Here is a 53745-nt window from a genome sequence, read left to right on the forward strand (position 1 = left end):
GTCTTGCCGTGGTCGACGTGACCGATCGTGCCCACGTTCACGTGGGGCTTGGTGCGCTCGAACTTACCCTTTGCCATGGCTGCGTCTCGCTGGAATTTGCCTGCCGGAACAGGCGTGGGATTGCGAATATGGTGCTCACGAAAGGAATCGAACCTTCGACCTCCTCCTTACCAAGGAGGTGCTCTACCGACTGAGCTACGTGAGCAGATTTTGCAGCAGGACATTGTAATGCAATGGTGGAGCGGGAGACGGGAATCGAACCCGCGCTAGTAGCTTGGAAGGCTACAGTTCTACCATTGAACTACTCCCGCGCCGGGAGCCCTGCCTTGTTGCACCGCCGGCTGGTAAGGCCAGCGGATGACACATGGAACTGGTGGAGGGAGGTGGATTCGAACCACCGAAGGCGTAAGCCAGCAGATTTACAGTCTGCCCCCGTTGGCCGCTTGGGTATCCCTCCGTTCTTTCCTCGTTGAAAGACGGTCAAGCCCCTCAAAGAGCCCGTTATTCTGGCCGTCGCTTTCGATTGTGTCAACGGCTTTCTGCAAAAAAACCCCATCCCGTTCCAACGCCCGCTGCGGCGACCGGAACCGCCCCACCGACAGGCTCAGACGTTGAAGCGGAAGTGCAGCACGTCGCCTTCCTGCACCCGGTATTCCTTGCCTTCCAGGCGCAGCCGACCGGCGTCGCGGGCGCCGGCTTCACCGCGGTATTTGATGAAGTCATCAAAGCCGATGGTTTCGGCGCGGATGAAGCCCTTCTCGAAGTCGGTATGGATCACGGCTGCCGCCTGCGGCGCGGTGGAGCCCGCCTTGACCGTCCATGCACGGACTTCCTTCACCCCCGCGGTGAAGTAGGTCTGCAGGCCGAGCAGCTTGTAGGCGGCGCGGATCACCCGGTTGAGACCAGGCTCCTCGAGGCCGAGATCCTTCAGGAACTCGTCGCGATCGGCATCTTCGAGCTGACTGAGCTCTTCCTCGATGGCGGCCGACACCGGCACCACTTCGGCGCCTTCGCCCGCGGCACGCGCGCGCACGGCGTCCAGGTGCGGATTGCCCTCGAAGCCGTCTTCGAGCACGTTGGCCACGTACATCACCGGCTTGAGGGTGATCAGGAACAGGTCGCGCACCGCGGCCTTGTCGTCGTCGGAGAGGCCCAGCGAACGCGCCGACCTGCCCTCGTTCAGGGCGGCGCTGATCCGCCCGAGCACATCGGCACGCGCCTTGGCATCCTTGTCGCCGGTCTTGGCCGAACGCTCGGCCTTGTTCAGCGCCTTGTCGACCGACTCGAGGTCGGCCAGCGCCAGTTCGGTGTCGATGGTGTCGATGTCGGCAAGCGGATCGACCCGGTTGTTGACGTGGATGACGTCGTCGTTCTCGAAGCAGCGCACCACGTGGGTGATCGCATCGACTTCGCGGATGTGCGCCAGGAACTTGTTGCCCAGGCCCTCGCCGCTGGCGGCACCGGCCACCAGGCCGGCGATGTCGACGAACTCCACCGCGGTCGGTATGACCTTCTGCGGATTGATGATTTCGGCCAGCGCGCCCAGCCGCGGATCCGGCACCGGCACCACGCCCACGTTCGGCTCGATGGTGCAGAACGGGAAGTTGGCGGCGGCGATGCCGGCCTTGGTCAGCGCGTTGAACAGGGTGGACTTGCCGACGTTCGGCAGTCCGACGATGCCGCATTTGATGCCCATGGGGGATCCGTGGTTCGGGATTCGTGATTGCCGATTCGACGCCATGGTCGAATCGACAATCACCAATCGCCAATCACGGCGCGGGCGTGTGCAGCCGGGTCATCGCATCCATGAAATTGCCATGCACCGCCAGCGGCAGCACCTCGGCGGCATTGCCGATCGCGCGCAGGATCGATGCCTCGTCGGCCGCGCCGGCCCGCCCCAGCACCCAAGGCGTCACCTTGTCCTTGTGGCCGGGATGACCGATGCCGATGCGCAAGCGGTGGAACTTGCCGTGGCCGAGCAGGCGGATGGTGTCGCGCAGGCCGTTCTGGCCGCCGTGGCCGCCGTCGAACTTGAGCCGCGCCACGCCCGGCGGCAGGTCAAGCTCGTCGTGCACGACCAGCATTTCCTCGGGTTCGATCTTCCAGTAGCGCAGCGCCGCGGTGATCGACTTGCCGCTGGCATTCATGAAGGTGGCGGGACGCAACAGCCACACCGGCTCACCGGCCACCACGATCCTGGCGGTCTCGCCGAACAGCTTGCTTTCCAGCCCGAAACGCACGCCGTCGGCCTGCGCCAGCGCGTCAATAAACCAGAACCCGGCGTTGTGCCGGGTTCGGGCGTGTTCGGCACCGGGATTGCCCAGCCCGACGATGAGGCGAAGACCAGCCATCGGAACGACTCCGTTTCCGCGACGTCATCCCCGCAGGCGCGGGGACGACGCGCAGGACAGGATTACTTGTCGTCCTTCTTGGCGGCCTTGGTCGCCGGCACTTCGGCGGTTTCCGGCGCAGCGATTTCTTCCGCCTCTTCCTTGCCGTGCTTGGCGACCACGACGGCGACGTCGTGTTCCTTGCCCAGCTTCAGCGCCGGGATTTCCACGCCGGCCGGCAGCTTCAGGTCGGACAGATGGACCACCTGGCCGATCTCCAGCGCGGACAGATCGACGTCGATCGCTTCCGGCAGGTCCTTCGGCAGGCAGCTGACTTCGACTTCGGTCAGCTCGTGCATGACGACCACGCCGCTGGTCTTGCCGGCAACGGACTTCTCCTGGTCCAGGAAACGCAGCTGCACCTTGGTGCGCAGGGTCTGGCTGGCGTCCACGCGCTGGAAGTCCAGGTGCATGATCAGCTGCTTGTACGGATGGCGCTGCATGTCGCGCAGGAGCACCTGCTCGACCTTGCCGTCGACGTCCAGGTTCAGGATCGACGAGTAGAACCACTCGTGGTGGCTGGCCAGCCAGATCGTCTCATGCTCGATCTGGATGGCCTGCGGGGCGGCGCTGCCGCCGTAAACGATGGCCGGCAGCTGGGCGGCACGACGCAGGCGGCGGCTCGCACCCTTACCTTCGACGTTGCGGCCGGTAGCCTTGATGGTGTGTTCGGACATGGCAATGACTCACTTCTGTTGCGATTGAACCGCCTCGCGGCGATGGAAACACTCACCCGCGACCAGGTGAGTGGGGTGCGTCGCCGGCGGGCCGGCGGCGCGGATGGGCGTCAGTCTACGTACAGCGAGCTGACCGACTCGCCGAACGCCATCCGGCGGATGGTTTCGGCCAGAAGCTCAGCCACGCTGAGCTGGCGGATCTTGCTGCAGGCGCGCGCCGCCGGCGACAGCGCGATGGTGTCGGTCACCACCAGCTCGTCGAGCGAGGACTTGTTGAGGTTGTCCATGGCGGCGCCGGACAGCACCGGATGCACGCAGTAAGCGACCACCTTGCGGGCGCCGCGCTCCTTGAGCGCATTGGCGGCGGCGCACAGGGTGCCGGCGGTATCGACGATGTCGTCCACCAGTACGCAGGTCTTGCCCTCGACGTCGCCGATGATGTTCATCACCGTGGCGACATTGGCGCGCGGGCGGCGCTTGTCGATGATGGCCAGCTCGGCATCGTCCAGGCGCTTGGCGATGGCGCGTGCGCGCACCACGCCGCCGACGTCTGGCGACACCACGATCACGCCCTCGGTGCCGTGCACGCGCCAGATGTCGGCCAACAGCAGCGGCGAGGCGTAGACGTTGTCCACCGGGCAATCGAAGAAACCCTGGATCTGGTCGGCATGCAGGTCGATCGTGAGCACGCGATCGGTATTCACCGCGCTGAACATCTTGGCCGCCACCTTGGCGGTGATCGGCACGCGCGAGGAGCGCGGGCGGCGATCCTGGCGGGCGTAGCCGAAGTACGGCAGCACCGCGGTGACGCTGGCCGCCGACGCGCGCTTGAGCGCGTCGATCAGCACCAGCAGCTCCATGAAGTTCTCGGCGCTCGGCGCGTTGGTCGGCTGGATGACGTAGACCTCCTGCCGGCGCACGCTTTCCTCGATCTCCACCTGCACTTCGCCGTCGGAGAAACGGCTGACCAGGGCCTTGCCCGGGCGCACGCCCAGTTCGCGGCAGACCGCGTCGGCCAGCGGCTTGTTGGCATTGCCCGAGAAAACCAGCAAGTTGGGGTTGTCTTGCATTTTGGTGGCCGCGTTGGGGGAGGCGATGGGCGCGCGATTGCGCGGGTTGGCAGGGGCGGAAGGATTCGAACCTACGAGTGCCGGGATCAAAACCCGGTGCCTTAACCACTTGGCGACGCCCCTAGAGATGCTGCTCCACTGCATCCAGCAGCGGCGACCGTTCCGCGCCGCGCGCCAGCCAGGCGGACGTGCCCGATGAGAGCAGGCCCGCCGGCAGCGCCGCCAGCGCCGTTTCGGCGGAACCGCGATCCGCGAACTCCACGAAACAGCCGCTGCCCGAGCCCGTCAGACGCGGCGTGCCGACGCGCGCAAGCGCCTCGAACACAGCCTCGACAGCCGGTTCGCGGCAACGCAGCACCGGCTCGAACGCATTGCCGAGCACAGCTCCGGAAAGGAAGCCCGCTATTGTCACGGGTGGCGCATCGCGCGTCAAATCAGGGGCTTGGAACAATGCCGCGGTGGCGGCATGCACGCCGGGCGAGGCCAGCAGGTACCAGGCCGGCGGCAGCCGGATCGGCTCCAGACGTTCGCCGATACCTTCCGCCCAGGCGTTGCGGCCGCGCACGAATACCGGCACGTCCGCGCCCAGCGCCTGCCCGAGTTCGGCCAGCCGGGCTTCGCCCAGGCCCAGACCCCACAGGCAGTTCAAGCCGACCAGCACGCTGGCCGCATCCGACGAGCCGCCGCCGAACCCACCCCCCATCGGAATGCGCTTTTCGATTCCGATATCAGCACCTTGCAGGCACTTACACGCATTTTTAAGCAGAATGGCGGCACGCACCATCAGGTCGTCCACCTCCGTGACGCCGCTGGCGCCCCCACCGATGCGGGCGATCACGCCGTCGGCGCGTGGGCGCAGGTGGACCGTATCGCCCCAGTCCAGCAGCCGGAACACGGTCTGCAGCTGGTGGTAGCCGTCGGCGCGCCGGCCGGTGATGTGCAGGAACAGGTTGAGCTTGGCTGGCGCTGGCCAGGCGCTCCAGCCATCGGCCGTGGTGAAGCCGGTCATTCCGCCGCCCACTGGTCGATAACCAGCCGCACGCGATCCTCGCCCCGGCGAGCCTCGACCTTCCCCGGCAGCGGCAGACCGCCGACATCGGCATTCCAGCCGTCGTATTCCACCGTCCAGCCACCCTGCTCGATCCGCCGCGGCAGCAGGTCAAGCCCGTAGGCGATCCGCGCCGGGCCAAGCCCTGCCCCGGCGGCGGCCGCGCCGCGCACCCAGCAGCCAAGCGCAGCCACCGGGATGTCCCAGCCGGTGGCCTCGCGCAACAGTCGCGCGGGATCGGAATCGCGCAGCGGCGTTTCGGCCACGCCCTGCAGCACGGCGCCACCACCATCGACCTCCAGCACCCAGCTCTGCCGCGTCACCGGCGCCGACAGCTGCAGGCGCTGCGCGCCCGCCGCCTGCGTCCATTCGATCCGGCCGCTGCCGCCCTGCCTGCCATTGGACAGCGCCACTCTGCCGACCAGCGACCAGGCGGGTGCGGCGCAGTCACCGCCGGCCAACCCCAGTGCATCCGTGCGCACGCGCTGGGCGGCGTCGCCGGCAAGCGCATCGCCGCTCGCCACTGGCCGCGGCAGCGTCGCGCAGCCTGCCAGCGCCAGCGCCAGCAGCGCGCCCGCCGCTGGCCTCATGCCCCGGTCTCCTGCAGCGCGCGCTGCAGCGAACGGTTGTCCGGATCGAGACGGCGCGCATCGTCGAAATACTTGCGCGCCTCCTCCTTGCGGCCCAGCACCCACAGCACCTGGCCGAGGTGGCTGGCGATGTCGGGGTCCTGCTGCAGCGCGTAGGCGTGGCGCAGGTGGTCCAGCGCGGCGCGGGCCTTGCCCAACCGGAACAACACCCAGCCATAGCTGTCGATGATGGCGGCGTTGCCCGGCTCGGCCACGCGCGCGCGGTCGATCAGTTCCAGCGCCTCGCGATAGCGGTCGGTGCGATCGGCGAGGGTATAGCCCAGCGCGTTGAGCGCGGCGACGTTGTCCGGGTCGATCACCAGCAGGCGGCGCAGGTCCGCTTCGGCCTTGCCGATCTGGTCCAGCCGCTCCCACATCAGGCCGCGGGCGTAGAGCAGCGCCGGGTCGTCCGGGAACGCCGCCAGGCCGCGCGCGTAGGCCTCCTGCTCACCGTTGGCGTCCTTGGCCTTCTGGCGCAGCTCCGCCTCCAGCAGGTAACCGTCGCGACGGTCGTCGTCGGTAAGCTCGGGGTCGGCCTGCAGCGCGCGCAGGGCCTCGAATGCCTGCCCGGGCCGGCCCATCGCGTGCAACACGTTGGCGGCACGCAAGCGGGCGGCGCCCTGCATCCGTTCGCCCGGCACCTTGGCATACCAAGTCAGCGCCTCATCGTGGCGCTCCAGCAGTTCCGCCAGCTGGCCCAGCAGCAGCCGCCGCATCGGATTGGGCGTGGTCGCGCCGCGCTTGAGCTCCTCGTACAGCGCGGTCAGGCCGGCCTTGTCGCCGGCCTTGTCCAGCAGCGCCGCACGGCGGGCGTACATGGCTTCATCCTGCGCACCCAGCGCCAGCACCTGCGCGGCCTTGCCGGGATCGCCCAGCGCATCGTATTCGCCGGCCAGCGCCCAGCGCAGGGTCGGCGGCAGCTGCGCCGGCTCGCCCAGCGCAGCCAACGCGGCGCGGGCCTCTTCCAGCTTGCCGCCTTCACGCAGCAGCTGCGCCCGCAGCAGGGCCACGCGCGGCTCGCCGGGGAAGCGCGCCACCACCTGCTGGACGATGCGATCCACCAGCTTCGGCTGCTCCAGCCGCTGCGCCAGCCCGCCGAAACCCAGCCAGGCCTGCAGCTGGTGCGGCAGGGCGTCGCGGGCCACGATCTCCTCCAGCATCGCCACCACCAGCGCCTGCTGGCGCCCGACCGCGCCGACCAGCGCGGTCAGCGCCGGACGCCAGCCATCGGGCTCGGCCAGCAGCGCGCGCAGTTCGCGCCGCGCCGCGCGCTTGTCGCCAGCGCGCAGGGCCAGGCTGGCGGCCACCATCCGCGCCTCCAGGCTTGGCTGCGGCGCCAGCGCCTGCCAGGTGTCGTACGCCTCACGCGCCAGCGCATCCTCATCGGCCAGCAGGGCGATGCGGGTGGCCCGCTCGGCCAGCACCGGGTCCTGCGCGGCGCGCGCGGCATCCAGATAGTGTCGTGCCGCCTCCGGCAGCAGCCCGCCCTGCAGCGCGAATTCGCCGGCCAGGCTGGCTTCCAGCGGATCCACCCGCGTCTGCGCTGCAACCGGATTGCCGGCTACCGCCGCGGTGCAGGCCAGCAGCGCGGCCAGCAGCGCAACCAGTGGGAACGGGCGCGAACCGGAGCGTTGCGGATTGGGCATGGCAAGGGCCGGTACAATTGGCGGTCGGGCCCGCAGCTTAGCGCAGGCAACTGAACGAATTCGTCGCGCACCACAGCCATCGCCACGCCCCATGAGCCTGTACGTCCTCGGCATCAACCACCAGACCGCGCCGGTTTCCCTGCGCGAAACGGTGGCGTTCGGCCCGGATACGCTGCGGCAGGCGTTGGCGTCGCTGCGCGCACAGGCCGGCGTGCAGGAAGCGGTGCTGCTGTCGACCTGCAACCGCACCGAGCTGTACGCCCGCAGCGACAACGGCCCCGACGCGCTGGCCAACTGGCTGGCCGGCCAGCAGCGCGCCGGAGACGCCCTGCACGCCTACCTGTACCGGCACGACGAAGCCGATGCGGTGCGCCATCTGTTCCGGGTCGCGACCGGGCTGGATTCGCTGGTATTGGGCGAGCCGCAGATCCTCGGCCAGGTCAAGCAGGCCTGGAACGATGCGCGCGATGCCGGCAGCCTCGGCGGCCCGCTCGACCGCGCGTTCCAGCAGGCCTTCGCCACCGCCAAGCGCGCGCGCACCGAAACCACCATCGGGCGCAACCCGGTCAGCGTGGCCTCCACCGCGGTGCGGCTGGCGCAGGAATCGTTCGCCCGGCTGGACGAATCGGACGTGCTGCTGATCGGCGCCGGCGAGACCATCGAACTGGCCGCCCGCCACCTGGTGGCCGGCAAGGTGCGCCGGCTGCTGATCGCCAACCGCACGCTCGCCCATGCGCAGGACCTGGCCCGGCGCCACGGCGGCTTCGCCCTGCCGCTGGAGGAACTGGACCGGCATCTGGCCGAAGCCGACATCGTCATTTCCGCCACTGCCGCGCGCCAGCCGATCCTCCAGCGCGCGCAGGTAGAGCAGGCGCTGCGCTCGCGCAGGCACCGGCCGATGCTGCTGCTGGACCTGGCGGTGCCGCGCGACATCGCCGAGGACGTCGCCAGCCTGCGCGACGTCTTCCTGTACACGGTCGACGACCTGGAGCGGGCGATCGAGGACAACCGTGCTGCCCGGCGCAATGCCGCCGAGCAGGCCGAGGCGATCATCGAGGTGCACGCTTCACGCTTCATCTCCGCGCTCGGCCAGGGCGATGCGGCGGCCCCGCTGCGCCGTCTGCGCGAGCACGGCCAGGCGGTGCAGGCGCAGGCGCTGGCCAAGGCGCGCGCGCAGCTTGCAGCCGGCCGCGATCCGGCGGAGGTGCTGGACCTGCTGGCGCACACCCTGACCAACAAGCTGCTGCACGCGCCCAGCGCCGCGCTGCGCGAGGACGCCGCGCTCGGCGAGGCGGCGATCCGCCTGTTCACCGCCGGCAAGGGCGACGCCGACGCATGACCCCCGCCCTGCGCCGCAAGCTGGAAGCGCTGCTGGAGCGACGCGAGGAAGTGGAGCGCCTGCTCGCCGATCCGTCCGTGGCCGCCGACCAGGCGCGCTTCCGCGCGCTGTCGCGCGAATTCGCCAGCCTGCAGCCGGTGGCCGATGCGCTGGCCGCGGAGGCGCAGGCGCGCGAAGATCTTTCCGCGGCGCAGGCGATGCGCGACGACCCGGAACTGCGCGAGCTGGCGGACGACGAGATCGCCGCTGCAACCGCCCGGCTTGCCCAGCTGGAAGGCGAACTGCTGGCCCAGCTGGTGCCGAAGGACGCACGCGACGACGGCGGCTTGTACCTGGAAGTGCGCGCCGGTGCCGGCGGTGACGAGGCCGCGATCTTCGCCGGCGACCTGTTCCGCATGTACGCGCGCTACGCGGAAACCCGCGGCTGGCGGGTCGAGGTGGAATCGGCCAACCCCGGCGAACACGGCGGCTACAAGGAAATCATCGCCCGCGTGGAAGGCAACGGTGCCTATGCGCAGCTGAAGTACGAATCCGGCACCCACCGCGTGCAGCGGGTGCCGGCCACCGAATCGCAGGGCCGCATCCATACCTCGGCGGCGACGGTGGCGATCATCGCGCTGGAGAACGGTGGCGATACCGAGATCGTCATCAATCCCGCCGACCTGAAGGTGGACACCTTCCGCAGCTCCGGCGCCGGCGGCCAGCACGTCAACAAGACCGAATCGGCGATCCGCATCACCCATGTGCCCACCGGCGTGGTGGTGGAGTCGCAGACCGAGCGCAGCCAGCACGCCAACCGCGACAAGGCGATGAAGCGCCTGCAGGCGATGCTGGTGGAGGCCGAGCTGGAAAAGCGCGCCGCCGCCACCGCCGCCGATCGCAAGCTGCAGGTGGGCAGCGGCGACCGCAGCCAGCGCATCCGCACCTACAGCTATCCGCAGGGCCGGATCACCGACCACCGCGTCGAAGGCCTGACCCTGTACGACCTGCCCAACATCCTCGAAGGCGACCTCGGCCCGCTGGTCCTTCGCCTGCAGCAGGAACAGCAGGCCGAAGCGCTGGCGCAGCTGGCGCGCGAGGCGTGAGGCACTGGCGACGGCCAGCACACCGGATGCCCGCCGCCGCGGGCATAACAAACAAGGGATTCCCATGACGATTTCGATTTCCCGCGCCGGCCCCGCCGACCTCGATGCGCTGGCCGCGCTGTTCGACGCCTACCGCCAGTTCTACGGCCAGCCGTCCGATGTTGCGGCCGCCCGCGACTGGCTGCGCAGCCGCCTGCGGGTGGGCGAATCGATGGTGCTGGTGGCGCGCCGCGGCGCCGACATGGTCGGCTTCGTGCAGCTCTACCCGATGTTCTCCTCGGTCCGGCTGGCCCGCACCTGGATCCTCAACGACCTCTACGTACTGCCGACGAACCGCCGCGGCGGCGTGGCCCGCGCACTGATGGATGCCGCCGCAGACTTCGCCCGCGCCGACGGCGCCGCCGGGATTTCGCTGGAGACCGCGCGTGACAACGCCGCGGCGCGGGCGCTGTACCGAGCGGCCGGTTGGCACGAGGACGCCACGCAGTGGTATTCGCTGGCGCTTTGAGCCGCATCGCAGGCTGATTCCGCAGCACGTCCACGCGGCCGGCACGACTGACCGCGGCGCGCCCACGCGGCCCGGCGGCAACCGCTCTACACTCGTCGCCTACCTGCCCGCAAAGGAACGACGATGTCGATCGACGCCACCCTGCGATTGCTCAGCAAGGCCCGCGGCCTGTCCGTGGCGGATATCGCCACCGCCATCCCCAGGGCCGGGATCGGTACCGTCAATGCCTGGCTGAAGGGCGAGAAGCTGCCCGGGCGCGACCAGGTCGACGCCCTCGCCCGCGCCTTTGGCGTGCCGGCCAGCGCGCTGCTGTCGGAACTCGCCAGCTCCCTGGATCCCGCCCGTACCAAGGGCGAACACGAGCTGCTGGCCGCCTACCGCAGCCTGGGCACCCGCCAGCAGGGCGCCCTGCTGGAGGTGGCGCGCAGCATGAAGCCGAAGGTGGCGCGCTGATGAGCCGGCTCACGCGCAAGGAATACGAAACCCTGCTGGAGCCGATGCAGGTGGAACTGGCGAATGCCGCGCGCTGGCTGCAGCACACCGGCAGGCGGCTGGTGGTGCTGTTCGAGGGCCGCGACACCGCCGGCAAGGGCGGTGCCATCAATGCCATCCACGAACACCTCAATCCGCGCCAGTGCCGGGTGGTGGCACTGCCGAAGCCGACCGAACGCGAAGCCGGCCAGTGGTATTTCCAGCGCTACATCGCGCAGCTGCCCGCGGGCGGCGAGATCGTCCTGTTCGACCGCAGCTGGTACAACCGCGCCGGGGTCGAGAAGGTGATGGGCTTCGCCAGCGACACACAGGTAACGGCGTTCCTGCGCGCCACCCCGCAGTTCGAGCGGCAGCTGGTCGACGACGGCATCCTGCTGTTCAAATACTGGCTGTGCTGCGACCAGGACAAGCAGGAAAAGCGCTTCGCGGAACGCCTGGACAACCCGCTCAAGGGCTGGAAGCTCTCGCCCATCGACCTGGAGGCGCGCACCCGCTACCGCGCCTATACCGACGCGCGCGAAGCGATGCTCAAGGCCACCCACAGCGAACATGCGCCGTGGACGCTGGTGGATTTCAACGACCAGAAACTGGGCCGGCTCAGCCTGATCCGCGACCTGTTGGACCGCCTGCCCGACACCCGCATCGATGCGCCCGACATCGCCTTCCCGCAGCTGACCGGCAGGCTGGCGAAGGAGCGCTATCGCGTACTCAAGCCGATTCCCGGCTTCAAGCCCTGAGCCGGCTCAGCCGGTCGTGAACCCCGCGCCGGCAACGGCAGCAGCGTTCGCATCGAAACGCGCCACCTCGTCCACCCGCGCCAGTGGCGGGCCGCGCTGCAGCCAGCGTTGCAGCGCGTCGATCGCCGCATCGTCGCCAGTCGCCAGCACTTCCACGCTGCCGTCGGCGAGGTTGCGCGCATGCCCGGACAACCCCAGCCGCAGCGCCTCGTCGCGGGTGGACGCGCGGAAGCACACGCCCTGCACCCGGCCGCGAACGAGGAAGCGGGCGACGGCCATCTCAGCCAGCCGGTGCGGCGGCGGCCGGCTTCGGCCCGCCGAACCCGGCGATGTCCTCTTCCAGCATGCGCGCGGTCACCGGCCCGGTGTACTTGCGCAGCATCCTGCCGTCCGGGCCGATCAGCCAGGTCGTGGGCAGGCCGCGCGGCGCGCCGAAATCCTTCGGCGGCTCGTACACGTCGATGCGCGCGATCGGATACGCCACCGGGCGCTTGGCCAGAAACGCGCGCAGCTCGTCCTCGCTGGTGTCCTCGTAGGCCAACCCGATCACCGCGATGTGCTGGCGCATCGCCGCCAGCGCCGACAGCTCCGGCATCTCCTTGATGCACGGCCCGCACCAGGTGGCCCAGTAATTGACGATCACCCACTTGCCACGCTGGCCGGCGAGGTCGTAATCCGCGCCGTCAAGGGTGGTGACGCGCAGCGACGGGTGCTCCACCTGCGGCGGCTGCACCGCGGCGGAAGCGGGCTTGGGCTTGGCCGCGGGCGCGGTCGCCTGCGGCGCGGGGGCTGGCCCGCGCGAGCAGGCCGCGAGCAGGCCCGACAGCAGCAGGGCGACGAAACGAAAGTGCATGCGATTCATTCTTCCTGGATCCCGGCATAGACACTGGAAACGGGTTGCCGCAACGGCTGCTGCAGGGGGGTGCGCAGCAGCGCGATGGTTTCGCGCACGGCCACGCCCAGCGCATCGTCCGGCTGCGGCACCGGCACATCGACCGCGGGGATCCGCAGTTGCGCGGCCTCGTACAGTTCGTCCAGGCGCACGTCGTCGAGGTCGCGCGCCAGCAGCCACTGCCCGCTCTCGGCCCGCTGCAGCACGTTGATGCTGGCCATCCGCCCCAGCAGCGACTGCACCATGCTGTCGGTCAGGCTGGGCTCCATCGCCTCGATCTGTTCGCTGGTCAGGCCATTGCCGCTGGCACGCGCGTGCTGGAAGCGGCCGAGCATGCGCAGCAGCCCGTACAGCTCGTGCCCGTGCGGCAACCGCAGCGCCTGCGGCTGGTAGCGGAACGCCGACATCGACGAGGCGAACGAGGCGCCGAACAGGATCGACACCCAGCTCAGGAAGATCCACAGCATCAGGATCGGCACCAGCGCCACCGCGCCGTAGATCTTCTGGTAGGAATCGAAGCTGCCGAGGTACAGGCCCAACCCCGCCTTGACGCATTCGAACAGCGCCATCGACAGCAGCCCGCCGGCCAGCGCATGCCGCCACGCGACGGTGCGGTGCGGCACCACCTTGAACACCGCGGCGAACGCCAGCAGCTCGATTCCCATCGGCGCCAGCCGCAGCATCAGCGCCTCCAGCCAGCGCCCGGCCAGGGTTTCGAAGATCGCCAGCGCGAAGAAGCGGGTGGACAGCGCCAGGCTGGCCGCGGCCACCAGCGTGCCCAGGGTCAGCACCGTCCAGTACACAAGGAAGCGGCCGAACTTCGGCCGCGCGGTGGGCACCCGCCAGATCCGGTTGAAGATCGCCTCCACGCTGCTCAGCGTCACCATCAGCGACACGATCAGCGCCAGCGCGCCGGCGGTGGTCAGCGACTTGGTGTTGGATGAGAAATCGGTGAGGTAGCCGGACACCGCCTGCGCGGCCCGCGGCACGAAGTTGGCGAAGATGTAGCCGCTGAGGCGCGCGCTCCAGGCATCGAACACCGGGAACGCCGACAGTACGCCGAACGCCACCATCGACAGGGGCACCAATGCGAACGCGGTGGTGTAGGACAGCGCGCCGGCCGCTTCGAACAGGCGGTCGTCGAGGAAGCGCCGCAGCACGAAGCGGCCGAAGCTGCCGGCCCGGGCCGGGTCGCGCAAGCGTTCGCTCCAGCGGTAGATCGAATCCAGCGGTTCCATCCGGCAAGCGTAACCGATGCCATGAATCCGCCGCTTGCACTATGCTGCCGCGTCCCTACGCACGATTGGCGCGCATGCCCGAGATCCTGGTCCTGTACTACAGCCGCGGCGGCTCGGTGGCGCGGCTGGCCCGGCAGATCGCCCGTGGCATCGAGGAAGTCGACGGCATGCAGGCACGCCTGCGCACCCTGCCGCCGGTGGCGCCGGTGACGCAGACCGCGCAGCCGCCGGAACCGGAAGACGGTGCGCCCTACGTCGAAAAGCGCGACCTGGCCGAATGCGCCGGTCTGCTGCTGGGCAGCCCCACCCGCTTCGGCAACATGGCGGCGCCGGTCAAGCATTTCCTCGACACCCTCGGCGCGGAATGGGCCAGCGGCACGCTGGTCGGCAAGCCGGCGGCCGCGTTCACGTCCACCGCGACCATGCATGGCGGCCAGGAATCGACCCTTCTGACCATGCTGGTACCGCTGCTGCACCATGGCTGCGTGGTCGCCGGCATTCCGTTCACGGAAGCTGCGCTCAACACCACCCGCAGCGGCGGTACGCCCTATGGCGCCAGCCACGTCGCCGGCATCGACGACGACCCGCAGCTCAGCGACGACGAAACCGTGCTGGCGCGCGCGCTGGGCCGGCGCATCGCCCAGCTTGCGCAGCGGCTGCAGGCATGAACGCGCCGCGCTATCTGGCCGTCGCGCTGGGCGCACTCGCGGCGTTGTTCGTCGGCTGGTCGGCAACCCGCGCCGAGGCACTGCCTGGGCTGCTGGTATTCGCGCTGCCGCCCGCCCTGCTGGCGATCACTGCCCTGCGCGGCTGGCATCGCGCCGGCTTCACCGCCGCGTTGCTGGCCCTGCTGTGGTTCAGCCACGGCGTGATGCTGGCCTGGGCGGAACCCGCGCAGCGGCTGTTCGCACTGGCGGAAGCCGCGCTGGCGCTGCTCATCGTCCACGCTGCCTGCCTGCCCGGCATGCGCGCCCGCCGCGAGCGACGCCAACCCCCGGAATGAACGCCGATCCGCGCATGGCCGGGCTCGACCCGGAGGTTGTCGCGATGGTGCAAGCCGGCGCCCGCGCGCTGCGCGACCACGATACCGCGCGTGCGGAATCGCTCTTGGTGCAGGCCTGCCGACAGGCGCCCGCGCATCCGGAGCCGCTGCGTTATCTCGCGATACTGCAGTTGCATACGCGCCGCGCGCCGCAGGCCGTCGACACGCTGCAGCGTGCGCTGGCACGGACGCCGGGCGACGCGCTGCTGCATTCGGACCTCGGCAGCGCGCGCGCGGCCTGCGGCCACGCCGATGCCGCGCTGGACAGCTGGCGGCGCGCCTGCGAACTCGACCCCGCGCAGCCGACGCCATGGTTCAACCTCGGCCGCAATCTGCAGCAGCGCGGCGATACCGATGCCGCCATCACCGCGCTGGAGCGCGCCACCGCGCTGGCGCCCGCCCTGCTGCCCGCGCGGGTGCTTCTGGGCGACGCGCTGGCGCACGCCGGCCGCTTCGAAGAATCCGCGGCTCGCTACCGCGAGGCGCTGCGCCTGCATCCGGCCTGCGGCGATGCCTGGCGCGGGCTGTCCAACATCAAGACCGTGCCGCTGGATGAGGCCGATGCCGCCCTGCTGCGCGCGCAGCTGCAGCGTCGCGACCTCTCCAGCGCAGACCGGGTGGCGATGGGCCACGCGCTCGGCAAGCTGGAAGAGGACCACGGCCGCTACGACGCTGCCTACGTCGCATTCCAAGCCGCCAACGGGCTGCAGAAGCAGCTGACGCCGTGGCGCGCGCAGGCGTTCGAACGCTACGTCGAAGACGCGCTGGCGGCAACCGCCAGCCTGCCGCCGCCACTTGATCCTGCGCTGGGGCAGGAGGTGATCTTCATCGTCGGGCTGCCGCGCTCCGGCTCCACCCTATTCGAACAGATCCTGGCAGCGCACCCGCTGGTGGAAGGCGCGGGCGAACTGCCGGACCTCGGCATCGTGCTGCAGCAGGAATCGCTGCGCCGCGGCCGGGCCTATCCGCAGTGGGTGGCCGAGGCCAGCGCGACCGACTGGGACCGGCTGGGCCGCGACTACCTCGCGCGCACCGCGCGCTGGCGCAGCCGGCACCCGCGCTTCACCGACAAGCATCCGGACAACTGGAAGCATGCCGGCGTGCTGCGCGCGATGCTGCCGGGCGCGACGGTGATCGAAACCCGGCGCGAACCATTGGAAACCGCGTGGTCCTGCTACAAGCAGCAGTTCTACGCACAACCGCATTTCGCCAACGACCTGGCCGACATCGCCTGCTACCTGCGCGGCTGCGAGCAGGCGATGGCAACCTGGCGCGCGCGCGACCCGGCGCGCCTTTTCCTGCATCGTTACGAATCGCTGCTGGAAGACCCGGAGCCGGCCATCCGGGGGCTGCTGCGCGATTGCGGGCTCGCTTTCGATGCGGCTTGTCTGGCGCCGCATCGCGCCACCCGCAGCGTGCGCACGGCCAGCGCCGCGCAAGTGCGTCAGCCGCTGCGCGCCGGCACCGCCCGGGCCATCGCCTATGGCAGCCTGCTCGAGCCGCTGGCATCGCTGCTGGGATCGCTGCTGTTCTAGCCGGGCATGCCGCCCGCTGGGGTTTTACAATGGGCGCATGGACAACCTGCTCATCGTCACCACCGGCGGCACCATCGACAAGATCTACTTCGACGACAAGTCGGACTACCAGATCGGCGAGCCGCAGATCGGCATGATCCTGCGCGAGCTGGGGGTGACCTTCCAGTTCAACGTGATCCCGATCCTGCGCAAGGATTCGCTGCACATCAGCGACGACGACCGCGAACTGATCCGCGCCACCATCGCCGCCCAGCCCACCCGCCACGTGCTGGTGACCCACGGCACCGATTCGATGGTGGCCACCGGCAAGGTGCTGCAGAGCATCCCCGGCAAGACCATCGTGTTGACCGGCGCGCTCAGCCCGGCGCGTTTCCGCGGCTCCGACGCCGAGTTCAACATCGGCTGCGCGATCGGCGCGGTGCAGTCGCTGCCCGAAGGCGTGTACATCGCCATGAACGGGCATATCTGGAGCCCGGACAAGGTGCGCAAGAACGTGGCCGCCAACCGCTTCGAAGCAGCCAACTGACCCGGTCAGGCGCGCCACCACCGCCCTGCAAGAAAAAACCCCGGCCGAAGCCGGGGTTTTTCTTTTCACAGCTCCTGCGAAGCTGCGCCGCGGCGCGACGCAGCCCTGCGCGGGCTCAGTTGGTGCTGCCGGTCAGGGTGACCCCGGAGAACGTCGAGTACGCACGCACCTTGATGTAGTAGGTGGTGGCGCTGCTCGGCGTCAGCGTGCAGGTCTCGCTGTTGCCGGTCTTGTACGGACGGCAGGTGTAGCTGCTGGTGGTCGGCTCGGCGCCGGCACGGACGTACAGGTCGGCGTCACCGGTGCCGCCGGCGATCTTGATGGTCGCCGTCTTGCCGGCCGCCACCGCCATCGTGTAGGTCGAGGACCAATTGCCGGTGGATACCGTCGGCAGGCTCACCGAGGTATCACCACCGCCGCCACCGCCACCGGTGCTGTAATCACCAAGCAGGCTGACGCCGGAGAACGCCGAGTAGGCCTTCATGCGGACGTAGTAGGTACCCGCCGAAGGCGCGGCGATGGTGCAGCTCTCCGCATTGCCGGACTTGTACGGACGGCAGTCGTAGGAACTGTCGGTCGGCTTGCTGCCGAACTTCACGTACATGTCGGCATCGCCGGTGCCACCGGACATGGTGAACACCAGGTTGCTGGCGCCCGAGGGCACCTGCAGGGTGTAGACCACTTCGCTGCCGGTGCTGGCCGACAGCCCGCTGACCGTCACGCCCTTGGTCAGGGTGCCACCGGTGCTGCCGCCACCGCCGCCGCCCGAGCAGGACACGCCCACCGCGGTGAAGGCGGAGGTCACGTCGGCCTTGGTGTAGCCAAGGTCGGTGGCCGCGGTCTCGACGCCGCAGGCGCCCTGGTTGAAGGTGCTGCTGGCGGTCCAGTAGTCACGGTTGGCGCGCGCGAAGACCTGGAAGGCCTTCTGCGTGTTCCAGCCGGTCTTCTTGGCCAGGGTGCAGAACGCCTTGTTGTAGACGCCCGAGCTGTGGTGCACGTCCATGCTGCTGGTGAAGTTGGCGGCGTTGTCGATGGAGCTGCCGTCCTGGGTCGGGTTGCACATGTAGCGCAGCGCGCCGCTGCCCTTGAAGATGTCGGCGCCCACCAGCCAGTCGTTGCTGCCGCGATCGAAGTACTCGGCCGCTTCACCCGCCATGTCGGAGAAGGCTTCGTTCATGCCGCCGGACATGCCCGAGTAGGTCAGGTTGGACTGCTGTTCGGTGAAACCGTGCGAGACCTCGTGGCTGGACACGTCCAGGCTGACCAGCGGGTAGAAGGTGCTGGCGCCATCGCCGAAGGTCATGGCGGTGCCGTCCCAGAACGCGTTCTCGTAGTTGGTCTTGTAGTGGACCTTCATGACCAGCTGGAACGTCAGCGGCGCCATGCCCAGGTAGGCCTGGTACATGTCGAAGATCACCCCGCCGAAGTGGTGGGCATCGTTCAGCGGCGAGTAGGCGCCGTTGATCGACTTCACCGTGTTGCGCGGGCAGGTGTACGAGAACGCCGTGGAGCCGGTGGTGCCGCCATTGAGGTTGACGGTCTTCACGTTGGTGTTGCTCATGGTGCAGGTGCTGCCGCTCTGCGCCACATCGAGGTAACCGTAGTTGGTGCCGTATTCGTACTGGCCGGTCTTCTGGTTGCCGCCGGGGCCGGTGCCCACCAGCGCGTGCTGCAGGTTCTCCCAGCGCTTGATGACCTTGCCGGTGATGGCATCGAGGATGATCATCGGGCGAGTCGGCGCGGCCGCCGCGGAGTCGGCGACGAAGGTCACCGCATAGGCCAGATGGCCGTGGCCGGCGTCGTCGACGAAGACCACCAGGTCCGTCTGTTCGTCGCGGGTGAGCATGGCGGCGATGCCGTTGCCCAGCGCGAGGCGCTTGGCGGCGACCAGCGCGGAGGCCTTGCCGAACTTCGGCGTGGTCGAGGCGATGTCGGCCTCCAGGCCGGACACCAGGTTGCCGAACATGGTGCGCACGTTGCCGTTGCGGTCTTCGCTGACCACCACGCCCTGACCGAGCACGGGGATGCCGCGCCAGGCCTGGTCATAACGGTAGTTGCGCACGCCGCGGTCGGCGCGGGTGGCGCGCATCAGCAGGGTGCTGCTGGCGTCGGTGCGCATGAACTGCGCGTGGCGGCGGTTCGCCATCGGGGCGATGCCCTGGGTGGCGGTGAGCGCCTGGTACTGCTGGCGCAGCTGGTTGACGTTGCGCTGGTGCAGGTCGGCCCGCTGTGCCGCGTTGGCGCCGGAAGCGGCAAGCGCGAACAGGATGGCGGTACCGAGCAGGTTGGTAGTGCGGAAACGGTTCACTGGCGTTTTATCCCTGGGGTTGTTGGTTGGGTGGCCGCGATCGCGGCGACGGACGAACAACTTCACAGCCCACCTGCGCGCCCCCGGCGTGAACCGCCATGTAGTTGCGACACGGGTGTCGCCACGGAACCTGAACGGCTACGAAGCGATCGCCGACGGTCAGACTCGACCACAAGGCGCGGCAAAGAAGGATGGGTAATGGGGATATAACCAGAAATTGTGTGCCGCCAGAAAGCAAGCAGCATCAAGGTTTCAGTTGTTACGATAATCCTGCTGCGATGCAGCATCCGGCGCCATCGCGGGTGTGCGACGGGGGTTTTTGCGGCACCGCATCACATTTCTGCGCTGCCGTAGTGCGTCACATTGCGACGCTTCCCGGCTAGTCCGATAGTCACAGCCCCGCATCCGGCGCGACCGCGCCGGCCTGCGCGGTGCCGGGCTCAGAACATCCCGGTTTCGAGCCTGGCCACGTCCGACATCAGGGTCTGGTTCCACGGCGGGTCGAATACCAGCTCGATGTCGGTGGCCACCACGGTCGGGATCTTCTCCAGCTTGCTGCGCACGTCATCCACGAGGATGTCGCCCATGCCGCAACCGGGCGCGGTCAACGTCATCCGCACCCTGACCCCGCGGTCGCCCCCCTCCGGCTGGTACAGCTCAGCCAGGTACACCAGCCCCAGGTCCACGATGTTGACCGGGATTTCCGGGTCGAAGCAGGTCCGCAGCTGGTCCCACACCACCCGCTCGACATCGGCATCGGTGGCGCCCTCCGGCAGTTCCAGCGGTTCGGCCGGCTGTTTGCCGATGGCATCGCCATCTTCGCCGGCGATGCGCATCAGGTTGCCTTCCACGAACACCGTCCAGCTGCCGCCCAGCGCCTGGGTGATGTAGCCCACGGTGCCGGCAGGCAGGGTGACCTCGTCGCCCTGCGGGACTAGGACGGCGGCGCAATCGCGCTCGAAACGGACGGGTTCGCTGCTACGGGAATACATGGCGGGAGATAAGGTCGGATCGAATCCGTACCATTCTAGTCCCAATCGAATTGCCCGTCTGCCATCGCGATGGGATGATCGCCGACTGTTTGACCTCGATCAGCTCCCGCATGCCCGACCACGCCATCTCCGCGCGCCGCTGGTACGCCCTGCCCCTGCTGGCGCTGGGCGCGGGCGGGTTCGCCGCCGCGTGGACGCTGCTGGCGCTGCTGCTGGAACGCCAGTGCGCCTGGCTGTCCCTGCTGGCCGCCGCGGACATGGTGCTGCTGCTGAAACTGTCCGGTCTTGCGGGCGGGAAACGACGCGCCGGCTGGGCGGTGGCGACGACCGCATGCGTGATCGGCACTGCCAATTTCCTGATCACCGCTGGCGAAGTCGGGAAGAGTTTCGGCCTGCGCCCATGGGAATCGGCGCTGCAGTTGGGGCCGGGCTATGCCTGGCTGCTCACGCGCCTGGCCAACAGCGACTTCGACCTGCTGCTGTACGCCGCCAGCCTGCTGCTGGCGGCGTGGCTGGGCCTCAGTGCCCGCCGTCCAGCGCCTTCAGCTCGCTGACCAGCGCGCTCGCCATCTCGCTGCCGTCGCCGTACAGCATGCGGGTGTTGTCGGCGTAGAACAGCGCGTTCTCGATGCCGGCAAACCCGGTGCCCTTGCCGCGCTTGATGACGATGGTGTTCTTCGAATTGACCACGTCGAGGATCGGCATGCCGTAGATCGGGCTGGCCGGGTCGGTCTTGGCCACCGGGTTGACCACGTCGTTGGCGCCGATCACCAGGCTGACGTCGGTATTGGCGAACTCCGGGTTGATGTCGTCCATGTCGGCGATCAGGTCGTAGGGCACGCCGGCCTCGGCCAGCAGCACGTTCATGTGCCCGGGCATGCGCCCGGCGACCGGGTGGATGGCGAATTTCACCTTCACCCCGCGCTCCTGCAGGCGCTGGGTCAGCTCCCAGATCTTGTGCTGCGCCTGCGCCACCGCCAGACCGTAGCCGGGCACGATCACCACGCGCTCGGCGTAGGCCATCATCGCGACCACGTCGGCGGCCTCGATCGGCTTCATCGCGCCGCCGATGGCCTGCATCTGCGCGCCGCCACCGCCGAAATCGGAGAACAGCACACTGCCGATCTTGCGGTTCATCGCCTTCGCCATCAGCCGCGTGAGCAGCATGCCGGCCGCGCCTACCATGGTGCCGGCGATGATCAGCGCCTCGTTGCCCAGCACGTAGCCTTCGAACGCCACCGCCAGGCCGGTGAAGGCGTTGTACAGCGAGATCACCACCGGCATGTCGGCGCCGCCGATGGGCAGCGTCATCAGCACGCCGAGGGCGAGGGCCAGCACGAAGAAGGCGACGATCCACGGCATCGCCAGCGTAACCAGCGCCATCACCCCACAGACCACCGCCGCCAGCGCGACCAGCGCATTGAAGTACTGCTGGCCGGGGAAGGTGTAGCGCTTGTCCATGCGCCCGTCGAGCTTGGCCCAGGCGATGATCGAACCCGTCAGCGACACCGCGCCGATCAGCGCGCCGACCACCGCCAGCGGCAGGCCGACGTTGAATTGCGTGGTGGTGACGCCATTGGTGGTCGTCATCACGAAGCCGACCACCTGATGCGCGCCCGGCTGCGCGGCCAGCCTGACCAGCTCCACCGCGCCGATCGCGGCCGCGGACCCGCCGCCCATGCCGTTGAACAGCGCCACCATCTGCGGCATGTCGGTGAGCGCCACCTTGCGGCCCCAGACCCAGTTCAGGCCGACGCCGATCACGATTGCCGCGATCATCAGTCCGATGTTGTGCAGTCCCGGCAGGAAGAAGGTGGCGACGGTCGCGATCAGCATGCCCGCGCCGGCCCACTGGATGCCGCTGCGCGCGGTCTTCGGGCTGGCCATGCGCTGCAGGCCCAGCAGGAACAGGGTGGCGGCGACGAAATAACTCAGCTTCACCAGCAGCTCGGTCATGCCGCGCCCCCGGGCTTCTTCGAGGCCTTGAACATCTCCAGCATCCGCTCGGTCACCACGTAGCCGCCGGCGGCGTTGCCCGCACCCAGCAGCACCGCGACGAAGCCCAATGCCTGCTCCAGCGGAGTGTTCGCCTCGCCCAGCACCACCATCGCGCCGATCAGGACGATGCCGTGGATGAAATTGGAACCCGACATCAGCGGCGTGTGCAGGATCACCGGCACCCGCGAGATGATGACGTGGCCGGCGATCGCCGCCAGCATGAAGATGTACAGCGCCACGAACCCGTCGCCCACGATGCCGCTCCCCGGTTGCCTGTCCGCATCATAAACACGGCTTGCGGCGACGCGCCATGTCAACCGCGGCCGGGCCCGTGCGTTTTCCAGCGCATGGCCGGCGCAATCCCGCGCCGCCCCAGCCACCTGGGCCACCATGCTGCTGCTCGCCACCGCTAAGCTTGGACCGGTGAACGCCGAAGTCCCGCCGCCCCAGCCCGAGCCGGTCACGCTGGAGACATTCCTGCGCGGCATCGACGCGCGCGCCTTCCGCTTCGCCGAGCTGGGCCTGCGCCATCGCGAGGACGCGCTGGACGCGGTGCAGGACGCGATGCTGAAGATGCTGGCCTACCGCGACCGGCCGGCGTCGGAATGGAGCCCGTTGTTCTGGAGCATCCTGCGCAACCGCATGGTGGACATGCAGCGCCGCGGCCTGCTGCGGCTGCGCTGGCTGCTGCCCGGCAGCACCGACAGGGACGGCGAAACGCTGGACTGGGCGGACGATGCGCCAGATCCCTCGCGCAGCCATGACGGCCGCGAAGCGTGGGAACACATCGGCGCCGCCCTGCGCAGGCTGCCGGCGCGCCAGCGCGAGGCGTTCACCCTGCGCGTGCTGGAGGAACTGGACGTGGCCGACACCGCGCGCGTGATGGACTGCAGCGAAGGCTCGGTAAAGACGCACCTGTCGCGCGCGCGCGTGGCGCTGCAGAAGCAACTGGAGGATTTCCGATGAACACCCACCCGACCGACCGACTGCCGATGGATGCAGGCGCCGACGCCCGCTTCGACGCCGCCATTCGCACCCGCCACGCCACCGCGCTGGCGCAGCTGTCGCCGCAGGTGCGCGCACAGCTGGCACAGCGCCGGGTCGCCGCGCTGCGCGGCGAGCAAGCGGGCGCGCGCCGGCACCGGCTGCGCTTTGCCGTGGCCGGCTTCGCCGCGTTGTCCGCGCTGGCGCTGGGCGTGCGCCTGTACCCGCAGGAAGCGCCGCCCGCGGCCGCGCCGGCATCGACGCAGCTTGCAAACAGCACCGGCGGCAGCCTGCCGCTGGACGAAGATCCCGATTTCTATGCCTGGCTGGGTTCGGCGGAAGCCCCCCGGCTGGCGATGGAGTAAGCCATGCACCGCCACTTCGCCCCGCTGTTCCTGCTCGCCATGCTTGCGCTGGCCCCCATCACCGCACTCGCGCAGGACACCAAGACCGATGCCATGCCGGCGTGGGATCAGCTCACCCCCGCCCAGCGCGAGCTGCTGATCGCACCTGTGCGCGACCGCTGGAACCGCGAGCCGGAAAAGCGCGAACGCTTCATGGCCTACGCCGAGCGCTGGAAGGCGATGCCGCAGCCGCAGCGCGAGCGCGCCCGCCACGGCATGCAGCGCTGGGAAGGGATGACGCCGGAGGCGCGCGAGCAGGCGCGCGCGGTGTTCCACGTCGTGCGCGGCCTGGACAAACACGCGCGTGGCGAGTTCATGGAGAAGTGGCGGCAGATGACGCCGCAGCAGCGCACCGATTGGGTGAAGACACACCCGGCGCCGGAGCGCCGTGACGGCGACTGATCAGCTGGCCGACGCCGCCCGCTCGGGCCAGACCGTCTTCGCCAGCAGCTCGTCATTCCAGTCGAACGCCAGCGCGCCGTCCTTGAGCAGCAGGCTGACGAAATTGAACACGTTGCGGGCGAACATCTCGCTGGCGTGCTGGGCACCCATCGAGGCCAGATCCAGCGGGCCGGCGATGGTGACGCCGCCGCTCTCCACATTTTCGCCGGGCCTGGTCAGCTCGCAGTTGCCGCCGGTTTCCGCGGCCAGGTCCACGATCACGCTACCCGGCTTCATCCCCGCCACCATCGCCGCCGACACGATCTTCGGCGCCGGCCGCCCCGGCACCGCGGCGGTGCACACCACCACGTCGATGTTCTTCAAGTGTTCGGCCAGCCGGCGCTGCTGCTCGGTGCGCTCCTCATCGGTCAGCGCACGCGCATAGCCGCCCTCGCCCGCGGCGCTGACGCCGAGGTCGAGGAACTTGCCGCCCAGCGACTCGATCTGCTCGCGGGTTTCCGGCCTGACGTCGAAGCCCTCCACCTGCGCGCCGAGGCGCTTGGCAGTGGCGATCGCCTGCAGCCCGGCCACGCCGGCGCCGACGATCAGCACCTTCGACGGACGGATGGTGCCGGCCGCGGTGGTCAGCATCGGGAAGAACCGCGGGGCCAGCTGGGCGGCGATCAGCACCGCCTTGTAGCCGGCCATGCCGGCCTGCGAGCTGAGCACATCCATCGCCTGTGCACGGGTGGTGCGCGGCAGCCGCTCCAGCGGGAAGGCGACGATCCCGCGCGCGCGCAGCGCTTCGCCGCGCTCCGGGTCGGCCTGCGGATGCAGGCTGCCCACCAGCACCGCGCCCTGCTTCAGCCCGGCGATGGCCGCATTCGATGGCGGCTGCACGCAGGCCACCAGATCGGCGTCGGCAGTGGCGTCTTCCGCCAGCTGCGCACCGGCGGCGACATAGGCCGCGTCGGGAAAGAACGCGCCAACGCCAATCCCCGGCTGTACCCGCACGGTGGCGCCGGCCGCCACCAGTTTCTTGCAGGTTTCCGGACTCAGCGCCACCCGGCGCTCGCCCGCCGCCGTTTCCCGCGCCACGCCCACGATTACCGCCGTCGCCGCCATCGCCCGCTCCGCGTCAGATTGGATTCCGCATCCTACCGTTACCATGGCCCTCCCCCGCAAGCTGGCCCGCCATGCTGACTCTGGATGCCCTCGACAGCCGTCGCTCCACGCCCACCCGCCAGCTGTGCGAGCCCGGCCCCGACGAGGCCCAGCTGCTGCGCATGCTGCGGACCGCGGTGCGCGTGCCCGACCACGGCAAGCGGGTGCCGTTCCGGTTCCTGCGCATTGCCGGCAGCGCACGCACCGCGCTGGCCGACGCCGCCGCGGCACGCCTGCTGGTCCGCGAGCCGGAGGCAGGCGACGCGGTGGTGGAGAAATTGCGTACCCGCTTCACCCTGCCGCCGGTCACGGTGGCGGTGATCGCGCGGCTGGGCGAAGACGCCCAGATCCCCGTTTCCGAGCGCTTTTCCACGGTCTCGTGCGTCTGCCTGCTGCTGCTGCAGGCCGCGCAGGCCGAGGGCTATGGCGCGCAGTGGCTGACCGGCTGGCCGGCCTACGACCGCGAGTTCCTGGAAACCACGCTGGGGCTTTCGGCCGATGAACAGCTGGTGGGCACGATCGCGATTGGCACGCCCGCGATCGAGGCGCCCGAGCGCGACCGGCCCGACCCGGCGGCGCTGCTGCGCGATTGGCATCGGTAGGTCGCCATGCCGCAGCCCACGCTCCACCTCGTCGACGCCTCGTTGTACGTGTTCCGCGCCTGGCATTCGATGCCGGACGAGTTCCACGACGCCGACGGCTGGCCGACCAACGCAGTGCACGGCTTCGCCCGCTTCCTGCTGGAACTGCTGGAGCGCGAGCGCCCCGGCCACGTCGTCGTGGCGTTCGACGAGGCACTGGATTCGTGCTTCCGCAACGCGATCTACCCCGCCTACAAGGCCAACCGCGATCCGGCGCCTCCGGAGCTGCGCCGCCAGTTCGCCTGGTGCAAGGCGCTGTGCCAGTCGCTGGGCCTGGCCACGCTGGCGCACGCCGACTACGAGGCAGATGACCTCATCGGCAGCGCCGTGCACCGCGCGCGCGCGCAGGGTTTCCGCAGCGTGATCGTTTCCGCCGACAAGGACCTGTCGCAGCTGCTGCACGATTTTGATGAGCAGTACGACTTCGCCAAGGGCCAGCGCTGGGGCGCGGACGGGGTGAAGGCGCGGCACGGCGTGCACGCGCACCAGATCGCCGACTATCTGGCGCTGACCGGCGACGCGGTGGACAACATCCCCGGCGTCACCGGCATCGGCCCGAAATCGGCGGCGGTGCTGCTGGCGCATTTCCAGTCGCTGGACGCGCTGCTGGAACGCATCGACGAGGTGCCGTTCCTGCGCCTGCGCGGCGCCGCCACGCTGGCCACGCGCCTGCGCGAGCAGCGCGAGCACGCCCTGCTGTGGCGGCAGCTGACCACCATCGCGCTGGACGCGCCGCTGCCGGAGCACGGCTTCGCGCGGGGCCGCGGCGATGCCGACGAGCTGGCCGCGCTGGCCGACTGGGTGAAGTTCGGGCCGATGACGCGCAAGCGGCTGATCGACGCGGCCGGCCTGTAGCGCCGCGTTCGGCGCAGCGTGTGCTGCGGTTTGCTTCTGCCTTTCACTCGCACCCCCATCCGTTTCCGAGCACCGGGCGCTGCCACGGTGCGAATGAAGACAGTCACCCGCCTGCGTTAGCATCGGCGGATGAGCAACCTCAAACAGACCCTCTACGAAGGCCAGTGGCTGCGGCTGGTGCGGATTGGCCACTGGGAATCCTGCGAGCGCACGCATGCGCAGGGCATGGCGGTGATCGTGATCGCGGTGACGCCGGCCGACGAGGTGCTTTTCGTCGAACAGTTCCGCATCCCGCTGGGCGCGCGCACCATCGAGATGCCGGCCGGGCTGGTCGGCGACGACCACGCGGAAGACACCCTGGTGGATGCCGCGCGGCGTGAGCTGATCGAAGAAACCGGCTGGTCGCCGGGCCGCGTGGACGTGCTGCTGACCGGCCCCACCAGCTCCGGCATGAGCAACGAACGCATCGCCTTCGTGCGCGCCCGCGAGCTGGTGAAGGTGGGCGATGGCGGTGGCGTGGACGACGAGAACATCATCGTCCACGCGGTGCCGCGGAACGAGGCGCCGGCGTGGCTGATGCGCAAGCGCGCCGAGGGTTACGAACTCGACCTCAAGCTGTGGGCCGGGCTGTGGATGATCGACCACAACCCGGACGGCAGCCCGGCGGACTGAAGGCTCAGGCGCCAGCGTAGCGGTCGGTCGCTTCCACCAGCGCCGAAGTGTTCTCGGCCTCGAACGCGGAGTGGCCGGAGCCCGGGCTTACGACGAGTTCCGACTTCGGCCAGGCCTTGTGCAGGTCGAACGCGTTCTGGATCGGGCAGACCACGTCGTAGCGACCGTGCACGATCACGCCGGGGATGTCGGCGATCCTGTGGACGTCGCGCAGCAGCTGGTCTTCCACTTCGAAGAAGCCGCCGTTGACGAAATAGTGGTTCTCGATCCGCGCGAACGCCAGCGCGAATTCGGCGTCGCCGTGGGTATCGGCGTAGTCGGCCGGGATCTGCAGGTAGCTGGTGCCGCCTTCCCAGATCGCCCACGCGCGCGCCGCCGCCAGCCGCAGCTGCGCGTCGTCGGACGTGAGTCGACGGTGGAAGGCCGAGATCAGGTCGTGGCGCTCGACCGGCGGAATGGCGTCGATGTAGTGCTGCCACGCATCCGGGAACAGCCGCGAGGCGCCCTCCTGGTAGAACCATTCCAGTTCCCAGCGCCGCAGCATGAAGATGCCGCGCAGGACCAGTTCGGTGACGCGCTGCGGATGGGCCTGCGCATAGGCCAGCGCGAGGGTCGAGCCCCAGCTGCCGCCGAACACCTGCCAGCGCTCGATGCCCAGCCGCTCGCGCAGCTTCTCGATGTCGGCAACGAGATCACCGGTGGTGTTGTCGACCAGGTCGGCGTGCGGCGTGCTGCGGCCGGCACCGCGCTGGTCGAACAGCACGATGCGGTACTTCGCCGGGTCGTGGAAGCGGCGCATGTTGTCGCTGCAGCCGGCACCCGGGCCACCGTGCAGCAGGACCACCGGCTTGCCGTTCGGGTTGCCGCACTGCTCCCAGTACAGGGTGTGGCGGTCGTCGACCCGCAGGGTGCCGGTCTCGTAGGGGGCGATCTCGGGATACAGCGTGCGCATGGCGGAAATCCGTGCGGTGTGGGGGCGCACATTGTAGTGCGGCGCCCGCACCGCAGCCCCGCGCAGGCCTGCGCTACGAGCGACGCCCGAGGGTGATGCGGTCGCGGTGCTCGAGGTCGCGCGCGGTGGCGACATCGACGAAACCCGCCTCGACCAGCAGCGCGCGCACCGCGTCGCCCTGGTCCCAGCCGTGTTCCAGCAACAGCCAACCACCGGGCTGCAGGCAGGCCGGTGCATCACGCACGATGATGCGGATTGCATCCAGCCCGTCCAGCCCGCAGGACAGCGCCATCGCGGGCTCGAAGCGCAGGTCGCCCTGCGAGAGGTGCGGGTCGCCATCGGCGATATAGGGCGGGTTGCTGGCGATCAGGTCGAAACCTTCGCCCTCCAACGGCTGCAGCCAGCTGCCCAGGCGGAATGCCACGTTGCCGATGCGGTTGCGCACCGCGTTGCCGCGGGCCACCTCCAGCGCCTCGGGGCTGGCGTCGGTGGCCACCACCTGCGCCCGGGGCCGCTCGCTGGCGAGGGCCAGCGCGATCGCGCCGGTGCCGGTGCCGAGGTCGGCCACCCGCACGGGCGCATCGGCGGGCAGCCGCGCCAGCGCCAGCTCCACCAGCAGCTCGGTTTCCGGGCGCGGCACCAGCGTGGCGGGGCTGACCGCCAGATCCAGCGTCCAGAATCCGCGCGAGCCGGTCAGGTAGGCCACCGGCTCGCCGGCCGCGCGGCGCGCCAGCAGCTCGTCGAAGCGCGCCGCGTCCACCTCGCCCAGCACGTCGTCGGCATGCGCGAACAGCCAGCTGCGCGGCCGGTCCAGCGCATGCGCCAGCAGCAGCGCGGCATCGGCGGGATCGATCAGGTCGCGGGCGCGGGCCAGCAGGCGCGCAGCGGTGGGAGCATCGGCGGTCATCGGCAGATGGTAGCCAGCGCCGGCATTGACGCCAAAGAAAGGCGCCGCCGCGCAGCATGGCTGAGCCACACATCAATAGCTAATATCTATCAATTGAATGGCAATAATCAATTTCCAATATTGATTGCCGCCGCCTATGCTGGCCCCCGTTGCAGAGCATTCCACCCCAACCACCCGAGGAGCACATCCATGTCCCTGATCAATACCCAGGTCCAGCCGTTCAAGGCCAATGCGTACAAGAACGGCCAGTTCATCGAAGTGACCGAGAAGGATCTGCAGGGCAAGTGGTCGGTCCTGATCTTCATGCCGGCCGCCTTCACCTTCAACTGCCCGACCGAGATCGAAGACGCCGCCGAGCATTACGAAGAGTTCCAGAAGGCCGGTGCCGAGGTCTACATCGTCACCACCGATACCCACTTCAGCCACAAGGTTTGGCACGAAACCTCGCCGGCCGTCGGCAAGGCCAAGTTCCCGCTGGTGGGCGACCCCACCCACGCGCTGACCAACGCCTTCGGCGTGCACATCCCGGAAGAGGGCCTGGCCCTGCGTGGCACCTTCGTGATCGACCCGAGCGGCACCATCAAGACGATGGAGATCCACGACAACGCCATCGCCCGCGACGTCAGCGAAACCGTGCGCAAGCTCAAGGCCGCCCAGTTCGTCGCCAGCCATCCGAACGAGGTCTGCCCGGCCAAGTGGAAGGAAGGCGCCAAGACCATCACCCCGTCGCTGGATCTGGTCGGCAAGATCTGACCCCGGCACGCGCGCCCTCTTCCGCAAGGGAGAGGGTTGCGCGAAACCGATGCCACGCGCCGGTTTCGCGCAACCCTTTCGTCGCCCGTCCGCGCGCGCAATCCCGCGCGCATCGGCAACGCCTACCCGAATCCCGAACCCCCGCAGGAGACAGCCATGTTGGATGCCGCCCTCAAGACCCAGCTCGCCGCCTATCTGGAAAAGCTGCAGCAGCCGATCGAACTGGTCGCCTCGCTGGATGATTCCGAGGCCGCGCGCGAACTCGACGAACTGCTGGGCGAAATCGCCGCGCTGTCGCCGAAGATCACCCGCGCCCGTGGCGACGACTCACGCAAGCCGTCGTTCCTGATCCGCCGCGCCGGCAGCGACGTGCAGGTCGGCTTCGCCGCGATCCCGCTGGGCCACGAGTTCACTTCGCTGGTACTTGCGCTGCTGCAGGTCGGCGGGCACCCGGTGAAGATCGACGACGCGCTGGCCGAGCAGGTGCGCAACCTGCCGGGCGACTACGCCTTCGAAACCTACATGTCGCTGCACTGCCAGAGCTGCCCCGACACGGTGCAGGCGCTGAACGCGATGAGCGTGCTCAATCCGCGCATCCGCCACGTGGCCATCGACGGCGCGCTGTTCCAGGCCGAGGTCGAGGCCAAGCAGATCCTGTCGGTGCCCACGATCTACATGAACGGCGAAGAGTTCGACGCCGGCCGCATGAGCATCGAACAGGTGCTGGCCAAACTCGACACCGGCGCCGCGGCGCGCGCCGCGGAAGCGCTGAAGGAGCGCGAACCGTACGAAGTGCTGATCGTGGGTGGCGGCCCGGCCGGCGCGGCGGCGGCGATCTACGCCGCGCGCAAGGGCATCCGCACCGGGCTGGTGGCGGAGCGCTTCGGCGGCCAGGTGCTGGACACCATGTCGATCGAGAACTTCCCGTCGGTGGAGTACACCGAAGGGCCGAAACTGGCGGCCTCGCTGGAGGCACACGTGCGCAGCTACGGCGTCGACATCATCACCGCGCAGCGCGCCAAGGCGCTGCACCCGGCCGGCGCGACCGGTGACATGGCGGGCGTGGAGCTGGAGAGCGGTGCCACCCTGCGTGCGCGCACCGTCATCCTTGCCCCGGGTGCACGCTGGCGGCAGACCGGCGTGCCCGGCGAAGCCGACTACCGCACCAAGGGCGTGACCTACTGCCCGCACTGCGACGGCCCGCTGTTCAAGGGCAAGAAGGTGGCGGTGATCGGCGGCGGCAACTCCGGCATCGAGGCAGCCATCGACCTCGCCGGCGTGGTCGAGCACGTCACCGTGCTGGAGTTCGACGGCAAGCTGCGCGCCGATGACGTGCTGCAGCGCAAGCTGGCAAGCCTGCCCAATACCGCCGTGCACCTCAACGCGCAGACCACCGAGATGATCGGTGATGGCGGCAAGCTGACCGGCCTGCGTTTCAGCGACCGCACCAATGGCCAGGTGAGCGACCTGGAGCTGGCGGGGGTGTTCGTGCAGATCGGCCTGCTGCCCAATACCGAATGGCTGAAGGGCGCGGTCGAGCTGAGCCCGCGCGGCGAGATCGTGATCGACGACCGCGGCCAGACCAGCGCGCCGGGCGTGTTCGCCGCCGGCGACGCCACCACCGAGCCCTTCAAGCAGATCGTGGTGGCGATGGGCGGCGGTTCCACCGCGGCGCTGTCCGCGTTCGACTTCCTGATCCGCCACTCGGCCCCGGCGGCCGAGGCGAAGGCGGCCTGAACGATGGCCACCCGGCCGTTCGACCTGCAGCGCCTCGACCACGTGGTGCTGAGGGTGCGCGATCTCGACCGCAGCGAAGCGTTCTATCGCGCGCTGCTGGGCTGCGAGGTGGTGCGGCGTCGCGACGATCTCGGCCTGCGCCACCTGCGCGCCGGCGCATCGATGATCGACCTGGTCGCGGTGGACGGGAAGCTGGGCCTGCGAGGCGGCGCGGCGGCGGGCGCGGAAGGCCGCAACCTCGACCACCTGTGCCTGCGCATCGAGCCGTTTGACGAGGCCGCCATCGTCGCCCATCTTGCCCGGCATGGCGTTGCGCCGCACGGACCCGCGGCTACCAACTTCGGCGCGGAAGGCAATGGCCTTTCGCTCTATTTCGACGATCCCGACGGCAACACCGTCGAACTCAAGGGCCCCTCCGCTTGAACCTGCGCGATCTCCGTTACCTCGTCGCCCTCGCCGACCTGCGCCACTTCGGCCGCGCCGCGGACGCCTGCTTCGTCAGCCAGCCCACGCTGTCCACCCAGATCCGCAAACTGGAGGAGGAGCTGGGCGTGGTGCTGATCGAACGCGCTCCGCGCAAGGTCATGCTGACCGCGGCCGGACAGGATGCGGTGCAGCGCGCGCGCCGGATCGTGGCGGAAGTGGACGAGCTGAAGGAGTCGGCGCGGCGCAGCCGCGACCCCACCTCCGGCGCGCTGCGGCTGGGCGTGTTCCCCACCCTCGGCCCCTACCTGCTGCCGCACGTGGTGCCGCAGCTGCGCGAGCGCTTCCCGCAGCTGGAGTTGCTGCTGACCGAGGAAAAAAGCGACGTGCTGCTGGCGCGCCTGCGCGAAGGCAAGCTGGACGCGGCGCTGCTGGCGCTGCCGGTCCACGACGAGCAGCTGCATGCGCAGTTCCTGTTCGAGGAGCCATTCCTGCTGGCCACGCCGCAGCAGCATCCGCTGGCGCAGGCCAAGGGACTGCGCGTCGATGCGCTGGGCGATGAAACCCTGCTGCTGCTGGAAGACGGCCACTGCCTGCGCGACCAGGCGCTGGACGTGTGCCGGCTGTCCGGCGCGCAGGAGAAGACCGGCTTCCGCGCCACCAGCCTGGAGACGCTGCGGCAGATGGTGGCTGCCGGCGTCGGCGTGACCCTGCTGCCGGCGCTGTCGGTGCACGACCCGATCGTGCAGCCGGCCGGCATCCGCCTGGTGCGTTTCGCCGAGCCGGCGCCCAGCCGCCGCATCGCGCTGGTCTGGCGCAAGTCATCGGCGCTGGACGGCTTCCTGCAGCAGCTCGCCGAGGTGATCGGCACGCAGGCGCGGGCACAATTGGCGCAGGACTGAGGGCGGCGACAGCCGCGACGACCCGGCTTACGCCTCCTGCGCGGCGTGGTCCTGCCGGGACTTCATCCCGGCCACGAAGATCCCGGCCAGGCTGACCGCCAGCCCCAGCCACTGCCGCGGCGAGATGCTGATGTCCAGGAACACGACGTCGAGCAGGTAGGCCACGATCGGCTGCGCCAGCAGCAGCAGGCCGGCCAGCGCCACCGGCAGCACGCCCATTGCGCGCGAGATCAATACCCAGCTCAGGCAATGGCCGACCGCCGCCAGTGCCAGCAGCACGCCCCAGCTGCGCAGTGACGGCGGCGCGAACGCCTCGCCCTCGGCCCAGCCGATCAACCCCAGGCACAGCGCGCTGCCGAACGCGGCGTAGCACAGCACCTGCTCCACCGGCACCCGCGCGCGGCCGGCGCCGGCCTCCGCCTGCGAACGCTTGATGCCGACGTTGTAGGCGGCGTAGCACACGCCCGCGCCCAGCCCCAGCCACACGCCCCAGCGGTACTGCGCCGGCAGCGTGGCCCAATCCGCGCCCAGCAGCAGCCACAGGCCGAAGAACGCCAGCAGCACGCCGGCAACAAAGCGCGCGTTCAGCCGCTCGCCGAACAGCAGCACGCCGGCCAGGGCCATGAAGAACACCTGCGCATTCGCCAGCAGGGTGGACAGCCCCGGCCCCACCAGCAGGATGCTCTTGTGCCACATCCACAGGTCGACCGCGAACGCGAGCACCGGCACCGCCAGCCACCGCCACGCCTTGCGCGGCAGTGGCTGCCAGCCGTGCCGCGCGCTCACCAGCGCGGCCAGCATCACGCCCGCCAGCAGCATCCGCCAGAACGCCACCGCGGTCGGCGGCATCGCCGCCATCCGCACCATCAGGCCGTTGCTGCCGATGATCGCCGCGCCGGCCAGCAGCTGCAGGCCGGCCGCCCGCTGCGGATGTGCGGCGCTCATGCGGGCTGCGCGCCGGGCAGCTCGTCCTCGTCGTCGATCGGCAGCGCGCACTCGCCCAGCTGCAACGCCATCACCACATCGCGCGCCTGCGGCCACGCGGCATCGGGCACCATCACCCCGACCAGCCCGAACACGCCCAGTTCGCCGATCCCGCCGGTCAGCGCCTCACCGCGCACGAACGCGGGAATGCCCTCGGCCTCCAGCGCCTGCCGGACCAGATGGGCATCGATCAGGTTGGCGGCTTCGTACACGCTGCGCATCGGCACTCCTTGTTGCGGCCAGCGTACGCCCCGCGACGGCACCGCGAAACCCTTGCGCGACGCGGCTCGGATAAACTACCGGACTACCAAGGAAGCACCCACGCCGTGTCCTCGACCCCGACCCCGCCCGCCGCCGACGCCCCCGTCCGCACCGACTTCATCCGCCAGATCGTCAGGGACGACCTGGCCTCCGGCAAGCACAGCGCGATCAAGACGCGCTTCCCGCCGGAACCCAACGGCTATCTGCACATCGGCCATGCCAAGGCGATCTGCCTGGACTTCGGCGTTGCGGCCGAGTTCGGCGGCGTCTGCAACCTGCGCCTGGACGACACCAACCCGGCGCGCGAAGACCCCGAGTACGTGCGCGCAATCCAGGACGACGTGCGCTGGCTGGGCTTCGACTGGCACAGCCTGCGCCACGCCTCGGACTACTTCGGCGTGTACTACCTTGCCGCCGAGAAACTCATCCGCGACGGCAAGGCCTTCGTCTGCGACCTCAGTGCCGACGAGGTGCGCGAATACCGCGGCAGCCTGGTCGAGCCGGGCCGCAATTCGCCGTTCCGCGAGCGCAGCGTCGAGGAGAACCTGGACCTGTTCCGGCGCATGCGCGCGGGCGAGTTCCCGGACGGCGCGCGCACCCTGCGCGCGAAGATCGACATGGCCAGCGGCAACATCAACCTGCGCGATCCGGCGCTGTACCGGATCAAGCACGTCGAGCACCAGAACACCGGCAACGAATGGCCGATCTACCCGATGTACGACTTCGCCCACGCGCTGGGCGATGCCGTCGAGGGCATCACCCATTCGCTGTGCACGCTGGAGTTCGAGGACCATCGCCCGCTGTACGACTGGTGCGTGGACCACGTGGACCTGGCCGGCAACCCCGAGCTGCTGGAGCCGCTGGTCGCCAAGGGCCTGCCGAAGGAAGCCGGCAAACCCCGCCAGATCGAATTCTCGCGGCTGAACTTCAACTACCTGGTGATGAGCAAGCGCAAGCTGATGGCGCTGGTCACCGACAAGCTGGTGGATGGCTGGGACGACCCGCGGATGCCCACCCTGCAGGGCATCCGCCGCCGCGGCTACACGCCCTCGGCGCTGAAGCTGATGGTGGAGCGCGTGGGCATCAGCAAGCAGAACTCGCTGCTGGACATCTCCATCCTGGAAGGCGCACTGCGCGACGACCTCGATGCACACGCACCGCGCCGCATGGCGGTGATCGATCCGCTGAAGGTCGTGCTGACCAACCTCGACGCAGGCTTTGAAGAAACCCTGACCTTCGCCAACCACCCCAAGGACGAATCGCAGGGCGAGCGCAGCATCCCGTTCTCGCGCGAGCTGTGGATCGAGCGCGAAGACTTCGAGGAAGTGCCGCCGAAGGGTTTCAAGCGCCTGACCCCGGGCGGTGAAGTGCGCCTGCGCGGAGCCGGCATCATCCGCTGCGATGAGGCCATCAAGGACGCCGATGGCCACGTGGTGGAACTGCGCTGCACGCTGGACCCGGAATCGCGCCCCGGCATGGAAGGCGCCAACCGCAAGGTCAAGGGCACCATCCACTGGGTCAGCGCGAAGCATGCGGTGACGGCACAAGTGCGCCTGTACGACCGCCTGTTCACCGTGGCCGATCCCGACAACGACGAAGGCGGCAAGACCTACGTCGATTACCTCAATCCCGATTCGCGCAAGGTGGTGACGGGTTATGTGGAGCCGGCGGCGGCGCAGGCGGCAAACGAGCAGGGCTTCCAGTTCGAGCGCCTGGGCTATTTCGTCGCCGATCGCTACGACCACAAAGCCGCTGCGCCGGTGTTCAACCGCAGCGTGACCCTGCGCGACACCTGGGCGCAGAAGGCCTGACATGGCGATGCCGCTCCCCGCGCAGCTGCACATCACCCTGCCCATCTGGGTGCTGGAGCTGGACGTGACCGGCCGCGATTTCTCCAGCGACGCGGCCAAGGTGGGCTTCGCGATCGAGCTGTCGGAATACAACGTCGAGCGCCAGAGCGGCGGTCCGTTCGGCGCGGCGGTGTTCAGCCCGCAGCACCAGCTGATCGCAGTGGGCGTGAACCGGGTGGTGCGCCAGAGCTGCTCGCTGGCGCATGCGGAGACCATGGCCTACATGCTGGCGCAGCAGCGCCTGCAGCAGTTCCGCCTGAACGAGCTTGGCGGTCCGATGACCCTGGCCACGTCCGCGCAACCCTGCTGCCAGTGCTACGGCGCTACGATGTGGGCCGGCATCGACCGCCTGCTGATCGGTGCCCGCAGCGAGGACGTCGAAGCGCTGACGACCTTCGACGAAGGCCCGCTGCCGCCGGACTGGGTGGGCGAACTCAACAAGCGCGGCATTGAAGTCGTGCGCGACGTGCAGCGCGACGCCGCCTGTGCGGTGCTGAAGACCTACGGCGAACTGGGCGGACCAAATTATTGACGGGTTGCTGTGCTACTGCCGCCAGGGCTTCGAACCGGAGCTGGCCGGCGAACTGACCGATCGCGCCGCGCAGGCCGGCATCGCCGGCTATGCGCGCACCGAGCGCGACAGCGGCCATGTGGTGTTTTTCTGCGAAGACGGCGACGCGCTGGACCGTGCCCTGCCGTTCGCACAATTGATCTTCGCGCGACAGAAGCTGCGCCTGTTGGCCGAGCTGAGCGGGCTGGACCCGAGCGACCGCATCGCCCCGATGCTGGCGGCGCTGCAGGGCGGGCCGCGCTTCGGCGAGCTGGTCATGGAGCACCCCGATTCCGACGCCGGCAAGCCGCTGGCAGGCCTGGCGCGCAGCCTGGGCAACGCGCTGCGCCCGGCACTGCGCAAGGCCGACCTGCTGACCCAGCAGGAAAGCCGCCGGCTGCCGCGCCTGCACGTTTGCCTGATCGATGGCGACCACGCCCTGCTGGCCAGCAGCCACCCCGCCGACAGCGCGCCATGGCCGCTGGGCATCCCGCGCCTGAAGACCCACAAGGACGCGCCTTCGCGCTCCGCGCTCAAGCTGGAAGAAGCGCTGCTGGTGCTGCTGAGCGAAGAGGAACGCACCCGCCTGCTGAAGGAAGGCATGGTGGCGGCCGACCTCGGAGCCGCGCCGGGTGGCTGGACCTGGGTGCTGATCCGCAACCGCCTGCGGGTGTCGGCCATCGACAACGGCCCGCTGCGCCAGCATGTGCTCGATACCGGCATGGTGCAGCACCTGCGCGCCGACGGTTTTTCCTGGCAGCCGCCCTACCCGCTGGACTGGATGGTCTGCGACATGGTGGAACAGCCGCGCCGCGTGGCCGAACGCATGGCCACCTGGCTGCGCGAAGGCTGGTGCCGGCACGCGATCTTCAACTTGAAACTCCCGATGAAGAAGCGCTGGCAGGAAACCCGGCTGTGCCTGGACCTGTTCGCACAGCAGGCCGACCGGCCGCTGACCATCCGCGCCAAGCAGCTCTACCACGACCGCGAAGAGATCACCGTGTTCGCCAGCGCCACGGTCGATCGCCCACGCGGCTGACCCGGCTCGACGCCGGCGCCTACCGTCCCGCCGCGTGCCGCCACAGCGCGCGCACCAGCGGCGGCATCCGCCCGGCCAACCCCAGCGCATGCCCGCGCAGCAGCGTTGGCAGCAGGATGTCGTTGCTGAAGACGCGATTGATGGCGTCGAAGGCGTGCGCGCCCAACGCGTTGTCGCTGCGGCGCGCGCGCGCCCAGCGTGACAGCCGGGTTCGCGATGCGATATCGCCGCCCTTGGCCAGCGCGTCGCGCAGCATCGCCCGCAGCGCGGAGACGTCGCGCAGGCCGTGGTTCACGCCCTGCCCGGCCAGCGGGTGCATCACGTGGGCGGCATCGCCGACCAGCAGCACCCGACTTTCGACCTGCCGTTGCGCCAGTTGCCGGCGCAGCGGGAATGCCGCGCGCGGCGACTGCAACGTGAAACCGCCCAGCTCGCCGCCGAAGGCCGCCGACAGCTCGCGCTCGAACTGCGCCGATGGGGCCTCCAGCAGGCGCTGTGCCTCGGCGTCCGGCAGCGTCCACACGATCGAACCAAGGCGGCCACGCAGCTGCGCATCGCCATCGTCGTTGAACGGCAGCATCGCCACCGGGCCGGTGGCCAGGAAGCGCTGCCAGCAGGTGTTGCGGTGTGGCGCTTCGCTGGCGACGAAGGCGACCAGCCCGCGCTGGTGGTAGTCATGCGACGGCGCCTCGATGCCGGCCAGCCGGCGCAGCGCGGAGTGGCCGCCGTCGGCGGCGATCGCCAGCCGCGCTTCCAGCACCAGCCCGTCGTCGAGGCCAACACGCACGCCGCCGGCATCCTGCGACAGCGTTTCCACCTTCGCCGGGCAGTGCAGGCGCACGCCCGCCGCCGGCAGCGCGTTCCACAGCGCGTCCACCAGCAGGCCGTTCTCGACGATCCAGCCCAGCTGCGGTTCGCCCAGCGCGTCGGCATCGAAGGCCAGTGGCGCGCCGCCGGCCGCGTCCCAGACGCGCATGCCGCGATAGGGCTGCACGCGCGTCGCCTCGACCTGCGCCCATACGCCCAGATCCGCCAGCAGCGCTGCACTGTCCGGGGCGAACGCGAACACCCGCAGGTCGCGCGCTTCGCGCTGCCACGGCGTCGGCGCGCGCGCTTCCACCAGTGCCACCTGCAGGCCTTCCCGCGCCAGCATCAAGGCGCTGGCGGCGCCGACCACGCCGCCGCCGACGACGACTGCATCCAGCATGCCGCGCCGGTTCATGCGGCCACCTTGCGGCACAGCGCCGGCACGTCGCCGCGGTAGCCCATCGCCCCGCCCACCAGCCAGCCCTGCAGCCAGCCGAAGGCATCGCCCGCCACCAGCCCAGCGCTGCGCAGCGGGCGCAGCAGCGACGCGTCGTTGCTGGTGAGCCTGGCCAGGCCGTCGGAGAACGCGATGGTGCGGCTGCGGTCCTCTTGGCGGCGCGCGGCGTGGCGCCGCAGCACGGCGTCATCGCCGGGATCGGCGGCGTGTTCGGCGATGCATTCGGCCAGCGTCAACGCATCGCGCAAGCCGAGGTTGAAGCCCTGCGCGCCGAGCGGGTGGATCGACTGCGCGGCATTGCCCACCAGCACCGCGCGCGGCGCCACCAGCGCATCGGCCACGCAGCCCAGCATCGGGTAGCGGCTGCGTTCGCCGACCGACAGGAAGCGGCCGGCGCGCCAGCCGAAGGCGTCCTGCACCCGCGCAAGGAAGGCTGCATCGTCAAGCGCGGCCACGGTCTCCGCGTCCTCGCGCGGCACCCCGTGGACCAGTCCGTAATGGCCGTCGCCGCGCGGCAGCAGCGCGGTGGGGCCGTGGTCGGTCAGGCGCTCGAAGGCGGTGCCGTCGGGCGCGCGCTGCGTGCGCAGCCGGGCCACGAACAAAGTCTGGCCGTAGTCGTGCTCGCGGCTGGCAATGCCCAGCGCATCGCGCAGCGCGCTGCGCGCGCCGTCGGCGGCCACCAGCAGCTTCGTGCGCAGCGTGCGCTCGCCATTCGCGTCGGCGATGCGGACATGGCGCAGGCCCTCGTCACTTTCGCCAAGGCCGACGAAGCGCGCGGGCCGGTAGCGGGTCAGGCGCTGCAACTGCAGCAGCCGCGCTTCCAGCGCCTCGCCGAAATCGCGCGCCACCACCACCCGGCCGAACGCGTCGCGCCCGTAGGCCTGCGCGTCCAGCAGCATGCGCCCGAAGTCGCCGCGGCGGCTGACGTGGATGCGCCGGATCGGGCCGGTGGGCGCGCGCATCAGCGCCAGCACCCCCAGCGCCTGCAGCGCGTTGAGGGTCGCTTCGGCGAAGCTGAGGTTGCGCTGGTCGAACACCGGCGGCAGCGCGCCGACCGGTGCCGCTTCGACCATCCCGACGTCCAGCCCCTGCGCATCCAGCGCGATCGCGAGGCTGGCACCCACCAGGCCGCCGCCGACGATCAACACGTCATGCACGAGGCCGTTTCCAGAGGCTTGAGTGGACATTGCGCTATGCTAACGGCTCCGCAGTCTGCCCGCCCGAATGCCATGAATCGCCCCGCCTCGACGCTCCCCGCCGGCCCGCTGCTGCTCACCGCGCTGATCTTCGTCGCGGCGCTGAGCCGGGTCATTCCGCATCCGCCGAATTTCTCCCCGATCGAGGCGGTCGCGCTGTTCGGCGGCGCCTATTTCGCCAAGCGCCACTGGGCGCTGATCGTGCCGCTGGTGGCGATGTTCGCCTCCGATCTGGTACTGGGCCTGGTCAATGGCGGCATCTACTGGAGCTACTTCGCCAGCGCCGGTTACCTGATGGTGTACGCCTGCATCGCCCTGTCCACCGTGCTGGGCTTCGGCCTGCGCGGCAAGGTCGGCGCCGGCCGCGTGCTGGGCTATTCGCTGGCCGGCTCGCTGCTGTTCTTCGTGCTGACCAACGCCGGCGTGTGGGCGTTCGGTGCGATGTATCCGCACAACGCTGCCGGTCTGGCGGCCGCCTTCATCGCCGGCGTGCCGTTCTTCCAGTGGACCGTGCTGGGCACGCTGTTCTACGCGGCGCTGCTGTTCGGCGGCTTCGAGCTGCTGCGCCGGCAGGTTCCGGCGCTGCGCGCGCAGACGGCGTAACAGTCCCCCTCCCGCCTTCGAACGCTTCTCCCGCAATCGGAAGAAGGAAAGCAGGAATCCATGGGCAATCGCCTCAGCAAGATCTATACCCGCACCGGCGATGACGGCAGCACCGGCCTCGGCGACGGTTCGCGCGTCGGCAAGGATTCGGCGCGGGTGGAAGCCTACGGCACCGTCGACGAAGCCAATTCCTGCATCGGCGTGCTGCTGGCGGCGGAGCTTCCGGACGACGTGCGCGAACTGCTGGTGCGCATCCAACACCAGCTGTTCGACCTCGGTGGCGAGCTTTGCATTCCCGGCCATTCGGCCATCTTCGATGCCGACATCGAAGCGCTGGAAGCACAGGTGGACCACTACAACCATGACCTGCCGCCGCTGAAGGAATTCATCTTGCCCGGCGGCGGCATCGCCGCAGCGCGCTGCCACGTGGCCCGCACGGTGGTGCGTCGCGCCGAGCGCCGCACGGTGGAACTGGCGCGGCTGGAAAGCGTGCGCCCGCAGCCGGTGCATTATCTGAATCGCCTTTCCGACCTGCTGTTCGTGCTGTGCCGCGTACTGGCCCGCGCCAGCGGCCACGGCGAAGTGCTGTGGAAGCACGAGCGCCGCAGGTAGAACCCGGACGGAGGGACGGCAGGTGATGCAGATCTACACCCACGCTGCCTGCCTGGCCCACGACACCGGCCCCGACCACCCCGAGCGCCCGGCACGGCTGCGCGCGGTGCTGCATGCGCTGGAAGCCGCGCACCCCGACCTGGATTGGCAGCAGGCGCCGCCCGCCAGCCGCGGCCAGCTGCTGCGCGTGCACGATGCGCATCTGCTCGACGCGGTGCTGGAAACCGCGCCGCGCGAACTGCAGCCGCTGGATCCCGACACCCTCCTGTCGCCGCAGTCCGCCGAGGCCGCGCTGCGTGCCGCCGGCGCCGGCGTAGCGGCGGTGGATGCAGTGATGTCCGGACGCACGCGTCGCGCGTTCTGCGCGGTGCGCCCGCCCGGCCACCACGCCACCCCGGCGGCGGCGATGGGCTTCTGCCTGTTCAACAACGTCGCGGTGGCGGCGCGCCATGCCATCGATCGCCATGGCCTGGAGCGGGTGGCAATCGTCGATTTCGACGTCCACCACGGCAACGGCACCCAGGCGGTGTTCGAACTCGAGCCGCGGGTGCTCTACGCCAGCTCGCACCAGTGGCCGCTGTATCCGGAGTCGGGCGCGCGCAACGAAACCGGCTGCGGCAACATCTTCAACGCGCCGCTGCCGAAGGGTAGCGACGGCGTCGACTTCCGCACCGTTTGGCGCGAGGAGCTGCTGCCGGCGGTGAATGCATTCAAGCCGCAGCTGCTGCTGGTGTCGGCCGGTTTCGATGGCCATCGCCGTGACCCGCTGGCCGGGCTGCTGCTGGACACCGAGGATTTCGCCTGGCTGACCCGCGAACTGGTCATCATCGCCGACCGCCATGCCGACGGCAGGCTCGTCTCCACGCTGGAGGGCGGCTACGACCTCGCCACGCTGGCCGAATGCGTGGTGGCGCACATCGACACGCTGCGTTTCTGAGCCCGCGCCTGAAGCGCACGCAAACGCGCGGTGCGTCCCGCGTTTGCCGCTGCTGGCCGCTTCCGGCAAGCTAACGATCCGTTTTTCGCCCCGGATCGCCCGTGCGCCCCGTCCTGCGCCTGCTTCCCCTGTCCCTGTGCGTCGCGTTCTGCCTGCAGGCGCGCGCCGCCGACGACCCGCCGCAGACCTGGCGGCTGTGCCCGATCGGCGACGTGGTGCCGCCGTTCGCCGACGCCATCCGCGCGCCGGAAGGCCTGAACATCGATCCCACCGGCGACACGCCCACCGATATCGAGGGCGACCTGCTCTCCGGTACCGACGCCAACCCGGTGTTCCAGGGCAACGTGACCATGCGTCGCGGCAACCAGTTCATGGGCGCGGACCAGCTCATCTTCGACAAGGAGGCGGGCAACTACGCGGCGGAAGGCAGCGTGCGCTTCCAGGCCCGCGGCCTGCGCCTGCGCGCGGCCCGCGCCGAGGGTGACCAGAACACCGACACCCACACCATGCAGGACCTGCAGTACCAGCTGCTGTCACGGCGCGGCAACGGCAAGGCGGACAGCCTGAACCTGACCGGCGAGCTCGGCAGCCTGCGCGGCGCCACCTTCTCCAGCTGTCCGCCTGAGCAGCGCCATTGGGAAGTGAGCGCGCGCCGGATCGACATCGACACCGAATCCGGCATGGCGGTGGCGCGCGGTGCCAGCCTGAAGGTGGGCAAGGTGCCGGTGCTGTACATGCCCTGGTTCATGTTCCCCACCGACGAGCGCCGCCGCACCGGCCTGCTGTATCCGTCGATCTCCAATTCCGGCCGCAACGGCTTCGACTGGCGGCAGCCGGTCTACCTGAACCTGGCGCCCAACTACGACGCCACCCTCAGCCCGCGCTGGATGAGCAAGCGTGGCGCGCTGCTGGGGGGCCAGTTCCGCTACCTGCTGGAGGACGGCGAGGGCACGCTGGACGGCGTGTGGATGCCGAACGATCAACTGCGCGACCGCAGCCGCGGGCTGGGGCATTTCGAAGGCGTGCACAACCTGACCCCCGACTGGCAGGCGCGCGCCAGCCTCAACTGGATCAGCGACCCGCGCTACTACGAAGACTTCAGCAGCAGCATCGACGGCCTGTCACAGGCGACCTCGTACAGCGCGCTGGGCGTGTACGGCCGTGGCCGCGACTGGACCGCCGGCGTGGTCGCCGACCACTGGCAGCTGGCCGACTACACCCTGACCGACGCGGTGCTGCCCTATGACCGCCTGCCGCGCGCCTACCTCAGCTGGGAGCGCCGCGTCGGTGGCCTGCTGCACGCCGGCGTCGATGCCGAGGCGGTGCGCTTCCACCATCCGCTGTACGCCGCCGGTTCGCGCGTGGACCTGCGCCCGTGGATCGGCGCACCGCTGGAAGGCGACGCCTGGTTCCTGCGCCCCACCCTGGCCTGGCGCTACACCGGCTATTCGCTGGACCGCGCGTTGGGGCAGGCGCTGGGCGGCGAGTCACCGACCCGCGCGCAGTCCATCTTCAGCGTCGACACCGGGCTGTTCTTCGACCGCGAAACCCAGGTGAAAGGCAAGCGCTATCTGCAGACCATCGAGCCGCGCCTGTTCTACCTGAACGTGCCCTACGAAGACCAGGCCGACATGCCGGTGTTCGACACCCAGCCGCTGACCTTCAGCTGGGGCCAGCTGTTCCGCGAAAACCGCTATTCCGGCGCCGACCGCCAGGCCGATGCCAACCAGATCACGCTGGCGGTCAGCTCGCGCATGATCCGCCAGGCGGATGGTTTCGAACGCTTTTCCGCCAGCCTCGGCCAGATCCGCTACCTCAAGGAATCGCGGGTGCGCCTGCCCAACGAGCCGGTGACCGAAAAGGGCCGCTCGGCGTGGGTGGCCGATGTCAACTACGCGCCCACCGACCGCTGGACCATCGGCGCTTCCTACCAGCGCGACCCGAAGTTCGGACGCACCGACCTCGCCAGCCTGCGCGCGCGCTACCTGCTGCCCGACCAAGGCGTGTTCAACCTCGCCTACCGCTATCGCCGCGCGCTGCTGGAGCAGGTGGACGTGTCGTTCCTGTACCCGCTCAATCCCAGCTGGAGCCTGGTCGGCCGCAGCTACTATTCGCTGCGCGACCGCAAGGCGCTGGAAAGCCTGGCCGGGGTGCAGTGGGACAGCTGCTGCATCGCCATGCGGCTGGTAGCCCGCCGCTACGTGCACAACCGCGCCGGTGACCTGAGCAATGCGCTGATGTTCGAAATCGAACTCAAAGGTCTGGGTTCGGCCGGCCAGGACGCGCGCAGCGCCTTGCGCCGGGCGATCCTCGGCTACAATCGAGACGACCTTTATCTGGTGCCGCCGCAGACCGCCACGGGCCAGCCTTCCCCGCCCGACAACGCGAACGCCAATCCATGACCTCCATCCATCGTGCTCCCCGCTACCTCGCCGCGCTGCTGCCCGTGCTGCTGCTTGCCGGTGGCGCGTCCGCGCAGGACGCCGCCGCCCTCCAGCCGGTCGACCGCATCGCCGCCGTGGTCAACGAGGACGTGATCCTGCGCAGCGAACTGGACCGCGCGATCGCCAACATCCGCGCCCAGTACGCCGGCCAGGCCACCCAGCTGCCGCCGGCGGACGTGCTGGAGCGGCAGGTGCTTGAGCGCCTGGTGCTGCTGCGCCTGCAGATTTCGCGCGCCACCGACGCCGGCATCACCGCCACCGACCAGGACCTGGAACGCGCGGTGCAGGGCGTCGCCCAGCAGAACGGCATGAGCATCGACCAGCTGCGCGAGCGGCTGGCGCAGGACGGCATGTCGTTCACCGATTTCCGCAACAGCCTGCGCGACGAAATCATCACCCAGAAGCTGCGCCAGAGCTTCGCCCAGGGCCGCATCAACGTCAGCGAAGCCGAAGTCGACGCGGCCATGGCCAACGCCTCCGCCACCGCGACCCAGCAGTTCCACCTCGCCCATATCCTGGTGGGGACGCCGGAAGCGGCCAGCCCGGAGCAAATCGCCATTGCGCAGAAGAAGATCGAGGGCGTGAAGGGCCTGATCGACCGCGGCGAGATGACCTTCGCCGCCGCCGCGGTGCGCTATTCCGACAGCCCCAACGCGCTGGAAGGCGGCGATCTGGGCTGGCGCAGCGCCAACGAGATCCCGCCGTCGTTCGCATCGGCCATCCAGCAGATGCAGGACGGCCAGGTGATCGGCCCGATCCGCGGCCCCAGCGGCTTCCAGCTGCTGCAGCTGGTCGGCACCCGCACCCAGGCCGCCGCCGGTGGAGACAAGGTCACCCAGTTCTCGGCGCGGCAGATCCTGGTCAGGGTCGACGACAAGACCGACGATGCCGCCGCCAAGGCGAAGATCGACACGCTGGCGGCGCGCCTGGCCGGCGGGGCGGAGTTCGCCAAGCTGGCCAGCGAGGATTCCGATGATGCCACCACCCGCCGTCGCGGCGGCGACCTCGGCTGGTTCGGCGCCGACACCTACGGCACCGCCTTCGGCATGCAGGTGGCCGCGCTGTCCGACGGCCAGACCTCGGCGCCGTTCAAGACCGATGCCGGCTGGGTGATCGTGCAGCGCAACGCCAGCCGCGAGATCGCCGCCGGCGACGAGAACCTGCGCGCACAGGTACGCGAGACCATCGGCCGCCGCAAGCTGGAAGAAGAGTGGGACCGCTTCCTGCGCGAGACGCGCGGCGAAGCCTACGTGGACGTGCGCAACGAGCAAGGCAAGTCCACCCAGCCCGAGCTGCCGCAAACCGAGAAGGAAAAGCCCAAGATGGCCCCGGTCGAACGCCCCGAGGGCAGCCGAGCAGTCTTCTGAGGCATCCATGCGCCCGCTGCTAGCGCTGGTTCCCGGCGAGCCCGCGGGCGTTGGCCCGGAACTCGTCGTGCAGGCGGCCCAGTGCGACTGGGACGCGGATCTGGTCGTGTTCGGCGATGCCGCCAGCCTGCATCGCGCCGCCGCCGCGCTATCGCTGCCACTGGTCCTGCATCGCGCCGGTGAAACCCCGGCGACGCCGCGCAGCCTGGAGATCGTGGACATCCCGCATCCGCACCAGGTTGCGCCCGGCACGCCCGAGCCTGCCAACGCGGTGTCGGTCATCGCCGCGCTGACCAGCGCCGCGCAGGCCTGCCTCGACGGGCGCATGCACGGTCTGGTCACCGGCCCGGTGCACAAGGCGGTCATCAACGACGGCGGCATTCCGTATACCGGCACCACCGGCCTGCTGGCCGCGCACGCCGGCGCCGAGGTGGTGATGATGCTGGCCAACCCGACGATGCGGGTGGCCCTGCAGACCGTGCATCTGCCGCTGCGCGAAGTGGCCGACCGGATCACCCCGGACGCGCTGGAGCGCACGCTGCGGATCGTCGATGCGGCCCTGCGCCTGCAGTTCGGCATCGCCGCGCCCGTGATCGCGGTGCTGGGGCTGAACCCGCACGCCGGCGAAGACGGCCATCTGGGCCGCGAGGAGCTGGACATCATCATTCCGACGCTGGAGCGCCTGCGCTCCGATGGCCTGCACTTGGTCGGCCCGCTGCCGGCCGACACCGCCTTCCTGCCCGGCAAGCTGGCGGGGTTCGACGCGGTGCTGGCGATGTACCACGACCAGGGCCTGCCGGTGCTCAAGCACGCCGATTTCGCCAACGCGGTGAACATCAGCCTCGGCCTGCCCTACCCGCGCGTGGCGGTGGATCACGGCACCGCGCTCGACCTTGCCGGCACCGGCAAGGCCGATCCGTCCAGCCTGTTCGCCGCCATCCGCTGCTGCGCGCAGCTGGCGGCGCGGCAAGCGGACGCATGATGGAAACCATCGGCTTCGACGACTTCCTGAAAGTCGAACTGCGCGTGGGCCGGGTGCTTGCCGCCGAACCGTTCGCACAGGCGCGCAAGCCGGCCTACGTGCTGCAGGTCGACTTCGGCCCCGAACTCGGCGTGCGCAAGTCCAGCGCGCAGATCACCGTGCACTATCGCCCCGAGGATCTGGTCGGCCGGCTGGTCGTGGCGGTGGTCAACTTCCCCAACAAACAGATCGGCCCGCTGATGTCCGAATGCCTGGTCACCGGCTTCCACGACGCCGACGGCGCGGTGGCGCTGTGCGTACCGGACCGCGACGTGCCGCCGGGAACACGCCTGCTATGAGCCCGCCTGCCATGAACACCGGCTTCACCGAACCGGCCAAGAAGCATCTGGGCCAGAACTTCCTGCACGAGAAGGGCGTGATCGAGAAGATCGTGCAGGCGATCGACCCGCGGCCGGGCGATGTCCTCGTCGAGATCGGCCCCGGCCAGGGCGCGCTGACCTTTCCGCTGCTGAAGAGGCACGGCGAAATCACCGCCATCGAATTCGACCGCGACCTGCACGCGCCGCTGCAGGCCGCCGCGCGCGAGCACGGCACGCTGCACCTGATCGAGGGCGACGTGCTGGGCGTCGATTTCACCGCGCTGGCCGCGCAGCGCGGCGACACCAGCGGACAGATCCGGCTGGTCGGCAACCTGCCCTACAACCTCAGCTCGCCGATCCTGTTCCACGCGCTGGACCACGCCGCGGCGATCCGCGACATGCACTTCATGCTGCAGAAGGAAGTCGTCGAACGCATGGCCGCCGGCCCCGGCAGCAAGGTGTACGGCCGCCTGAGCGTGATGCTGCAGGCTTACTGCGCGGTGACACCGCTGTTCGTGGTGCCGCCGGGCGCGTTCCGGCCGGCGCCGAAGGTGGACTCGGCGGTGGTGCGGCTGCTGCCGAAACCGGCGGAACGCATCGAGGTGCGGGACCGCGCGGTCTTCGCCAACGTCGTCCGCGCCGCCTTCGGCCAGCGCCGCAAGACCCTGCGCAACGCCCTCAACGGGGTTGCCGATGCCGCCGCCATCGAAGCCGCCGGCCTGCGCGCGGACGCGCGCGCGGAGCAGGTCGAAGTGGCCGGCTTCGTGCGTCTGGCCAACCTGCTGCTCGGCGCCTGAACGGAACCGGCGCGGCGCGCCACGCGCCCGCTAGAATGTCCGCATGAGCAGCAACGATTACCAGTTCGACATCGACGTCGATACCCGCTTCCTCGACGACCAATCGGCGCCGGAGGAAGACCGCTACGTGTTCGCCTACACCATCCACATCCGCAACCAGGGCCGCGTGCCGGCACGCCTGCTGGGCCGCCACTGGCTGATCACCGACGGCAACGGCAAGGTCCGCGAGGTGGTGGGCGAAGGCGTGGTGGGCGAGCAGCCGTGGCTGCGCCCGGGCGAAGGCTTCCAGTACACCTCCGGCGCGGTGCTGGAGACCGACATCGGCACCATGCGCGGCAGCTATGACGTGCTGGCCGACGACGGCACCCGCTTCGCCGCGCCGATCCCGGCGTTCACCCTGTCCATCCCGCGCACGCTGCACTGAGATGGCCGTCTGGGCAATCGGCGACCTGCAGGGTTGCTACGACGTCACCCAGCGCCTGCTGGAGAAGGTCAACTTCGACCCGGCGGCCGACCGGCTGTGGTTCTGCGGCGACCTGGTCAACCGCGGCGGGCAGTCGATCGAAACCCTGCGGCTGGTGCATTCGCTGCGCGAACACTGCGAAGTGGTGCTGGGCAACCACGACCTGTCGCTGCTGGCGGTGGCCGAGCGCACGCCGGACGAACAGCGCCGAGTCAACCCCGACCTGCAGGGCGTGCTGTTCGCCGACGACGCGCCGGAGCTGCTGGCATGGCTGCGCGGGCGCAAGCTGGCCCACGTGGACCGCAAGCTGGGCTGGATGATGGTGCATGCCGGGCTGGCGCCGAAATGGACCACCCAGCTGGCCGAGAAACACGCCCGCGAGATCGAGGCCCGGCTGCGCGGCGACGGCTATCGCAAGCTGCTGAAGAACATGTACGGCGACGGCCCGGACTGGTCGCCGCGGCTGCAGGGCAGCGAGCGCGACCGCGCCATCATCAACATCTTCACCCGCATGCGCTATTGCACCCGCGCGGGCGCATCGCGTTCGAACACAAGGGCGCGCCCGGCAGCCAACCGCCGGGCCTGTATCCGTGGTTCTCGGTGCCCGGCCACGCGCCGCGCGACCTGAAGATCGTCTGCGGCCACTGGAGCACGCTGGGCCTGTTCATCGGCCACGGCGTGCACGCCATCGACACCGGCGCGGTGTGGAGCGGCAAGCTCACCGCGCTGCGGCTGGACGGCGACGAGTTCCAGCTGGTGCAGGTGCCCGGCCGCGACGTGCCGGCGCCCGCGCCGAAGCAGCGCCCGCCGCGACAGGGCAACAAACCGCATGGGCAACAAGGCCCGCGCCGCCACGACGGCGGCCGGCCGGCCGAAGGTCAGGCGCGCTCGTAGTCGACGAAGTCGAACGCGAACGGGTGCGCCGCGTCCGCCGGATGGTGGCTGCGCGCGGTTTCCCGCCAGCGCTGCGCGTCCAAGCGCGGGAAGAACGTATCCGCGCCTTCGACCACGGTCTCGACATGGGTCAGGTGCAGATGGGTGGCCAGCGACAGCGACAGCGCGTAGACCTCGCCGCCACCGATCACGCACAGCTCGTCGCCTTCGCCCGCGGCCAACGCGATGGCCGCTTCCAGCGAGGCCACGGCCTGCATCCCCGCGAACGGCACCGCGCCGCCGCGGGTCAGCACCAGATTGCTGCGCTTCGGCAGCGCGCGGCCCAGCGACTGCGCGGTCTTGCGCCCCATCAGCACCGGCTTGCCCAGGGTCAGCGCCTTGAAACGCCTGAGGTCGTCGGGCAGGTGCCACGGCAGCGCGTTGCCGCGGCCGATGGCGTGGTTGCGGTCCAGCGCGGCGATCAACGAAACGCGCATGGCTGGTTCAAACCGCCACCGGCGCCTTGATCGCCGGCAGCGGGGCGTAGCCTTCGATGGCGATGTCCTCGAAGCCGAAGCCGAAGATGTCGCGCACCTCGGGGTTGAGCTTCAGCGTCGGCAACGCCCGCGGCGCGCGCGCCAATTGCTCGCGCGCCTGCTCGAAATGGTTGCTGTACAGATGCGCGTCGCCCAGCGTGTGGACGAAATCGCCCACGCCCAAGCCGCAGACCTGCGCCACCATGTGGGTCAGCAGCGCGTAGCTGGCGATGTTGAACGGCACGCCGAGGAAGATGTCGCCGCTGCGCTGGTACAGCTGGCAGCTCAGTTTCCCGTCCGCCACGTAGAACTGGAACAGGCTGTGGCAGGGCATCAGCGCCATCTTCGGCAAGTCGGCCACGTTCCAGGCCGACACGATCAATCGGCGCGAATCCGGGTTGCGGCGGATCTCGTCCACCACCCAGCGGATCTGGTCGAAGGTTTCGCCATTGGCGCCTTCCCAGCTGCGCCACTGCTTGCCGTAGACCGGGCCGAGTTCGCCATTGGCATCGGCCCATTCGTCCCAGATCGAAACCTTGTTGTCCTTCAGGTAGGCGATGTTGGTGCTGCCCTGCAAGAACCACAGCAGCTCGTGGATGATCGAGCGCAGGTGCAGCTTCTTGGTGGTGACCAGCGGAAAGCCTTCGGCCAGGTCGAAGCGCATCTGCCAGCCGAACACGCTGCGGGTGCCGGTGCCGGTGCGGTCGGCCTTGTCGCTGCCGTGCTCCAGCACGTGCCGCAGCAGGTCCAGGTATTGCCGCATCAGCGCACTTCCGGTGCCAGCGTGGGCGCGCTGCGCGAGCGCCACAGCCAGAACAGGCCCAGCAGGATCAACGGCGTGCTCAGCACCTGGCCCATGGTCAGCCAGCCGAAGGCCAGGTAGCCCAGCTGCGCGTCCGGTTCGCGCACGAATTCCACCAGGAAGCGGAAGCTGCCGTACAGCAGCGCGAACAGCCCGGCCACCGCGTAGCGCGGGCGCGGCCTGCGTGAATACCAGACCAGCACCGCGAACATCACCAGCCCTTCCAGCGTGGCCTGATACAGCTGCGAGGGATGGCGCGCGAACGCATCCAGCATTCCGCTGTCGAATTGCGCCTTCAGCGTCACCGCATCCATCGAGGCGAACGGCTCCGGCAACGCGTGCGGGAACACCACGCCCCAGCCCTCGAACGCCGTGCCCTGGGTGGGCTTGCCCCACAACTCGCCGCCGATGTAATTGCCGAGGCGACCGAAACCGAGCCCGGCCGGCACCAGCGGGGCGACGAAGTCGACCGTGTCGAAGAAGTGCAGGCGCTGCCGCCGCGACCACCATGCACCCGCGACCAGCACGCCCAACAGACCGCCGTGGAAGCTCATCCCGCCTTCCCATACCTTGAACAGCATCAGCGGGTTCTGCAGGAAGCTGCCGAAGTCGTAGAACAGCACGTAGCCGATGCGGCCGCCCAGCACCACGCCCAGCATGGCGTAGAACATCAGGTCGCCGAACCCGTTGTCGTCCACTCCGGGCAGGCGGCCGGCGCGCACGCGGCGGCGGCCCAGCCACCAGGCCACCGCGAAGCCGAGCAGGTACATCAGCCCGTACCAGTGGATCTTCAGCGGCCCCAGCGCAACGGCGACGGGGTCGATCTGGTGCAGGATGGGCATGCGGCTGCGGCTCCGGAAAGGGGGTCAGTTCGGGACGGTTACCACTCGCCGGCGCCGGGCACCTTGTGCGCCACCGCCTTGCGGCGCATCAGCAGGTTCAGCCACTCGACCAGCACCGAGAAACCCATCGCGAAGTAGATGTAGGGCTTGGGCACGTGCACGTCCAGGCCGTCCAGGATCAGCACCGCACCGACCAGCAGGATGAAGGTCAGCGCCAGCATCTTCACGGTCGGGTTTTCGTCGATGAAGCGGCCCAGCGGGTTTGCCGCCAGCAGCATGATCGCCACCGCGGTGAGGATCGCGAACACCATGATCGGGATGTGCTCGGCGATGCCGACCGCGGTGATCACCGAATCCAGCGAGAACACGATGTCGATCACCGCGATCTGCGCGATCACCATGCCGAACACCGCCGAGGTCTTGGTGGTGCGCGGGTCCTCGTCCTCGCCGCCGGTGATCATGTCGCGCACTTCCTGCAGGCCTTTCACCAGCAGGAAGGCGCCGCCCAGGATCAGCACCAGGTCGCGGACCGAGATGCCCAGGCCGAACAGCACGAACAGGTCCTCCGACATCCGCGCCAGGTGCGCCAGGGTCACCAGCAGCAGGATGCGGGTGATGCATGCCACCGCGATGCCCAGCTTGCGCGCGAACGGCTTGCGGTGCTCCGGCAGGCGGCTGACCGCGATCGAGATGAACACCAGGTTGTCGATACCCAGCACGATTTCCAGGGCGCTCAGGGTCACAAGGGTGAGCCAGGCATCCGGGGAAGCAAGAAAACTCAGGTCCATTCTTTACTCTTCATGTCGCGCCGGAGCGCGGTCTACAGATAGCGCGGCAACAGCAGCAGCGCCCACACCAGTGCCACGTTGATCATCAGCACGAATACCGCGGCCGAGCCCATGTCCTTGGCCCGGCCGGCCAGTTCGTGGCGTTCGGAACCGAAGCGCTCGATCACCGCTTCCATCGAGGAATTCATCAGCTCCATCGCCATCACCAGCAGGCAGCTGCCGATCAGCAGCACCTGTTCCACCGGGGTGGCGCCCAGCCACCAGCCTAGCGGGCCGAGCACGGCGAACAGGCAGACTTCCAGCCGGAACGAGGACTCGTGCAGCCAGGCAGCGCGCAGGCCCAGCATCGACCAGCGCGCGGCGCGCAGCACCCCGGCGGGGCCGCGCGGAAGGTGTCCGTACAGGTCAGCCACGCGGGCGCACTCGAGTGCTGGCGGGCATGGCGGGAAGGCGGGCTGGCATCAGGCTGCGGACATCGATGATCGAATGCGCCATTTTGCCACAGGCCCCGCTTCGAGCTTCGTTAAGCGACGCCCGCCGGTCGCAAGGGCCGTAAGCCCGGCGGTGTCCGCCTGGCCTCTTGCCGCCAGGCGGAAACAGGAACCGCCACGCTACTGCGCGCGCAGCGCCTCGATCGGGTCCAGCAGCGAAGCCTTGCGGGCCGGGTAGTAGCCGAAGAACAGCCCGGTGCTGATCGAGAACGCCGCCGCCAGCAGCACCACCCTGGCGTTCAGCTCCACGGGCAGGTTGCCGAACTTGCCGACCAGCAGCGCGCCGACCACGCCGATCCCGATCCCGATCACCCCGCCGATCAGCGAGATCAGCATCGCCTCGGCCAGGAACTGCCGGCGCACGTCGCGCGGCCCCGCCCCCACCGCCATGCGCAGGCCGATTTCCTTGATCCGCTCGGTGACCGACACCAGCATGATGTTCATGATGCCGATGCCGCCGATGATCAGGCAGATGCCGGCTACCGCGCCCAGCAGCTTGGACATCAGGTTGGTGGTGGCGGTGCGGGTGGCGACGATCTGGCTGATGTTGCGCACCGCGAAGTCGTCGTCGGCGCCGGGCTCGATCTTGTGGCGCTGGCGCAGCAGGCCCTCGATCTCGGCCTGCGCGCTGGCCAGGTTGCGCGGGTCGTCGACGCCGACCGCAATGCTCTGCACCGCGCCCGGCGGCATGCCCTGTGCGCTCGACAGCCGGCGCCGCGCGGCTTCCAGCGGCACCACCACGATGTCGTCCTGGTCCTGGCCGAAGCCGCCCTGCCCC

Annotated in this window: 59 protein-coding genes, 4 tRNA genes and 1 pseudogene (1 of these 64 only partly in view); 33 read left to right on the forward strand and 31 right to left on the reverse strand. The window is 69.5% G+C overall.

Features of this window, described 5'->3' with window-relative positions; genetic code table 11:
• Positions 1-129 precede the first annotated feature (129 nt).
• The 11 genes from E5S66_RS10810 to E5S66_RS10860 all read right to left on the reverse strand — a co-directional run bounded on the left by E5S66_RS10810 (position 130) and on the right by E5S66_RS10860 (position 7460).
• Positions 130-205: transfer RNA gene (locus tag E5S66_RS10810), tRNA-Thr, on the reverse strand.
• A gap of 32 nt (positions 206-237) precedes the next feature.
• Positions 238-311 (reverse strand) — tRNA-Gly (locus tag E5S66_RS10815).
• 60 nt (positions 312-371) lie between these two features.
• Positions 372-457, reverse strand: a tRNA-Tyr gene (locus tag E5S66_RS10820).
• A gap of 147 nt (positions 458-604) precedes the next feature.
• Positions 605-1696, reverse strand: coding sequence for a redox-regulated ATPase YchF (ychF, locus tag E5S66_RS10825; protein WP_028840388.1), 1092 nt, complete (start codon positions 1694-1696; stop codon positions 605-607).
• 73 nt (positions 1697-1769) lie between these two features.
• A complete protein-coding gene (pth, locus tag E5S66_RS10830; protein WP_138349221.1) occupies positions 1770-2351 on the reverse strand; it encodes an aminoacyl-tRNA hydrolase in 582 nt (193 codons plus the stop codon).
• A gap of 62 nt (positions 2352-2413) precedes the next feature.
• On the reverse strand, positions 2414-3067 hold the full coding sequence (locus E5S66_RS10835) for a 50S ribosomal protein L25/general stress protein Ctc (RefSeq protein WP_138349222.1): 654 nt from the start codon (positions 3065-3067) through the stop codon (positions 2414-2416).
• 110 nt (positions 3068-3177) lie between these two features.
• The gene (locus tag E5S66_RS10840; protein WP_028840385.1) at positions 3178-4137 is read right to left on the reverse strand and encodes a ribose-phosphate diphosphokinase; all 960 of its coding nucleotides are present in this window, start codon (positions 4135-4137) and stop codon (positions 3178-3180) included.
• Between the two features lie 47 nt (positions 4138-4184).
• Positions 4185-4260: transfer RNA gene (locus tag E5S66_RS10845), tRNA-Gln, on the reverse strand.
• Complete coding sequence (ispE, locus tag E5S66_RS10850; protein WP_138349223.1) at positions 4259-5146, reverse strand: 4-(cytidine 5'-diphospho)-2-C-methyl-D-erythritol kinase; 888 nt, start codon at positions 5144-5146, stop codon at positions 4259-4261. The genes E5S66_RS10845 and ispE overlap by 2 nt, the downstream gene beginning before the upstream one ends.
• Entirely contained in the window at positions 5143-5775 is a 633-nt protein-coding gene (gene lolB, locus E5S66_RS10855; protein WP_138349224.1) for a lipoprotein insertase outer membrane protein LolB, read from the reverse strand. Before lolB ends, ispE begins: the two co-directional genes overlap by 4 nt.
• The gene (locus E5S66_RS10860; protein ID WP_138349225.1) at positions 5772-7460 is read right to left on the reverse strand and encodes a tetratricopeptide repeat protein; all 1689 of its coding nucleotides are present in this window, start codon (positions 7458-7460) and stop codon (positions 5772-5774) included. Before E5S66_RS10860 ends, lolB begins: the two co-directional genes overlap by 4 nt.
• Before the next feature lie 91 nt (positions 7461-7551).
• Here E5S66_RS10860 and hemA point away from each other — a divergent pair, with 91 nt between their 5' ends.
• The 5 genes from hemA (at position 7552) to ppk2 (ending at position 11621) form a co-directional block, all read left to right on the forward strand.
• Positions 7552-8799: a glutamyl-tRNA reductase gene (gene hemA / locus E5S66_RS10865; protein WP_138349226.1), complete on the forward strand. Its 1248-nt coding sequence runs from the start codon at positions 7552-7554 to the stop codon at positions 8797-8799.
• Positions 8796-9884 (forward strand): peptide chain release factor 1, encoded by a 1089-nt coding sequence (prfA, locus tag E5S66_RS10870; RefSeq protein WP_138349227.1) that lies wholly within the window; start codon positions 8796-8798, stop codon positions 9882-9884. Before hemA ends, prfA begins: the two co-directional genes overlap by 4 nt.
• A 64-nt stretch (positions 9885-9948) precedes the next feature.
• The gene (locus E5S66_RS10875) at positions 9949-10392 is read left to right on the forward strand and encodes a GNAT family N-acetyltransferase (RefSeq protein WP_138349228.1); all 444 of its coding nucleotides are present in this window, start codon (positions 9949-9951) and stop codon (positions 10390-10392) included.
• 123 nt (positions 10393-10515) lie between these two features.
• On the forward strand, positions 10516-10845 hold the full coding sequence (locus E5S66_RS10880; RefSeq protein WP_028840378.1) for a helix-turn-helix domain-containing protein: 330 nt from the start codon (positions 10516-10518) through the stop codon (positions 10843-10845).
• Complete coding sequence (ppk2, locus tag E5S66_RS10885; protein ID WP_138349229.1) at positions 10845-11621, forward strand: polyphosphate kinase 2; 777 nt, start codon at positions 10845-10847, stop codon at positions 11619-11621. Before E5S66_RS10880 ends, ppk2 begins: the two co-directional genes overlap by 1 nt.
• Before the next feature lie 6 nt (positions 11622-11627).
• Here the strand turns inward: ppk2 and E5S66_RS10890 are convergent, their stop codons facing one another.
• The 3 genes from E5S66_RS10890 to E5S66_RS10900 are packed head-to-tail and all read right to left on the reverse strand — an operon-like array spanning position 11628 to position 13751.
• Positions 11628-11900, reverse strand: a complete 273-nt coding sequence (locus E5S66_RS10890; protein ID WP_138349230.1) for an acylphosphatase — start codon at positions 11898-11900, stop codon at positions 11628-11630.
• A 1-nt stretch (position 11901) separates the two neighbouring features.
• Positions 11902-12474, reverse strand: a complete 573-nt coding sequence (locus E5S66_RS10895; protein ID WP_138349231.1) for a TlpA family protein disulfide reductase — start codon at positions 12472-12474, stop codon at positions 11902-11904.
• Positions 12475-12479: 5 nt separating this feature from the next.
• Entirely contained in the window at positions 12480-13751 is a 1272-nt protein-coding gene (locus E5S66_RS10900) for a YihY family inner membrane protein (RefSeq protein ID WP_028840376.1), read from the reverse strand.
• 74 nt (positions 13752-13825) lie between these two features.
• Between E5S66_RS10900 and wrbA the strand changes: the two genes are divergently transcribed.
• From wrbA to E5S66_RS10920, 4 genes are read left to right on the forward strand one after another with little or no spacing between them, the layout of a single operon-like run.
• Positions 13826-14419 carry an NAD(P)H:quinone oxidoreductase gene (wrbA, locus tag E5S66_RS10905; protein WP_138349232.1) on the forward strand — a complete coding sequence of 198 codons (594 nt, stop codon included), beginning with the start codon at positions 13826-13828 and terminating at the stop codon, positions 14417-14419.
• On the forward strand, positions 14416-14754 hold the full coding sequence (locus E5S66_RS10910) for a DUF2069 domain-containing protein (RefSeq protein ID WP_138349233.1): 339 nt from the start codon (positions 14416-14418) through the stop codon (positions 14752-14754). The genes wrbA and E5S66_RS10910 overlap by 4 nt, the downstream gene beginning before the upstream one ends.
• Positions 14751-16328, forward strand: a complete 1578-nt coding sequence (locus tag E5S66_RS10915; protein ID WP_138349234.1) for a tetratricopeptide repeat-containing sulfotransferase family protein — start codon at positions 14751-14753, stop codon at positions 16326-16328. Before E5S66_RS10910 ends, E5S66_RS10915 begins: the two co-directional genes overlap by 4 nt.
• Before the next feature lie 37 nt (positions 16329-16365).
• The gene (locus E5S66_RS10920) at positions 16366-16854 is read left to right on the forward strand and encodes an asparaginase domain-containing protein (protein ID WP_138349235.1); all 489 of its coding nucleotides are present in this window, start codon (positions 16366-16368) and stop codon (positions 16852-16854) included.
• Between the two features lie 115 nt (positions 16855-16969).
• Here E5S66_RS10920 and E5S66_RS10925 read toward each other — a convergent pair whose 3' ends face one another.
• Entirely contained in the window at positions 16970-18973 is a 2004-nt protein-coding gene (locus E5S66_RS10925) for a M4 family metallopeptidase (RefSeq protein ID WP_425472222.1), read from the reverse strand.
• Between the two features lie 629 nt (positions 18974-19602).
• The gene (gene sufT / locus E5S66_RS10930; RefSeq protein ID WP_028840370.1) at positions 19603-20154 is read right to left on the reverse strand and encodes a putative Fe-S cluster assembly protein SufT; all 552 of its coding nucleotides are present in this window, start codon (positions 20152-20154) and stop codon (positions 19603-19605) included.
• A gap of 74 nt (positions 20155-20228) precedes the next feature.
• On the opposite strand from sufT, the gene E5S66_RS10935 reads away from it, so the two are divergent.
• Positions 20229-20708, forward strand: a complete 480-nt coding sequence (locus tag E5S66_RS10935) for a hypothetical protein (RefSeq protein WP_051247310.1) — start codon at positions 20229-20231, stop codon at positions 20706-20708.
• On the opposite strand, the gene E5S66_RS10940 is transcribed toward E5S66_RS10935, so the two are convergent.
• A complete protein-coding gene (locus E5S66_RS10940) occupies positions 20674-22110 on the reverse strand; it encodes an NAD(P)(+) transhydrogenase (Re/Si-specific) subunit beta (protein WP_138349236.1) in 1437 nt (478 codons plus the stop codon). The two genes, E5S66_RS10935 and E5S66_RS10940, sit on opposite strands and share 35 nt — an antisense overlap.
• A complete protein-coding gene (locus E5S66_RS10945; RefSeq protein ID WP_028840367.1) occupies positions 22107-22406 on the reverse strand; it encodes an NAD(P) transhydrogenase subunit alpha part 2 in 300 nt (99 codons plus the stop codon). Before E5S66_RS10945 ends, E5S66_RS10940 begins: the two co-directional genes overlap by 4 nt.
• A 139-nt stretch (positions 22407-22545) precedes the next feature.
• Here E5S66_RS10945 and E5S66_RS10950 point away from each other — a divergent pair, with 139 nt between their 5' ends.
• From E5S66_RS10950 to E5S66_RS10960, 3 genes are read left to right on the forward strand one after another with little or no spacing between them, the layout of a single operon-like run.
• Complete coding sequence (locus E5S66_RS10950) at positions 22546-23118, forward strand: RNA polymerase sigma factor (RefSeq protein WP_425472223.1); 573 nt, start codon at positions 22546-22548, stop codon at positions 23116-23118.
• The gene (locus tag E5S66_RS10955) at positions 23115-23501 is read left to right on the forward strand and encodes a hypothetical protein (protein ID WP_138349238.1); all 387 of its coding nucleotides are present in this window, start codon (positions 23115-23117) and stop codon (positions 23499-23501) included. Before E5S66_RS10950 ends, E5S66_RS10955 begins: the two co-directional genes overlap by 4 nt.
• 3 nt (positions 23502-23504) lie before the next feature.
• On the forward strand, positions 23505-23942 hold the full coding sequence (locus E5S66_RS10960; protein WP_138349239.1) for a DUF3106 domain-containing protein: 438 nt from the start codon (positions 23505-23507) through the stop codon (positions 23940-23942).
• On the opposite strand, the gene E5S66_RS10965 is transcribed toward E5S66_RS10960, so the two are convergent.
• Complete coding sequence (locus E5S66_RS10965; RefSeq protein ID WP_138349241.1) at positions 23943-25046, reverse strand: NAD(P) transhydrogenase subunit alpha; 1104 nt, start codon at positions 25044-25046, stop codon at positions 23943-23945.
• A gap of 71 nt (positions 25047-25117) precedes the next feature.
• Between E5S66_RS10965 and E5S66_RS10970 the strand changes: the two genes are divergently transcribed.
• The 3 genes from E5S66_RS10970 (at position 25118) to E5S66_RS10980 (ending at position 27253) form a co-directional block, all read left to right on the forward strand.
• On the forward strand, positions 25118-25687 hold the full coding sequence (locus tag E5S66_RS10970) for a nitroreductase family protein (RefSeq protein ID WP_138349243.1): 570 nt from the start codon (positions 25118-25120) through the stop codon (positions 25685-25687).
• Between the two features lie 6 nt (positions 25688-25693).
• Positions 25694-26581 (forward strand): 5'-3' exonuclease, encoded by an 888-nt coding sequence (locus E5S66_RS10975; protein WP_138349245.1) that lies wholly within the window; start codon positions 25694-25696, stop codon positions 26579-26581.
• Positions 26582-26710: 129 nt separating this feature from the next.
• The gene (locus tag E5S66_RS10980) at positions 26711-27253 is read left to right on the forward strand and encodes an NUDIX hydrolase (RefSeq protein ID WP_028840360.1); all 543 of its coding nucleotides are present in this window, start codon (positions 26711-26713) and stop codon (positions 27251-27253) included.
• Positions 27254-27257: 4 nt separating this feature from the next.
• Here the strand turns inward: E5S66_RS10980 and pip are convergent, their stop codons facing one another.
• Complete coding sequence (gene pip, locus E5S66_RS10985) at positions 27258-28205, reverse strand: prolyl aminopeptidase (RefSeq protein WP_138349247.1); 948 nt, start codon at positions 28203-28205, stop codon at positions 27258-27260.
• Positions 28206-28278: 73 nt separating this feature from the next.
• On the reverse strand, positions 28279-29112 hold the full coding sequence (gene prmC / locus E5S66_RS10990; protein ID WP_138349249.1) for a peptide chain release factor N(5)-glutamine methyltransferase: 834 nt from the start codon (positions 29110-29112) through the stop codon (positions 28279-28281).
• Positions 29113-29301: 189 nt separating this feature from the next.
• On the opposite strand from prmC, the gene ahpC reads away from it, so the two are divergent.
• The 4 genes from ahpC (at position 29302) to oxyR (ending at position 32927) form a co-directional block, all read left to right on the forward strand.
• Positions 29302-29865 carry an alkyl hydroperoxide reductase subunit C gene (gene ahpC / locus E5S66_RS10995; protein ID WP_028840357.1) on the forward strand — a complete coding sequence of 188 codons (564 nt, stop codon included), beginning with the start codon at positions 29302-29304 and terminating at the stop codon, positions 29863-29865.
• Positions 29866-30021: 156 nt separating this feature from the next.
• The gene (ahpF, locus tag E5S66_RS11000) at positions 30022-31602 is read left to right on the forward strand and encodes an alkyl hydroperoxide reductase subunit F (protein WP_138349251.1); all 1581 of its coding nucleotides are present in this window, start codon (positions 30022-30024) and stop codon (positions 31600-31602) included.
• 3 nt (positions 31603-31605) lie between these two features.
• A complete protein-coding gene (locus E5S66_RS11005; RefSeq protein WP_138349253.1) occupies positions 31606-32025 on the forward strand; it encodes a VOC family protein in 420 nt (139 codons plus the stop codon).
• Positions 32022-32927, forward strand: coding sequence for a DNA-binding transcriptional regulator OxyR (gene oxyR / locus E5S66_RS11010; protein WP_138349254.1), 906 nt, complete (start codon positions 32022-32024; stop codon positions 32925-32927). Before E5S66_RS11005 ends, oxyR begins: the two co-directional genes overlap by 4 nt.
• A 27-nt stretch (positions 32928-32954) precedes the next feature.
• Here the strand turns inward: oxyR and E5S66_RS11015 are convergent, their stop codons facing one another.
• Together E5S66_RS11015 and E5S66_RS11020 are read right to left on the reverse strand one after the other, a co-directional pair.
• A complete protein-coding gene (locus E5S66_RS11015) occupies positions 32955-33872 on the reverse strand; it encodes a DMT family transporter (RefSeq protein WP_138349256.1) in 918 nt (305 codons plus the stop codon).
• Complete coding sequence (locus E5S66_RS11020) at positions 33869-34132, reverse strand: putative signal transducing protein (protein ID WP_138349258.1); 264 nt, start codon at positions 34130-34132, stop codon at positions 33869-33871. The genes E5S66_RS11015 and E5S66_RS11020 overlap by 4 nt, the downstream gene beginning before the upstream one ends.
• A gap of 105 nt (positions 34133-34237) precedes the next feature.
• Between E5S66_RS11020 and E5S66_RS11025 the strand changes: the two genes are divergently transcribed.
• The 3 genes from E5S66_RS11025 to rlmM are packed head-to-tail and all read left to right on the forward strand — an operon-like array spanning position 34238 to position 37611.
• On the forward strand, positions 34238-35983 hold the full coding sequence (locus E5S66_RS11025; RefSeq protein WP_138349260.1) for a glutamine--tRNA ligase/YqeY domain fusion protein: 1746 nt from the start codon (positions 34238-34240) through the stop codon (positions 35981-35983).
• Between the two features lie 7 nt (positions 35984-35990).
• Entirely contained in the window at positions 35991-36554 is a 564-nt protein-coding gene (locus tag E5S66_RS11030; RefSeq protein WP_138349450.1) for a nucleoside deaminase, read from the forward strand.
• Positions 36550-37611, forward strand: coding sequence for a 23S rRNA (cytidine(2498)-2'-O)-methyltransferase RlmM (gene rlmM / locus E5S66_RS11035; RefSeq protein WP_138349262.1), 1062 nt, complete (start codon positions 36550-36552; stop codon positions 37609-37611). Before E5S66_RS11030 ends, rlmM begins: the two co-directional genes overlap by 5 nt.
• A 19-nt stretch (positions 37612-37630) precedes the next feature.
• On the opposite strand, the gene E5S66_RS11040 is transcribed toward rlmM, so the two are convergent.
• Positions 37631-38833: an FAD-dependent oxidoreductase gene (locus E5S66_RS11040; protein WP_138349264.1), complete on the reverse strand. Its 1203-nt coding sequence runs from the start codon at positions 38831-38833 to the stop codon at positions 37631-37633.
• Entirely contained in the window at positions 38830-40062 is a 1233-nt protein-coding gene (gene ubiH, locus E5S66_RS11045; protein ID WP_138349265.1) for a 2-octaprenyl-6-methoxyphenyl hydroxylase, read from the reverse strand. Before ubiH ends, E5S66_RS11040 begins: the two co-directional genes overlap by 4 nt.
• Positions 40063-40104: 42 nt before the next feature.
• Here ubiH and E5S66_RS11050 point away from each other — a divergent pair, with 42 nt between their 5' ends.
• From E5S66_RS11050 to E5S66_RS11095, 10 genes and pseudogenes are all read left to right on the forward strand, one after another.
• Complete coding sequence (locus tag E5S66_RS11050) at positions 40105-40674, forward strand: DUF6580 family putative transport protein (protein WP_212745350.1); 570 nt, start codon at positions 40105-40107, stop codon at positions 40672-40674.
• A 60-nt stretch (positions 40675-40734) separates the two neighbouring features.
• Positions 40735-41286, forward strand: coding sequence for a cob(I)yrinic acid a,c-diamide adenosyltransferase (locus E5S66_RS11055; RefSeq protein WP_028840346.1), 552 nt, complete (start codon positions 40735-40737; stop codon positions 41284-41286).
• Positions 41287-41311: 25 nt separating this feature from the next.
• Positions 41312-42223, forward strand: a complete 912-nt coding sequence (locus E5S66_RS11060) for a histone deacetylase family protein (protein WP_028840345.1) — start codon at positions 41312-41314, stop codon at positions 42221-42223.
• Between the two features lie 101 nt (positions 42224-42324).
• Positions 42325-44625, forward strand: coding sequence for an LPS assembly protein LptD (gene lptD, locus E5S66_RS11065; RefSeq protein WP_138349267.1), 2301 nt, complete (start codon positions 42325-42327; stop codon positions 44623-44625).
• Positions 44622-46034, forward strand: coding sequence for a peptidylprolyl isomerase (locus E5S66_RS11070; protein WP_138349269.1), 1413 nt, complete (start codon positions 44622-44624; stop codon positions 46032-46034). Before lptD ends, E5S66_RS11070 begins: the two co-directional genes overlap by 4 nt.
• 7 nt (positions 46035-46041) lie before the next feature.
• Positions 46042-47016, forward strand: a complete 975-nt coding sequence (gene pdxA, locus E5S66_RS11075; protein WP_138349271.1) for a 4-hydroxythreonine-4-phosphate dehydrogenase PdxA — start codon at positions 46042-46044, stop codon at positions 47014-47016.
• A complete protein-coding gene (locus E5S66_RS11080; RefSeq protein ID WP_138349272.1) occupies positions 47016-47354 on the forward strand; it encodes a tRNA-binding protein in 339 nt (112 codons plus the stop codon). Before pdxA ends, E5S66_RS11080 begins: the two co-directional genes overlap by 1 nt.
• Positions 47355-47365: 11 nt before the next feature.
• Entirely contained in the window at positions 47366-48172 is an 807-nt protein-coding gene (gene rsmA, locus E5S66_RS11085; RefSeq protein WP_138349452.1) for a 16S rRNA (adenine(1518)-N(6)/adenine(1519)-N(6))-dimethyltransferase RsmA, read from the forward strand.
• Between the two features lie 43 nt (positions 48173-48215).
• Positions 48216-48596, forward strand: coding sequence for a Co2+/Mg2+ efflux protein ApaG (gene apaG, locus E5S66_RS11090; RefSeq protein ID WP_028840340.1), 381 nt, complete (start codon positions 48216-48218; stop codon positions 48594-48596).
• Between the two features lies 1 nt (position 48597).
• Positions 48598-49529, forward strand: a pseudogene (locus tag E5S66_RS11095) (symmetrical bis(5'-nucleosyl)-tetraphosphatase).
• Here E5S66_RS11095 and E5S66_RS11100 read toward each other — a convergent pair.
• From E5S66_RS11100 to E5S66_RS11125, 6 genes are all read right to left on the reverse strand, one after another.
• Positions 49514-50005, reverse strand: coding sequence for a dihydrofolate reductase (locus E5S66_RS11100; protein WP_138349274.1), 492 nt, complete (start codon positions 50003-50005; stop codon positions 49514-49516). The pseudogene E5S66_RS11095 and the gene E5S66_RS11100 overlap by 16 nt on opposite strands.
• Before the next feature lie 7 nt (positions 50006-50012).
• The gene (locus tag E5S66_RS11105) at positions 50013-50807 is read right to left on the reverse strand and encodes a thymidylate synthase (protein ID WP_138349276.1); all 795 of its coding nucleotides are present in this window, start codon (positions 50805-50807) and stop codon (positions 50013-50015) included.
• A complete protein-coding gene (lgt, locus tag E5S66_RS11110) occupies positions 50807-51688 on the reverse strand; it encodes a prolipoprotein diacylglyceryl transferase (RefSeq protein ID WP_138349278.1) in 882 nt (293 codons plus the stop codon). The genes E5S66_RS11105 and lgt overlap by 1 nt, the downstream gene beginning before the upstream one ends.
• 38 nt (positions 51689-51726) lie before the next feature.
• Positions 51727-52476 (reverse strand): TerC family protein, encoded by a 750-nt coding sequence (locus E5S66_RS11115; protein ID WP_028840335.1) that lies wholly within the window; start codon positions 52474-52476, stop codon positions 51727-51729.
• A 32-nt stretch (positions 52477-52508) separates the two neighbouring features.
• Positions 52509-52889, reverse strand: a complete 381-nt coding sequence (locus E5S66_RS11120) for a diacylglycerol kinase (protein ID WP_028840334.1) — start codon at positions 52887-52889, stop codon at positions 52509-52511.
• Between the two features lie 198 nt (positions 52890-53087).
• Positions 53088-53745: the 3' portion of an ABC transporter permease gene (locus E5S66_RS11125; protein ID WP_138349280.1), read on the reverse strand. The gene runs 581 nt beyond the window's last position; the window shows 658 of its 1239 coding nt (coding positions 582-1239); the start codon falls outside the window, past its right edge; it ends in the stop codon at positions 53088-53090.

This window comes from Thermomonas fusca, assembly GCF_005862345.1.
In the GTDB taxonomy this organism is placed as follows: Bacteria; Pseudomonadota; Gammaproteobacteria; order Xanthomonadales; family Xanthomonadaceae; genus Thermomonas; species Thermomonas fusca.

Coding starts and splice junctions, on each gene's coding strand:
- E5S66_RS11040 (WP_138349264.1), bottom strand. CDS start 38,833: ATGAACCGGCGCGGCATGCTGGATGCAGTCGTCGTCGGCGGCGGCGTG.
- prmC (WP_138349249.1), bottom strand. CDS start 29,112: ATGACCGCCGATGCTCCCACCGCTGCGCGCCTGCTGGCCCGCGCCCGC.
- E5S66_RS10860 (WP_138349225.1), bottom strand. CDS start 7,460: ATGCCCAATCCGCAACGCTCCGGTTCGCGCCCGTTCCCACTGGTTGCG.
- E5S66_RS11020 (WP_138349258.1), bottom strand. CDS start 34,132: ATGCGCAGCGTGTACGAAGCCGCCAACCTGATCGATGCCCATCTGGTC.
- ychF (WP_028840388.1), bottom strand. CDS start 1,696: ATGGGCATCAAATGCGGCATCGTCGGACTGCCGAACGTCGGCAAGTCC.
- E5S66_RS11100 (WP_138349274.1), bottom strand. CDS start 50,005: ATGCGCGTTTCGTTGATCGCCGCGCTGGACCGCAACCACGCCATCGGC.
- E5S66_RS10935 (WP_051247310.1), top strand. CDS start 20,229: ATGATCGCCGACTGTTTGACCTCGATCAGCTCCCGCATGCCCGACCAC.
- E5S66_RS11030 (WP_138349450.1), top strand. CDS start 35,991: ATGCCGCTCCCCGCGCAGCTGCACATCACCCTGCCCATCTGGGTGCTG.
- pip (WP_138349247.1), bottom strand. CDS start 28,205: ATGCGCACGCTGTATCCCGAGATCGCCCCCTACGAGACCGGCACCCTG.
- E5S66_RS11080 (WP_138349272.1), top strand. CDS start 47,016: ATGGAAACCATCGGCTTCGACGACTTCCTGAAAGTCGAACTGCGCGTG.
- lgt (WP_138349278.1), bottom strand. CDS start 51,688: ATGCCCATCCTGCACCAGATCGACCCCGTCGCCGTTGCGCTGGGGCCG.
- E5S66_RS10965 (WP_138349241.1), bottom strand. CDS start 25,046: ATGGCGGCGACGGCGGTAATCGTGGGCGTGGCGCGGGAAACGGCGGCG.
- E5S66_RS11105 (WP_138349276.1), bottom strand. CDS start 50,807: ATGCGGCAATACCTGGACCTGCTGCGGCACGTGCTGGAGCACGGCAGC.
- E5S66_RS10900 (WP_028840376.1), bottom strand. CDS start 13,751: ATGGAACCGCTGGATTCGATCTACCGCTGGAGCGAACGCTTGCGCGAC.
- ahpF (WP_138349251.1), top strand. CDS start 30,022: ATGTTGGATGCCGCCCTCAAGACCCAGCTCGCCGCCTATCTGGAAAAG.
- E5S66_RS10910 (WP_138349233.1), top strand. CDS start 14,416: ATGAACGCGCCGCGCTATCTGGCCGTCGCGCTGGGCGCACTCGCGGCG.
- E5S66_RS11015 (WP_138349256.1), bottom strand. CDS start 33,872: ATGAGCGCCGCACATCCGCAGCGGGCGGCCGGCCTGCAGCTGCTGGCC.
- hemA (WP_138349226.1), top strand. CDS start 7,552: ATGAGCCTGTACGTCCTCGGCATCAACCACCAGACCGCGCCGGTTTCC.
- E5S66_RS10915 (WP_138349234.1), top strand. CDS start 14,751: ATGAACGCCGATCCGCGCATGGCCGGGCTCGACCCGGAGGTTGTCGCG.
- E5S66_RS11060 (WP_028840345.1), top strand. CDS start 41,312: ATGCAGATCTACACCCACGCTGCCTGCCTGGCCCACGACACCGGCCCC.
- E5S66_RS11070 (WP_138349269.1), top strand. CDS start 44,622: ATGACCTCCATCCATCGTGCTCCCCGCTACCTCGCCGCGCTGCTGCCC.
- ispE (WP_138349223.1), bottom strand. CDS start 5,146: ATGACCGGCTTCACCACGGCCGATGGCTGGAGCGCCTGGCCAGCGCCA.
- E5S66_RS10980 (WP_028840360.1), top strand. CDS start 26,711: ATGAGCAACCTCAAACAGACCCTCTACGAAGGCCAGTGGCTGCGGCTG.
- E5S66_RS10835 (WP_138349222.1), bottom strand. CDS start 3,067: ATGTCCGAACACACCATCAAGGCTACCGGCCGCAACGTCGAAGGTAAG.
- lolB (WP_138349224.1), bottom strand. CDS start 5,775: ATGAGGCCAGCGGCGGGCGCGCTGCTGGCGCTGGCGCTGGCAGGCTGC.
- sufT (WP_028840370.1), bottom strand. CDS start 20,154: ATGTATTCCCGTAGCAGCGAACCCGTCCGTTTCGAGCGCGATTGCGCC.
- E5S66_RS10890 (WP_138349230.1), bottom strand. CDS start 11,900: ATGGCCGTCGCCCGCTTCCTCGTTCGCGGCCGGGTGCAGGGCGTGTGC.
- E5S66_RS10840 (WP_028840385.1), bottom strand. CDS start 4,137: ATGCAAGACAACCCCAACTTGCTGGTTTTCTCGGGCAATGCCAACAAG.
- apaG (WP_028840340.1), top strand. CDS start 48,216: ATGAGCAGCAACGATTACCAGTTCGACATCGACGTCGATACCCGCTTC.
- pdxA (WP_138349271.1), top strand. CDS start 46,042: ATGCGCCCGCTGCTAGCGCTGGTTCCCGGCGAGCCCGCGGGCGTTGGC.
- ppk2 (WP_138349229.1), top strand. CDS start 10,845: ATGAGCCGGCTCACGCGCAAGGAATACGAAACCCTGCTGGAGCCGATG.
- E5S66_RS10960 (WP_138349239.1), top strand. CDS start 23,505: ATGCACCGCCACTTCGCCCCGCTGTTCCTGCTCGCCATGCTTGCGCTG.
- E5S66_RS10925 (WP_425472222.1), bottom strand. CDS start 18,973: ATGCGCACCGACGCCAGCAGCACCCTGCTGATGCGCGCCACCCGCGCC.
- ubiH (WP_138349265.1), bottom strand. CDS start 40,062: ATGTCCACTCAAGCCTCTGGAAACGGCCTCGTGCATGACGTGTTGATC.
- E5S66_RS10875 (WP_138349228.1), top strand. CDS start 9,949: ATGACGATTTCGATTTCCCGCGCCGGCCCCGCCGACCTCGATGCGCTG.
- E5S66_RS10880 (WP_028840378.1), top strand. CDS start 10,516: ATGTCGATCGACGCCACCCTGCGATTGCTCAGCAAGGCCCGCGGCCTG.
- E5S66_RS11115 (WP_028840335.1), bottom strand. CDS start 52,476: ATGGACCTGAGTTTTCTTGCTTCCCCGGATGCCTGGCTCACCCTTGTG.
- E5S66_RS11055 (WP_028840346.1), top strand. CDS start 40,735: ATGGGCAATCGCCTCAGCAAGATCTATACCCGCACCGGCGATGACGGC.
- wrbA (WP_138349232.1), top strand. CDS start 13,826: ATGCCCGAGATCCTGGTCCTGTACTACAGCCGCGGCGGCTCGGTGGCG.
- E5S66_RS10895 (WP_138349231.1), bottom strand. CDS start 12,474: ATGCACTTTCGTTTCGTCGCCCTGCTGCTGTCGGGCCTGCTCGCGGCC.
- E5S66_RS10970 (WP_138349243.1), top strand. CDS start 25,118: ATGCTGACTCTGGATGCCCTCGACAGCCGTCGCTCCACGCCCACCCGC.
- E5S66_RS11005 (WP_138349253.1), top strand. CDS start 31,606: ATGGCCACCCGGCCGTTCGACCTGCAGCGCCTCGACCACGTGGTGCTG.
- ahpC (WP_028840357.1), top strand. CDS start 29,302: ATGTCCCTGATCAATACCCAGGTCCAGCCGTTCAAGGCCAATGCGTAC.
- E5S66_RS10940 (WP_138349236.1), bottom strand. CDS start 22,110: ATGACCGAGCTGCTGGTGAAGCTGAGTTATTTCGTCGCCGCCACCCTG.
- E5S66_RS10920 (WP_138349235.1), top strand. CDS start 16,366: ATGGACAACCTGCTCATCGTCACCACCGGCGGCACCATCGACAAGATC.
- E5S66_RS11050 (WP_212745350.1), top strand. CDS start 40,105: ATGAATCGCCCCGCCTCGACGCTCCCCGCCGGCCCGCTGCTGCTCACC.
- prfA (WP_138349227.1), top strand. CDS start 8,796: ATGACCCCCGCCCTGCGCCGCAAGCTGGAAGCGCTGCTGGAGCGACGC.
- rsmA (WP_138349452.1), top strand. CDS start 47,366: ATGAACACCGGCTTCACCGAACCGGCCAAGAAGCATCTGGGCCAGAAC.
- E5S66_RS10955 (WP_138349238.1), top strand. CDS start 23,115: ATGAACACCCACCCGACCGACCGACTGCCGATGGATGCAGGCGCCGAC.
- E5S66_RS10975 (WP_138349245.1), top strand. CDS start 25,694: ATGCCGCAGCCCACGCTCCACCTCGTCGACGCCTCGTTGTACGTGTTC.
- pth (WP_138349221.1), bottom strand. CDS start 2,351: ATGGCTGGTCTTCGCCTCATCGTCGGGCTGGGCAATCCCGGTGCCGAA.